This window comes from uncultured Proteiniphilum sp., assembly GCF_937873925.1.
Classification (GTDB): Bacteria; Bacteroidota; Bacteroidia; order Bacteroidales; family Dysgonomonadaceae; genus Proteiniphilum.
This window is the reverse complement of the sequence record NZ_CALNAT010000226.1, coordinates 1-57,671: the sequence shown is the minus strand read 5'-3', so window position 1 is coordinate 57,671 and position 57,671 is coordinate 1. Positions and strand designations below refer to the sequence as shown.

The following is a 57,671-nucleotide window of genomic DNA, read 5'->3' as shown; positions in this document are numbered from 1 at the left end:
ACAGCAAGACGGCCCTCCCCGATGGCAGCGTATTTATCCCTACCGAATTGTTTACGCAAGAAAAACCCCTGCCCTACTCTAATATTACCGATACGAAATACGGCTCTTACTGGAATCTTTGTTTCCCGTATGTGGCGGCCTCAGGATTGTTAGATCAGGGCTTAATGCCCGGATATTATCAATACCTCAAAGACTACGGTGCATTTTTACTTGGGATGGTGCGTTTCAATTATTATCCGTTGCCGGTAGGAAGTTATAAGGAAGATGGCCTGCCGGGATATAAAACACCCGGGGTAGATAATGTGTACGGACTGAATTTGAGCCGGGTTACCGCCATGATGGACGACCCCGACAGGCTTGTTCTTTCATTCTATGCAAAATTGGCCCATGGAATGACGCGCGGGACTTTTATTTCAGGAGAGGGAGATACAGTGGGACCTTTCCCCAATGAGTATTACAGGACATTCTACCTGAGCCCTTCCAGTTTTAACAATACCTGGTTTTTACTTATGCTCAGGTTAATGCTGATTACGGAAACAGATGCCGAGAACGGGGTCCCCGACAAATTACAACTCGCGTACTTTACACCCCGGGCGTGGTTAGAGCAGGGAAAACGGATCAACGTATCCAATGCACCTACCCTCTTCGGTAAAATCGATTATCAGATCTGTTCCGATATCGACAAGGGAACCGTTCATGTAACTCTGTCGATGCCCGATCAAGCCGGTTCTGCTTCCGAGGTATCGCTGAGATTAAGAACTCCCGGGAATAAAAAAATTAAAAAAGTGAAGATCAACGGAGAAAAACACAAGGCTTTCGATGTGGAAAATGAAACGATCGATCTTACAGGGAAAACAGGGCAGCTTCAACTCTCTGTTCACTATTGATTTTAATTGATCATCAGAAGCAGGGGTAAAAAATATTTTTTAATAATATACGAGTCATATGAAGAATTATTTATCATTTTTGGCTTTGCTGCTTATTATAAACTCTTGTCAGAGTAGTTATAAAGTCGGCAGCTCAGTTGTAAGTATTGAGCCTACGGGTGAAACGGTCTCTTTAGCATTGGCCGGTTTCGCCGTCCCTTACGAAGGTCGTTTCACATTAGGTTGGGAAGAGCAGGGGACAACGGATTTTCTTTTAAATTTCACGGCAGTAGGAGAACAATTCTATGGCGTTAATGCCCAAGGAGAGTTGGTTGTATTTGATCGACAACCTGTTGGAAAAGCAAAAATCGTAGGATCTAACCTTCCCGTAAAACTCCTTGCCGGCCATGGCAATTCACTCTACGGGATAACCGAGGAAGGTGATCTGTATGTGACACAACCCGCCGGAGAGAAAATCGAATGGAACAAATTATCATCGGTAGGCGATGTAAAATCCTTTACCTCTTCCGGCGAGAAATTGTATATGGCAACCGCCCAAGGCGATTTGTGCGAAGGGTTGACCGGTGGAAATGAAATAACGTGGAAAGTGGTGGCGAATGTCGGCATGATCCAATCGATGGCATCGGATGGCAGAAGATTGTACGCCCTGGGTGAAGATAGCGTCTTATATCAATGTGAATTACCATATCCTCAGGAGAGCTGGGTTCGCATCGGTTATAACAACGGCGAATCCTACCCGATCGATATCCGCCGGATTGCTTATTCCGGCGATAAACTGTATGCCTCCGCTTTCGATAATAAACTGTATACCAATAAACATAATTCCGAAGGCAACCTGTCGGCACGGGCCATATCGTTTAAAAAAGGGGATAAGGTTGCCGTAATCGTCGGAGTGGATGTGTGCGGATTCGATTATTCTTTTATTCAAAGTATAAAAGATGAAATTTACCGGAAAAGGGGTATCCCGCATGAAGCAGTTCTGATCAATGCTTCTCATTCCCATTTTACACCTGTAACACAAAGCTGGATAACATGGGAGAAACAAAATCAACATCCCGATACCTTATATTTGAATAATGTGGTCCGTCCGGGAATCATTCGTTCGATAGAAGAATCGATTGACAATGCCGTCAAAAGCGATTTGTTCTTTAGCCGTGATACGACTACTATCGGGAGAAACAGAAGTCTGAGAGGAGAGAACGTAGTGTATGATAACCTGGTTGATGTAGTACAAATCCTTTCTAAAAAAGACAATGAAAAATCCCTCTTGTTCTTAACCGGATGCCACCCGGTTGTGGCTGATCCCCAGGTAAACCGTTTTATTGCGAGCGCTAACTTTCCGGGACATGCCAGAAGTATTATAGAATCTACTGCAGGCATCCACCACAGTGTATTCCTTCAAGGGTGCGCCGGCGATATCAATCCCAACACTACTTTTCGTGCTACGGGAGAACAATTGGCTGAGAAGGTGATATCGGTTTTAAACGGCCCCATGTCTCCCATTGAAGGAGATATATCTTTCCATCTCGATACGATCTCTATTCCGGTTACCCCCTGGAGCCGGGAGCAGATAGAAGAATATTTGAAAAATGCGGAAGTAAATCCCGCCGATGGTATTGCCCGGAGAGATGCCCGTTGGGCAAAACTCATGTTGGCCCATTACGAGGAAAACGGAACACCTCCTACGGACATGCCGGTCTATGTACAGACGTTAAATATCGGAGATTGGAAGTTAGTGGGACTTTCAAGGGAGGTGACCACCGAATTTGCAATTGCCATCAGGGATTTATGGCCTGATCAAAAAGTATCCGTAGCAGCCTATACAAACGATATACCCAGTTATCTGGCTACCGACCCTCATATAAAAGCAAAAGACTACGAAGGATACGGCTCCTTTTTCTGGTACGGGCAGCCAAACCACTATCCCTTAGGGACGTTTGATACGGTTATAAACCATATCAGGGAAAATAACAGGTGATAGAAGATGGGTAATGCTATGTTCCAGTGGATATAAAATAGGACAAAAAACAATTAAAACAATGATTGTAAGGAATATAAAAAAACACAAGATCATTATTTCTCTATTTTTAGGTTTTAATATAATCTGTAGCAGTAATGTGTTCGCTTTAAATAGTGAAAAGTCTGAGATTGTCATAGAGAATAAAGATATGCGATTCATGCTTTATGATGATGGAAGGGCTAAAAGTTTAATTCATAAAGATACGGGACAAGAATGTCTCGATTTGGATCATACGGGAAAATCCATATTTGCGCTTACAGAATATAGACCATACGCTACGGAATTAATGCTTACCTATTCAGCTAAACCACGTAAATATTATGCGGACAGGGTAAAAAAGGTTGGAAATAAATTGATTGTTCAATTCGAAGAACTCTTATATACAGCAACGATTGATTTAAATATAACCGATTATTATATTGGTTTTACTCTGGAAAAATTAGAATATACAATCGGAAAAATAGGTGTTGAAAAAAGAAAAACCGAGGTAGATGAATTTACTCTCTTGGAATTACCGATCAAGAAGCGCTCTGATTTCGGGGAATGGCTGAATGTTGTGTGGGATGAGGATGTTTCCGTAAATGTATTGGCAACCGACCCTTATGCAAAAATCGATGCTGTTATAAATGGCAATACCTGTGTAATGTATGCGGGAATGGAAAACAATATTAAATTAACAGGTGTGGGAGCCGCATTAATAGCAACAAACACGAATAAGCTCCTTTCCTGCATTTCCCGTTTAGAAGAAGATTATAACCTTCCCTTAGGTGTCAAAAGCCGTCTTCGCGATGAATATAAATATTCATATTATGAACCCAAAGGAATAACTCCGGAAAATGTTGATGAACATATAGCCTATGCTAAGAAAGGCGGTTTTCGACAAATGTTATTATATTATGAAGATATATTTATCAGCATGGGTCATTTTACCTGGAACAATCACTACCTCCATAAAATGCATGATTTAAAACAGGTTGTACAAAAGATAGAAGAGGCCGGCATCATTCCCGGATTTCATATACATTATAATAAAGCCAGCAAGAACGATCCTTACGTAACACCAGTTCCCGATCCAAGATTGAATCTTACGAAAATATTCACATTAGCTGCTCCTGTAAATAAGGATGATTCAATAATCATTGTAGAAGAATCACCCCATGAATGTACGTTGGAGGCAGGAAGAAGGTTGTTAAAACTCGGTAATGAAATTATTGCATACGAAAATTATACGACTTCCTCTCCTTATCAATTTACAGGTTGCAAAAGAGGGGAACTCGGGACTAAAATCGCGGTAGCGGCCAAGGGACTAAAATTTGGTTTATTAGATATAGATACCTGGCCTAAATTTATCCGATTCGACCAAAGGACAAGTATTCAGCAGGAAGTCGCCAGGCGTGTAAGTGATATTTACAGTGAAGCGGGATTTAAATTTGTCTATTTCGATGGAGCGGAAGATGTTCACTTTCCCTATTGGTATAACGTCCCGAAAGCGCAATTGGAAGTATATAAAAACTTAAATCCTACTCCTATTTTCTCCGAAGGAGCTACAAAATCACATTTCAGCTGGCATATCATTACAAGAGGGAATGCTTTTGATACTTTTACACCTCAGGACGTGAAGGAGGCAACCGATATGTACCAGGTAAAAGCAGCAAGATACATGAACGAAAGTTTCTCATCCATGAATTTCGGATGGAATGATTATTTGGCTCCTTCCGACAAAACAACTGGAATGCAACCGGATATGTATGCGTACATTTGCAGTCGGGCAGCCGCGTGGGACTGTCCAATCGGCCTGTTTGGGAGATTGGATCAGTTTAAAAATCATCCCCGTACGGAGGATAATTTGCGAGTGATGAGGATGTGGGAAGAGGTGCGGATTGCAGGATTAATGACTGATGAACAGAAACATGAGTTAAGAAACAGCAATCAGGAGCATTTCTTATTCAAAAATGTGGATGGAAAATATGAAATCATTCCATATCAAAGAGTGCAACCAGTGACGAAAAACTCCGAAGCAATTCGTGCTTTTATTTTCCGCCGGGCAGATAAAACATGGGTTGTATTATGGCACACCCATGGGAAAGAATTACTTCGCATACCGATATCAAAAAAGAATATTGCCTTATATGACATGAATGTAATAAAAAATAAAATCCATGAAGGTTCCAATAATTATTCAACCATTCTTGTGGGAAATTGCCGTTATTTAGTTTTTGACTTACCGGAAAAGGAAGTTGTTAAACTATTCGCGAATAGCGAGATATTATAAGGGCGTAGCATGCCATTTTCTATTTGACGAATCAACAAAATTGAGTAAAATGAAAAAGATAAGCAGGAGGCTCTTTTTAGGCAGCGTATCCATTGTTGGCACAGGAATGGTTCTCAGGCCGGGATCTATCTGGGCCGGTAAGCGCGGTTTGGATGCAAAACCCGCCTTGTTAGGCGGAGAAAAAACGGTTACCAAACGATTTCCGCGATGGCCATTTGTCGACACTACCGAGGAGAAAGCACTGTTAGGTGCTTTACACGGCAGCGGGTGGGGAAGGCGCGTTAAAAATAACGCCGCCGACAACTTTGAAAAGAATTACGCGAAATTATTGGGAGCCGATCACTGCTTGACGGTAAACAGCGGTACATCTGCACTTTTCACCATGATGGGGGCATTGGATATCGGTCCCGGAGACGAGGTAATCCTACCGGTTTATACTTTCATAGCCACTTACAATGCCGTTGTATTGCACAACGCACTGCCCATAATCGTGGATATCGACCCGGAAAGTTTCCAGATAGACCCGAAGAAGATGGAAGCAGCCATTACCAAAGAAACCAAAGCACTTATGCCCGTGCATATTGGCGGTTCTCCGGCCAACTTAGATGCGATCCTCGAGATAGGCGACCGGAATAATTTGCCCGTTATTGAAGACGCGTGCCAAGCCCATTTAGCAGAATGGAAAGGCAAAAAAGTAGGAACTTTCGGCATCGGAGGGGCTTTCAGTTTTCAGGAATCCAAGAACTTGAATTGCGGGCAAGGCGGAGCCATCACCACGAATAACCGCCAATTCATGGACGCTTGTGTCGGATTTCATCATCAAGGGGCTGTGTTATCAGACAATGCGTATGCTCCGGGAGGAGTTCGTGGAGGTAACTTGCGAATGACAGAATTTCAGGCAGCCATATTAAATGCACAAATGACCCGCTTGGAACAACAAGCAAAGAAAAGGAGTGAAAATGCTGCTTATTTGAATAAAATGTTAAACGAGATCCCCGGGATGGCTCCGGCCAAGTTGTATCCGGGTACTACCAACAGCGCTTATCACTTGTATATGTGCCGGTATGACAGTAATTATTTTTCGGGAATGGGCAGGGCGCGCTTTATAGAGGCCTTATCTGCTGAAGGTATTCCATGCAGTGCAGGATACGGGCAAATGGAAAAAACCCCGCGTGTAACCGCTTTGGCCAAAAGCAGGCATTATTTAAAAATATATGGAGAAAAGACCATGAAAAACTGGCTGGAACGTATCCAATGTCCTCAGAACGCAAAGGTCTCTACTGAAATAGCTGTTTGGTTCGGACAAACGGTCTTGTTAGGTTCTAAAACCGATATGGAACAAATTGCCGAAGCCATTCGAAAAATACAAAAATACGCAAAAGAAATAAAGGATAAAGCAGTTTAAATTTCTCATCACGATTCGTATGGCCTATTTAAATGTAGGCTAATCGTAAGTAATAAAATATTGTACGTATGAGACGAGAAAATAAAATAGTAGATCTCGATTTTATGAAAAGAATTTCATTTCTCTTGTTCTTCTTGTTAATAATACAGTTGAAGTTATATGCAGAATTTCGGTTGTCGCCTGTTTTTGGGGATAATATGGTCATTCAGCGTGACAAGGTTGTGAAAATATGGGGTTGGGCAAATAAAAACGACGAGGTTAAACTTCATTTTAACGGGCAGGTTGTCAAAACAAAAACAAATAAAAACGGAGAATGGACTGTTTTATTAAAACCGATGCCCTACGGAGGACCCTATTCGATGAACATTCAATGTGGCGATAAAATACTGGATATTACCGATATTCTTGTCGGCGACCTATGGTTTTGCAGCGGACAGTCGAATATGGTATGGAAAGTCTCCCAATCCTATCATGCCGGAGAAGAAACAGCTTCTGCGAATTACCCGCAAATCAGGTCTTTCAACGTGGGAAGGCAGGTTGCTTTCGAACCTGCCCCCGAAATAAAAGGAAAATGGGAGGTCTGCAGCCCGGAGACTGTGGGGAACTTCTCGGCAGTCGCCTATTTCTTCGCCCGTAAATTATATCAGGAAACAAATATACCTATCGGAATTATTAATGCATCCTGGGGAGGGACCGAAATTGAACCCTGGATTAGCGGAAAATCATTCGGAATGCTGCCGGGTGAATTAAAAGATCATTACAGTTACACTCCCGAGACCTTTCCGGACAGTATGAAAATAAAACTCAAGACAGCAAAGGCGGATCCTGCTGAAATTCAACCGAACCTGTATCCTTCCGTATTATATAACGGCATGATCAATCCTTTTGTCAAAATGCCGATTAAGGGAGTAATCTGGTATCAGGGTGAGAATAATGCGCATGCAGGGCGGTCCGGCGATTATTACGCCTTATTCCCTTGTTTAATTCAGGACTGGCGGGAGCAGTGGGGATATGAATTCCCGTTTTACTGGGTACAGTTGGCCAGCTATAAACCGGAGAACTTATTACCGGAAGAAAGTTCCTGGGCGGAATTAAGAGATGCCCAGCATCAGGCACTCTCTCTCCTGAATACGGGCGAAGCGGTAACAATTGATATCGGTGATGCAAATGACATCCATCCGAAGAACAAACAGGATGTCGGCTTAAGGTTAGCCTTGATTGCATTGAACAAAACATACGGGCAAGACATCGTTTATTCCGGCCCTGTATATAAGTCAATGGATATTACAGGGAGTAAGGTCATTCTTAATTTTGACTATGCAGGCTCGGGTTTGATAGTCAAAAACAAATACGGCTATCTTCAGGGATTCGCCATAGCGGGAGCAGACCAAAGGTATGTCTGGGCAAAGGCTTATGTAAATAAGAATAATCAGGTGGTGGTTTATAGTGATAAGGTAATCACTCCTGTTTTTGTCCGCTATGCATGGAGTAATAATCCGGAAGATGCGAATCTCTTTAATAAGGAAGGGTTGCCCGCATCTCCTTTTCAGACATCTGAATAAATATCAAATTTTTAAGAATATGAGAAAAGCGGCTTTAATTGGTTCTATTGTATGTTTACTATTCACGAATGTTCAGGCTTCAAATTTGACAGAGAAAGATAAAAAACAATCGGCTTTTGAATGGGTCTTCGGCGATTTGGTAAGACTCGACCGGGAAATGGTGCAAAAAGTACTTTCAGATACACACGGAAAACGGCATTATATAGATCATGACGGTGATGGTAAACCGGAAGAAGTGTGGTTCATCGATATTGATCCCCGTCATAACGAAAGTAAACGGCCGATATTGGTGCGGGTCATTGATGAAGACGGTGATCTGGAGATAGGAGGTGAACCCGATCTGGACAGCGATCTCTATTTGGCTGACTGGAATGCCGATGGTCAGGTAGATGCCGTAGTGGATTATGAAGATATGGATGGTGATCAGGACGTTGACCGTATGTCTATGTTCTTTTATAACGCCGACCAGGGTTTAAGGGTTTGGTGGGGACGTGACGACGGAGATGATAATCTGTTATGGTATGATATCGATTATTACTATTATCAAAACCCGTGTCAAAACCACACCCATTTCGGCGGAAACGAAACCTTCTTTGCATTTTATATTAAACCCGGTGAAAAATACTGGACTCCTTTCTTTGAAAATCCGTTCCTATTCTTTGATCTCGATGGAGATGGCGTTACCGAGGAGGTGTTGCGCGTTTCGGGACAGGAAGATGTGGTACATTCCATCCGGTGGAGTTTCGATTTAGACAACGATGCAACTATTGCCTCTCCACGAGATTTCGATGTCTCTTTGTCGGCCTACGCACCCGGTTTGGAAATAGGGAATACGGCCGTCTCCTGGAGTTCCAAAGCACACGGGGAAGTGGGCAATACCCTGCAGATTGGTGACAAAGAAAGCGAAGTGATCGTCATCAGGAACATACCCTCGCGACCGGTATTGAAACGAAGCGAAGCAGTCTCTTTCTTCTCCGATGTAATCTGGTCGAAGGTTTTAATGACATGGGACGAAAATGATCTGAATAAAGCCTGGGATAGTAAACGACCTGATATTGAGAGATGGGAGGGAATTATTGCTGCCCCATCCACCGAAAAAGGATTTGAATTTCCCGTAATTGGCGGCCCCGATTGCGGCCCTTACAACAAACGATATCAGATATTGATGCAACCCCCCGCCCCCAACGCATTTTATTTCAACCCTGCGGAAAGACGGCTGCATATCAAACACAGTAACAAAACATGGTTGGAAGTCGATTATGACTACGACAACAAGGAAGATATGTATTATTTGTGGACGGATACTGATAATGACGGTGTGCTCGATAAAGTAGAAGCCGATATCGACGGAGATGGTAAATTTGATGACAGCTGGCAGCTCGATATCTCTGAAATAAAAGAGGTTCGATGGTATTTTGAAGAACTTAATTCCGTCTATTCTCCGGTCATTCTTGATTTTCCACAACAAATCTATTTGTTGAATAAGGCGTTGATCAGTGCGTTAGAATCGGTTAAACCAGGATTGGGACAAGACGGAGTGTGGGATATGATCGAAAATAAAATGCAGCATGACAACCTTTCACACAGCCTGTCCGAACGGCTTCTCAATAGCGATGAATCGATGCTTTACTATTTGAGGACCGCTGCCGACCGCAGAATATTCCATTTGAAAAAGGCCTATAAAAAGAAAGCCTTTTGGAAACAGTGGGATGCAGAGCGGGCAAAAGGAAACCTGACGAAAATGGAACAATACATCCGTGAGGAATTTAAAGTATCTGATAGCGTGCAAAATTATGCCGAGTGGGTAGCAGACTTACGGGCCGTACCGGACAAAAAAGGGGTAGCATGGGATAATACCTGGTTTCCTCCTAACTGGGGATGGGAATCTGAAAAAGCGGCTTTCCGTTGTTATGATGGTCATTTCGACCTGTTCGCCAAACGAATGGATACGTTGATCTATCCGAATATTACCAAAGGCGGCAGTTATCACAAAGACACCAACGGATGGGGAATGGATATCCTGCATGTCGGCAAAACAGGCGGATGCGGCGGATTGGTTTTATATGTTGACGGGGTTGCCTATCCGGTCCGGAATGAGAAAAATCCCGGAGATCCGGTACTTACGGCACGGCTGTTAAAAGAAACCCCCGATACGATCACCATTGAGTTTGTCGCCAAAAACGTAGGGCCTGAAGATAATCCTTATACGGTATATATTCGTCCTTCGGCGATTGCCGGAAGAAAAGACTCTCCCATTGAAGTTTTTGTGGAAGGAGGAAAACCGGAACAGACACTCAGGATCGGCCTTACTTTAACGGCTCTGACCACCGAAGATTTTTTCTGCGATAAAGAATTGGGAATAATGGGATCCTGGGGATTTCAGGATCCGGAAATCGGCTGGATGGGAATGGGGGTTACCTTCCCCGCAAACAGGTACTTATTTTTGGATAAACAACCGGAGGAACATCGGGTGGTGCTTCACTACCATCAGGGAGAATCGCTGTGGTATCATATACAGGGCGATTGGTTAAGAGCCCACCGGTTCCCCCGCTCACCCGGCATACAGGAATGGAAAAGCACATTAAAAGAGGCGTCATTAAGAAATCCTTTAAATAAGTAAGAGATAAAGTATGAAGAAAATTGTTTTTATTATTTTTCTTTTATCCGTTATCGAAGGATCCGGACTGGCGGCTGACAATCAGAAACAATCGGACTTCGAAGCTGTCTTCGGTGATCAGGTCAGGTTCAATCAGTCGATGGTGGAGAAAGTGCTTTCGGAAGAACACGGCAAAAGGCATTATGTGGATCATGACGGCGATGGCAAACCGGAAGAGGTGTGGTTTATCGATACCGACCCCCGGCATAATGAGGGTAAACGGCCTTTATTGGTAAAAGTGATCGACAGGGATAACGACCTACGGGAGAGAGAGGAACCCGATAAAGACAGCGACCTCTGGATAGCCGATTGGAATGCCGACGGCAAGGTGGATGCCCTGATTGGTTATGAAGATACGGATCACGATAATGATGCGGATCAACAGGCATTATTCTTCTATCACGGGAAATTCGGGTTCTGTGTCTGGTGGAACTACGACGATGGAGACGATAACCATCTGATGATGTACGATATCGACTATACTTATTACCAGGTGCCTTGCCAGAACTACTCCCATTTCGGCGGGAACGACTCGTTTACATTATTCTACTTAGACAAGGGAACATACTTTCCATCCACCATGCGATGGGTTCCTTTCTGGGAAAATCCGTTCCTGTTTTACGACGTCAATGGCGACGGCGTGTCGGAAGAGACCATCCGGATTGAAGGTGAAAACGAAACAGCCGCTTTCCTGCGATGGAGTTTCAACCTTCTTCCCGACGCCGAAAACCCGCGGAACTATGATGTGGGAATTACGGCATGCGCCCCGGGATGGACGCCAGAAGCACATTGGAACAGCAACTATAGCATGAATTTAAGCGACGACGTGACGGAATCATTCCTTATTGCCGGTATTCCTACCGGCAGCGTACTGAAACGCGATGCCGCCAAAGACTATCTATCACTCATAATCTGGTCAAGGGTCTTATTCACGTGGGATGAAACAGACCTGAATGTGGCGTGGAAAAATGTCAATGATACGATTCCCCGCTGGGAAGGGATCATCGCCGAAGGCTATAAAGATGAAGATGTTTTTATGCCCCAGGTCGGAGGTCCCGCTTGCGGACCGTTCAACAAACGATATGAACTGGTACTCCATCCTGAAAAGCCCAATGCCTACTATTATAATCCGGCAGAACAGAAAATACGCATAAAGTACAGTGACCTTGCCTGGATAGATGTCGATTTTGACGGCGACCGCAAAAGGGATATGTATTATAAAGGGATCGACACCGATAAGGACGGCATAGTAGATACCATAGAGTTGGACGTTGACGGAGATGGGAAAACAGATGACAACTGGCGTGTAGATATTTCCGGTGTCAAAGAGATCAAATGGGAATTTTTCAGCATGAATGAAGTGTATGCTCCCGTTATAGCACAGGAACCGGAGGCCAAATACCTGTTAGTGCAGTCGCTCGCCTCAGCACTCGAATCTATTAAAAAAGGTTCTGGAGATGATCCGGCTTTTCATTTGCTTACGAACAAATTTAAGGATGGCGGCTTTTACGAAAAGTATGCCAACCAACTGATCCATAGCGATGAAAGTTTATTGTATTATCTAATGCTCGTGCAGGACAGGCAAATCGTAAAGCTAAAACAATCCGGCACCGGGAGTGCCAATTTTTGGCAGAAATTCAACTCAGCAAGAAGTCGCGGTAACACATCGGATATGCTCAGGGTTTTAAATAAAGAATTCAAGATAAACAGGAAGTCCGACTACGAACAATGGATCAACGAATTGCGCAAAACCGGGGAGAGAAAAACAGTTGCATGGGACAATACATGGTTCTCACCCAATTGGGGAGGGAAATATGAATACAGGAAGATTGGTTGACGACAATAGTATAAATTGAATTATTTTAGATATGAAATCAAAATTTTTTATTTTAGCTTTAACATTGTGCATATTCTTTGTACAAAGTTTTTCCCTGATAACGGAGAATGGTAATCAGATTAAACACCCGAATGTTCGAAAAGTAAAAGATATAATTATATATAAGGATGTCCAATATTATTCGGCATTCCCTTCGATTATTAAAAACGGAGAAAAAGATTTTATGGTAGCATTCCGGCGTGCTCCTGACCGGAGGGTTTTTGGAGAAAAGGGGTATAGTCATATTGATATGAATAGTTACTTAGTAATGGTACGCTCCTCCGATGGAGAGGTATGGACTGAGGATCCCGACTTGATTTACGCTCATCCGTTCGGAGGCTCACAAGATCCATGTATGCTTAAACTTGAAGATGGAACGATTCTTTGTACAAGTTATGGATGGCAATACGTAAATTCGACAGGACTAGCTAATCTGAAACAACCCTATTTTAAAGCAGGAGGGGCAGTCTTCCTTGGCGGATATCTTGTACGATCCTTGGACAATGGAAAAACATGGCAGGGTCCTGTTTATCCGCCACATGTCGATGCGGAAATTAATTTCAGTGCATCAGGCAAACCTTTACCGGCATATAACCGGGGAGCATTGTATGAAGGAAAAGAAGGTCGAATTTTTTGGGTGGTTGCTGTGAATGATTCTGTCCCTGTCAGGAAAACATCCAATCATTTATTGATCTCCGACGATAAAGGCTTAACATGGCAATATTCAGGTGTGGTCGCTTCGGATGACAAAGTCGCTTTTAATGAAGCCTCTGTCTATGAAACACCCAAAGGAGACCTGGTCGCATTCATCAGAACAGCAAATTATGAAGATCAGGCATGTATCTCCCGTTCGACAGATGGTGGTAAAACATTTAAATGGGAATCCATGGGATTTAAAGGCCATCCTTGCCATGCGTTGCGGCTCCCTGACAACCGGGTTTTGTTAACCTACGGTTACCGGCATGAACCATACGGTATCAGGGCGAGAATATTAAATGCTGAATGTACGGATTTTGCCACAGCACCTGAAATAATTATCAGAGATGACGGAGAGAATAGCGATATCGGCTATACGTGGTCTGTACTGTTAGACAACAGCAGGGTATTGGTCGTCTATTATTTCAATAAGGAAGACGGAACGCGGCATATCGTAGGCACCCTTATGGAAATAGTATAAAAAGAACAATAATAAAAATAAGTAAGCAAAATGAAGAAAAAAATAATATTCCTGATAATTAATTGCTTCATATTTCATTTTGTGGTGCAGGCTCAACCCAAAAGAGTTATCTTGTTCGGGATCGACGGACTTCACTGGGAAGCGCCCCAACGTTTGAAAATGCCGGCATTCAATAATTTGATAAAACAGGGAACATATATAAAGCAATCCTATGTAATTATACCGCATCACCCGACTGTCGGGGATTACAGCAAGTTCAACAGTTGTTCTTTCCCCAATCCGGTTTTACATGAAGGAACACTCTTTCTGTCTGCTGAAAATAAAATGATACAGGAACTTTTCTCTCCGCAACAACAAACGGCCTTTGTTGTAAACACAACAGCTTATAAGTCGGTGGGAAGAGGCTTTTCCACACTCATTATGGATGATACATTCACCGATGCGGAAGTAGTGGGTTGTGCCATCAACATTCTAAAAACCCAAGCGCCGGTATTTATGCGCGTACATCTTCAAAGAGCAGGTCAAAGAGGCTATGATATTTCCCAAAGTACACCGGACAAGCCTTATTACAGGAATATTTTTGCATCTCACTCTCCTTATGCGGAGGCAATAGAAGCCGCCGATGAACAGTTAGGCCGGTTTGTTGATTTTCTCAAAGAGTCCGGAATGTGGAATGAAACAGTCCTTATAGTGACTTCAGATCACGGACAAAGCCGTATCGGATGGCATCCGCTGTTTGACGAAGACAGTTGGAAAACCCCTTTGGTATTTGTTGGGAACAGTATTGCCGAAGGAAGGGAACTGAATTATTTCGAACATACCGATTTGGCTCCGACAATAGCTGGTCTATTGGAAAAAGAATGGCCAATATCCGATGAACAAGCAGGTATCTTCGTGAAAGAGATATTGAAAGAAACCGATATTACAGGGTATATGCCCCGTACTTATATTAAAACAATCAATGAGCAAATCAAAGAATACAATCTGCTAAAAGCGAAATTTGTTTTATTCTCCGAAACAGACAGTTATTTTGCAAATTTTACCGCCTTGCTCGAAAATCAAACATTCATAGAACCTTTTTATCACCAGGATCGTATCCTGAACTGGAGAGAAGCGGGCACTATAAGCCAGCTGATTGAAGCAAATGAAAAAGTATTGAAGATCATGAGAAGTAAACAACCCAGGTAGAGAATAATAACGCTACAATATTCTTTTTTGTAAAGAAGCGTTTTAAAAAATATATAAGATTAACGCTTTTTGAGGGTTTCTTTTCGCAAAAATAAACTTTCTTATATTTTACTTTATTTTTCTTTGTATTATAAAATGAATTATGCTTTATCATGATCCTATTTCATCATGAATCAGTTGATTTATAGCGAAAAATAGGAATAGGGGGAGGAATATTAAACAAACTAATTTAAGCGTTAAAAAATCTAAAACAAATGAAAGTAAAAAAATCGTTTAATGTATGTCTCGTCATAATTATTATGATGATTTTCAGTCCGATTTTTGCTATGGGAAGTACTATTTCTGAAAGTAAAAAGTCGGATGGCCTCGGAGAGAATACAACAATCAATGAAACGGAAATTGTACGGGAGGTAGCACAACAAAGGGTAAAAATTTCCGGACGTGTAGTTGATCAGGATGGATTCCCTTTACCCGGTGTTGCGGTTGCAATAAAGGAACGGCCAGGTGTCGGCGTCGTAACTGACGCTGAAGGAAAGTATTCAATCGAATGTGCCTCTAGTGAAACCCTAGTCTATACTTTTGTAGGTTTTACTCCCAAAGAAGAAAAAGCGGCAGGAGCCAATAATGTGACTATTGTACTTCAGGAAGATACGATTGCACTGGATGAAGTTACAGTTGTGGCCTTCGGTAAACAAAAAAAAGAAAGCGTGATCAGTTCCATCTCAACGGTTACTCCTGGCGAATTAAGGGCGCCCTCCAGCAACATTACTACCGCGTTTGCGGGGAGAATGGCCGGCGTGATCGCATACCAACGCTCGGGAGAGCCGGGGTTGGACAATGCGGAATTTTTTATTCGGGGCGTTACCACTTTTAGTACAGCCGGGAAACAAGACCCGTTAATATTGATTGACGGGATAGAAATGAGTTCTACCGACCTGGCACGAATAAATGTGGACGATATCGCTTCGTTCTCGGTCATGAAAGACGCCAATGCTGCCGCCTTATACGGAGCGCGCGGTGCAAACGGTGTGATCCTGGTGACAACCAAAGAAGGATCGCCTGATAAGATTTCAGTGAACATTAGAGCAGAATTGTCATCTTCCGGTAATACTGAATTAGTTCAACTCGCTGATCCTATTACCTATATGAGACTTCACAACGAGGCGGTAAGAACACGGGACCCAATGGTTGAACTCCCTTATTCTTCCGCCAAAATACGTAATACCGAGTTGGGCGTTGACCCCATCATGTATCCTTCTGTAGATTGGTATGATTACCTGATTAAAGACCGTACCTTCAACCAGCGTGTAAATATGAACATAACCGGGGGAGGGAAAGCGGTGCAATATTATCTGGCTGCCAATTACCAGCACGACACCGGGATTATTAAGGAAAACGAGGAAAATATGGTGAATAACAACATAGACATCAACCGGCTTCAGGTACGTTCCAATGTGACCATTAAGTTTACACCGACCACCACTGGAGTTGTGCGCGCCTACGGAACGTTCGACGATACAAGCGGTCCCAGATCCGGCACTGTGGACGGTAAGGCGGTATCGGGCGGGGTTTATACTTTTCACTTGGTGCGTAATGCCACACCGGTGCAGTTCCTGCCTTTTTATCCTAAAGATGAGGCAAATATGGAGACAAAACATCTTCTCTTTGGCATGGGGAGTGAGCTCGGTTCTTATACCAATCCGTACGCCCAAACTGTTGCTGGTTTCAAGGAAGAAAGTAAATCCATGATGTTGTTACAGATGGAATTTGAGCACAAATTTACCGGGCTTTTGGATGGACTGTTTGCCAAGGCGATGTATAATACGAAGCGTGATTCCTACTATAGTATCGAGCGTACATATAACCCGTTTTACTACACACCGGCTACAACTTTAGACGGGTCTTATCAACTGGTAGCCCTGAATCCCGACTCCGGAACCGAATACCTGACTTATTCGGAGGGTGCAAGAACCGTTACCTCTTCCCAATATGGCGAATTTCGGTTAGGATACAATAAAAAGTTGAACGAGGTGCACGATATTAACGCGTTGTTAGTAGGTACACTAAGAACTGAGAGCGGGGTTATAAGCATTGATTCGCGAGTTTCGGACAGGCTTCAGGCTTCCCTGCCGCGGAGAAATATATCTACTGCCGGAAGGTTGGCGTACGGGTACGATTCCCGTTATTTCGTGGAGGTGAACTTCGGGTATAACGGCAGCGAACGTTTTGCTAAAAATAATCGATTCGGGTTTTTCCCTTCAGTCGGGGCAGGTTGGATGATCAGCAATGAGCGGTTTATGTCCGGAGTGGAAGATATAATCACGACCCTAAAATTGAAAGCTACTTACGGCAAGGTAGGCAACGACGAGATAGGTTCTGCCTATGACCGTTTCTTCTATTTATCTCAAATCGATATGGCCGGGGAAGGATACTGGTTTGGTACTGACAGGGCATATAGAACGGGCATAACCATCAATCGGTATGCCAACGACCAGATAACCTGGGAAATTGCCAAAAAGACCAATTTGGGAATAGAACTCGGTTTATTCAATGATCTTACCGTTCTGGCTGATTACTTTATGGAAACCCGGGAAAATATTTTACAGACCCGTACAGATATTCCGACCACAATGGGACTCCGCGTGATACCACAGGGGAATGTGGGTGTTGCGAAGGGAAAAGGATTCGAAGTGGAACTGAAGTATCAGAAAAATTTTAATAAAGACTTCTGGACGGTGGTAAACGGCAATTTCACTTATGCGAGCAGTATATTCAAAGAATACGAAGAACCGGATTACAGCGATGTACCGTGGAGATCGTACGTTGGCAAGAAAATCAAACAGTCATGGGGATATATTGCCGAACGGTTGTTTATCGATGAAGAAGATGTAAACAACTCTCCTAAGCAAACTTTTGGAACTTATAAAGCCGGCGATATCAAATACAAGGATATCAATAACGATGGACAAATAACTTCAGATGATATGGTACCCATCGGATACCCGACTGTGCCGGAAATCATTTACGGGGCCGGATTTTCCATAGGATATAAAGGATTCGACCTTTCCTGCTTTTTCCAAGGTTCCGCAAGATCTTCGTTTTTTATTGCATCTGCTAACATTACCCCATTTCTTAACAAAGGGCAACGGGCTTTGTTGCAATACATTGCCGATGACCATTGGTCGGAAAACAACCGGGATATTTATGCTTTCTGGCCGCGTTTATCAGAAACACAGATTAGCAACAACAACCAGAATAGCACATGGTGGTTGCGTGATGGATCATTTATGCGGTTGAAAACGGCAGAATTCGGATATACCCTACCCGAAAGATTAACGAAAAAATTCTATGTGAATATGTTCCGTGTATATGTAAGCGGTAGTAACCTGTTGCATTGGTCCAAATTTAAGATGTGGGATCCCGAGATGGCGGGAGAGGGTTTAGGTTATCCTGTACAGAGGGTATTCAATCTTGGAGTAAACATTAATTTTTAATTCACGAGCAAAATGAAAAATTTAATAAAGATAATAAGCGCTTTCTTCCTGATGGGGATGGTAAGTTGCGACTTTCTGGATGTGGTACCGGATGATACCGCCACGCTCGATCATGCTTTCTCGAACCGGTCGGTAACCGATAAGTTTTTGAGGACCTGCTATTCTCACCTGCCTGACCCTACCGATCCTTTTTATTATCCGGCTCATTTTACCAGCAAGGATGAGTTTATTTGTGAAAGGGATAGCCGGGCAAAACGATCAATCGCGGGACAAATTGCCGATGGGCTTCAAAACGCGAATAACCCATTGCAAAATTATTGGTCGGGGGTGAATGGTGGCAGCAATTTGTACACCGCCATACGCGATTGCAATATTTTCCTGAACAACATTCATATACCCCAAGATTTAGAAGATTGGGAAAGAACAAAATGGATAGCCGAGGTGAAATTCCTGAAAGCCTATTACCATTTTTTCCTGATGCAATTGTACGGGCCCATCGTGATAGCGGATGAAGAGGTGCCCTTGTCAACTTCTCCCGAGGATTTAATGGTATACCGCGAACCGGTGGACGAGTGTGTGGACTATATAGTGGGGCTTTTGGATGAGGCAATCCCCGATTTGCCTTTGGTACTTCCGGATCCGGCAACGGAAATGGGACGTATTTCACAAACCATCGCACTATCGGTAAAAGCAAAAGTGCTGGCGTGGGCGGCAAGCCCCTTGTTCAATGGGAATACCGATTACAAGGATTGGGTGGATAATCGTGGAAGACAGTTGATTTCCGATACATACGACGCTTCAAAATGGGAAAGGGCTGCCACGGCAATTAAAAATGCCATTGATACATGCCATCTGGCGGGGTTGCAGTTGTATGTATTCAACAAATACAGCGGTGGCCCTCAAACTTATAATATGAACGATACATTGGTGCAAATGATGACCATCCGAAAAGCCATTACCGAAGATATAGAGCGGAATACCGGGGTAATTTGGGCGACCCAGGAATCGTTTGCCGACGGAAAAGGAGGAGCCGCCTCATTAGGGTTTAATGTCCTTGGGAACATGACAAGAATGTTAATGCCCTTTATGTATACAACAGACCAGCCATTCTACTTCAACTATTTTGATGCATCGTGGCACATGGCAGAGTTGTTTTACACGAACAAAGGGGTACCGATGGACGAAGATAAAACCTTTAATTATGCCGGAAGATTCGGCGTGCGCCGCGCAACGCCGGGAGACAAACACGAATTTTATATTGCCACCGGTGAAACAACCTCAGAAATGCACTTTAACCGCGAGCCTCGTTTTTATGCGGATCTGGCTTTCGACCGGGGATATGTCGAAATTGCTACTTGCACAACGAATGGAGGGGCTTCATTCTCTCCATTCATGCAATGGAGATATGGTGAAATTTATACTAGCGGCATGTATTCTCCCAAAAAAATAATTGCCTTTGAAACATCGGGGAGTAAAGGGGCTACCGGCCAAAGCTATAGCCCGCATGACTACCGCTTCCCGTTGATTCGCTTGGCAGATTTATATCTGCTTTATAGCGAAGCACTCAATGAGATAAAGGCGCAACCTGATAACGAGGTGTATTACTGGATTGATAAAGTGAGGGAAAATGTCGGGCTAAACGGTGTTGTATCATCATGGCAGAATGCTTCTACCCATCCCGATAAACCGAATACCAAAACCGGCATGCGCGAAATCATTCAGCGGGAACGGTTAATAGAATTGGCTTTTGAAGGACAGCGCTTCTGGGACATTCGCCGGTGGAAAATAGCCGATAAGTATTGGTCGCTTCCTCCCACAAAATGGACGGTAACATCTAAAGTTCCGGAAGAATTTTATATACCCATGGTATACGATACGAAGCGTCAGGTTACTTTTAGAGACTACTTGTATCCGCTGAGGGAGTACGATTTACGGGTTAACAAAAACTTGGTACAAACCTACGGTTGGTAATGCTTCCAATAATATGTTTTGTAATACAAACAATAAACATTGAATTTATGAAAAAATATACTTTTATACTGGTAACTTTGGCGGTATGTGCTTTTTTCGCTTGCGATGACGATAACAGCAAAAGGCCGACAGGTGGATCATGGAATACCGGTCCTATCGAAGGATATACTGTAACGCCCATTAATGGTGGGGCTACCATTACGTACACCATCCCCAATGAGCCGGATATATTGTACGTAATGGCGGAATATGAACGGAACGGAAAGGTTTTTACCGAAAAATCTTCTGTACATAAAAATTCGCTGACCATAGAAGGATTCCACAGGGTGGACAAAGTAAAAGCTACACTTTATAAAGTGAATAAACAGGAGCAACGGTCGGAACCCGTTGAGGTGGAGTTCGAACCGTTGGAATCGCTGATCGACATCGCTCATAATTCATGGAGTATGGTCCCGGGATTCGGAGGAATCGTCGCCTTTTGGGACAATCCGAAAACTACCGAATTGGGAGTACGCCTGATGGTCAAAAATGAAGACAATATACTGGAAACTGAAGATATGTATTTTACAACTTTAAAAAGAGAAAGACATACTTTCAGAACCTATGAGGCTGTGGAAACCGACTTTGCCGTATCTTTCGAAGACAAATGGGGAAATATTTCGGATACGATAAGGTTTACCACCACACCGCTCTTCGAAATAATGGTGCCGAAACCGTATGCCGATTTTCGTGCGAATATTCCATGGGACAATACTACGGATCTGGATGCTAGTAGGGTTCTCCCGAAACTTTGGGATAATATTGTGAATACCAGTGCCCACGGATGGTTAACCAAATCCGGAAGTAGTGGCTTGTCCATTACCATCGATCTGAAACAAGTGGTTAAACTCAGCCGTATTGTGAGGCACCCTTATCACCTGAATTCTCTTTACGGGCAGGCAAACATTACAGATTTTGAAGCATGGGGAATTGATAAGATTGATTACGATAAACTTGCCGACAAACCATATTGGCTGGATTCATTAAGTGTCCGCTGGGGCGCCATTCACACTGTGGATCCTTTGACCGAACTTCCCGAGAGGACGTTTAAAGATGACTGGGTATATTTGGGCAGGAATACTGTTCCTGTTGGCCTCAGTTCTGCAGATGCAAATGCAATGGCTGTAAGTGGAGTGGAAAGTGAAGTGCCCCTTGATGCGAGACCGGTGCGATATGTCCGGATTTTTGTCCGTGGCATTACACTTATTACTCCACCTCCTACGAGTAATTATTTCTCCTGCTCAGAGTTAACTTTTTATGGCGATACTTCGGTCCCACAAGAATAAAAAAACAATACGTATATGAAAAAAATGAACAAACTGATTACGATAGTGGTGAGCCTACTGGCAATCCTCTTTGTGGGAATATCCTGCGACAGCATGAATGATATTCAATCGGAATTCGCGGACAGGGAAGAACAAGTCTATCTGGGAAAAGTGGATTCCCTTAAAGTGCAACCAGGATTTGGACGAGCCAAAATAACATGGTATATCAATTCCGACCCGAAGATTGAGCAGACAGTTATTTACTGGAATATGCGGCGCGATTCGATTGTAAGAGATTTTGTCCGTAGTACCACTTCCGACATACAGAAAGATTCCATTATTATCGAAAATTTAGGCGAAAGTTCAATAATGTATGAATTCCGCAATAAAAACAGTAAAGGAGAATCATCCCTGTATTCTTCGATTGCGGTAACGGCATGGGGGGAACAATTTGCCAGTAATTTATTGGCAAGAAAGCTGATATCGAAAGAGTTCGATTATGATCTGTCCCAATATAAGTTGACTTTATCTCCCGCAGCAGTGGGAGATAGCGTGGTATACTCCCAAATAGTTTATACGGACAAGAACGGTGAGGAAAAAATGGTAAAGATTGAAAGAAATACCAATATGGTTGTATTACCCAACTTCTCCGATGGCTCAGAATTCCAGTTTCGGAATGTCTTTTTCATCCCCAAAGGGTTAGATACGATTTATAGCAGTTATCAGACATACAATGCCCCTAAAGCAATTTTTGAAAAAGGAAAGAAATTAGCCCTTAGTGGAAATGTGGCCAGCAGATATTTTGACCGCGACGGAAAAGACCTGTATGAATGGAATGCTGCGGGCGATGTGATTGTATATGCTTTGAACGAGGACGGATCATTTTCCCAAACTGAAACGTATACCGCATTAGTACCCCGGAGTACATATCGGGAATTCTTCTTTTACGATGACGATAAATTTATAGGTGTAAATACAGGTAATCTGGTCTCTATGCACCGGATTGTGGATGGACAGCTTGTTTTCGTTAAAACGCCCACAGGAGCAGAAACTTTCGGATCCGGTTTTAATATGCCAAAATTCTTACCGGCAAAAGGTTTTTTCTATTCCGTTGCTGTAAATGGAGATTTGCGCGCATGGTTTGCCAATAACAATGCAACTTGGGGTACCACTAACGGAACTACGGTTTCGACCGGATTTTTGTATGAACCGGTTGTACCGTTTAATCTTCAATATCTTATAGGTGTTGATACAGACGGTTATCTATGGAGTATCCCGATTACAACGGCAGGAACCCTTGGAAGCAAGAATAAAATTGGTTCTGGTTGGAATAAGTTTGTAAAGTTAGTAAGTGTCGGCACTAAATTGTTAGCGTTAGACGCTAATGGTGATTTTTATGAGTTTGATTTTAATGCAACCGACAATTACTGGATTTTAGACTGAACGATTGGCACTTGAGTAGTAAGATTGACGTGAATCCGGGATAGCATCTAATTAAACTGCTGCTATCCCGGCCAACGTTAATTATCTAAATATATGTGCATTTCAAATGTAAGGAAAAATGAATATTTGTTTTATTATTGAATATCGGTTTTTCGTCTGGAAGGTTTTTCATCACTTTATTTTTTCTACATCAAATTAAAGCTATAAATCTTTGATTTTTAATCCATTAAGTAAAATATTGAGTATTCATAAAACTAATATTTCATGTCTCGAACTTACACTAACGTCGGCGTTTATGATAAGCGAGGTATTATATTGCAAGACGGAATTCCTCACAATACAGGGAATAAAGTACACCCGCGCACGTCAATAGGATATTCCCAAGATAGAAAAAAGTCTATCTGATTGTTATTGATGGACGACAGTCCAATTATTATGTAGGAGTTACAACCGGTCAGGAAGGAGCCATCTTGAGAGCATTGGGAGCATATAGTGCGGTAAACCTCGATGGAGGTGGTTCATCATGTGTGGTTGTCAACGGGGAAATAAAAAATAAACCTTCTTACAGCTTCGAGCGCGCTGTAGCTAATGGAATTATGGCAACGGTGAACAAAGAAAACGTATGAAATGAAACCAGTATTTAAGAAGCTATTTCCACTTATTTTTGTTCTTCTCTTTTATCGTGCCATACTTTTGGCACAATCTCCGGGACAAGACATAATTCCTCCGTTCAGGAAAGTGCCGGAGAGGGAAATTAAATATCCGCCAAAGGATAAGCGAATGATCTACCCCGACACGCTTATCTCCCTGGCAAAAAATAACATTGGCCGGTATACAACGGTGAATTCCCTCCAAAAAGCAATCCTGAAAAGAGCCGATTATTGGCTCGAATTCAATGACGAAGCGTTGTCGAAATTGATCACGGAGGCCTCTGTACCCCGCGCATTCGACCTCAGCGCGCTGGGATGCCCCGTTCACGGGGATTCGGTGTTTAAGGTGGGAGGAACTTATCCGTGGATCATTGATCCGAAACATCCTTTTCAGGTAAAATGTCCGATAGACGGTCAGGTATTCCCATCCAATGATTACGCGGCATATTATACAAGCGGATTTACCGATAAGAAAGGATGGGATACGGAATACGTGGACGATGGCTGGGGATGGGTCTCGCCGCAGGGGGAACGGTATTGGTTTGTGGCACATGCCAATCAATGGATATGGTGCAACCATATCAGCCCGGGTCTGTTGACACTGGGACAGGCTTATCTCCTGACCGGAAACCGACAGTATGCATCAAAAGCCATTGACATGCTTTACCGTATCGCCTCGGTTTATCCGTCGATGGATCACGAGAACCAATCGCGCTATGGTTTGATAATGAAGCAGCGGAATGTACGTTACTCCGGCAAAATATTGAACCGGATATGGGAAACCCGGATGATTAAAAATTTTGCGGATACTTATGATATGGTATGGGAGCAGATCGACCGGGAAGTCGAGCTCCAGGAACGCACAGGAAAAACGGGAAAAGAGCTCCGTGCATTTATTGAAGCCAATCTTCTGGAGGAAGGCCTGGATGCGATTCAACAGGAAAAGATATTGGGAAACTTCGGGATGCACCAGAATGCCCTTGTCTCGTTGCATTTATCCCGGCAATATGCAGGCCGGGACAAGGCGATGGACCGGATGCTCAATGAGCCCTCCTCCCGTGTGGCGACAAACGGATTACGATTTGCCCTGTACAACCAGATCGGGAGAGATGGGATCCCTTACGAATCGCCCGGCTATAACAATATCTGGGTCGTTAGCCTGACCGATATCGCGGAAACGTTGCTTAAAGGGAAGATAGACCTCTTTTCGGAATACCGGTTTAAAAAAATGCTGGATGCACCTTTGGACATGGTTGCGATCGGCTCATACACCCCTGATTGCGGGGATGGAGGTTCTGTTTTAGGTGGTATCACGGGAAAGAATCCCGATACTTACCATATAGCCTATAGCTACTACAAAGATAATCGTTACCTGAATTGGGTTAATTTGCCGGGAGAAAAAATTTTTACTTCATTCGGGGCTTTGTTCCGGGAACCTCTCCCCTACATGACGGATATGAAAGGCAGCAGGACGGTCCCGGTCCAATCTTCGCGCCTTTTTGCCGGATATGGCCTGGGAATATTAAATAATCGACAAGATAAAACAGCGGCTTCTTTCACTTACGGGATGCATTATTCTCACTTTCACTGGGATTTCCTGAATATTGAGATCTTTGCCAACGGACAAAAGATGATGCCCGATTTAGGGTATCCGGATGCAATGAATAATTATGTACAGGGAATCTATACCTGGTCACAGAATACAATTTCCCACAATACCGTAGTAGTGGATGAAAAGCGACAGGAAAGAAACCTTCCGGGAATATTACATGATTTTACGGATGGTGCTTTTGCCCGGGTGATGGATGCCTCTTCCCCCGCTTATTCAAATGCCCGTACATACCGGCGGAATATAGTGATGGTGGATACGGATGATGCCCAAAGCTATTTTGTTGATTTTTTTCATATAGAGGGAGGCAGCCGGCACGATTATTCGCTGCATGGACCTCCCGGCAAAGTTTATTCGCCGGGAAGCGTCTGGAGTGATCCATTACCCGGTACTTTCGCAGGAACGGGGGTGGAGCCCGGAACGATATATGACGACGAGAATCTTCAAAAACAGGGGTATCAGACCGGTTACGCCGGATACCGGGGATCAGGGTTCCAGCATCTGTTTAATGTGCAACAGCTTGAAAGCGGGAACGGTATGTTGGAATACCGTCATCTGCGCAATGAAGAAGCACGCCTGCGCATACAATTGCTCTCCGAAGGGAATCAGGAGGTTTCTATGGCTGATGCCTATAATAAACCCAGGGCAAGGGAACATCTCCTAAAATACCTGATCGCGACCCGGAAATCAGAAAATGGAATTCCCCTGCACAGCACATTTGTAAGTGTGTTGGAACCCTATAAAGGAGATGTTCCTTTAATCCGGCAGGCACGGCTAACCAAACCCGACCAAGGGAGCGGACAGGTGGTCGTAATTGATCGCGATAGTGTGAAGGATGTGATCATCTATGATCCTGCACAATCAGCAAAGGTCTTATCCGGTTTTGACGTACAAACGGATGCCGTAAGCGTAGCGGCTACTTTTAAACAAGGTGAATTAGTACGCGTTTTTTATAGTAACGGATCTTATTTCTATTCCGGGAAAAAAAAGTTTGTCTCTAAAGAAATTCGTGGTATAGTGCATAAGATCGATGCTTCAAACCAGACATTTCAGGTAAAACTGGAAAATACGGAGCAATATTCTTTCGAGACATTGGCAGGACGTGTCGCTTTCTTTATCAATCCGTACAGAACCACGGTCCATCCTCTGCAAAAAGTGAAGGAAAACAAGGGAGTGCTGGAAATAACAACCCGGGACGATCTTCTGGTGGGACGCCTGCGTGTTGATAATCTTGAAAAAAACAGACTGGGAACAAAGACAACCTTCACATTTTCCCAATCCTATACGGGAACAATGCTTCTTGACAAGAATTTGAAACAGATCGGATTCCTTTCGGCGCTGGAGAAAGGAGGAGTATTAGTATTGGAAGAAGGTTCTTCATCCTCTTCTTTGAAGGAGGGAGATGAAGCATGGCTATCCAATATCGGAGTGGGAGATCAATTTTTGATCAAATCTTCTTTTTCATGGGAAAAATAAAATTATTTATATAAAATATTTAAGTATGCTTGCATCTATTAGCGGAACAATAAAGAAAAGGTTATATTGCCAAAAGATAATTATATTATCGATCATTCAAATTGTACTGGTTAGTATTCTTTTTCCGGGATGTAACGGAATCCTGAATAAAACTACCCCGGGACCTCAATTCCATGTTCGTGCCCTATGGGTGGATCCTCCGGGATTCAAGGATCGGGAAACCGTGGATAACCTGATTGAAAAATGTCAACTGGCGGGTATCAATACCCTTTTGCCCGACATTATGTTACGGGATGAAGTCTGGTTCAAATCAAAAAACTTTATAGGTAAAGTACATGCAGACGAAGAGTATGACCCGCTCGCCTATCTGATAGAAAAAGCGCATGAGGCCGGAATAAAGGTTCAACCCTGGAGTTGTACCTATTATTCGATTCCAAAACATCCCGACTGGATAAGTAAACCATTTGTTGACAACAATTATGATCACGTGTACTTATCGGCGGCACATCCGGATGTAAATCCCTACCTGTTGTCGGTATTGGAAGAATTGCTGGAATATGATATCGACGGCATCCATCTCGATTATTCCCGTTACTGGAATGCCGCCTTTGATTATTCGGAAGCGGCGCGGAACCGCTTTAAAGCCTCTTATAATTTTGACCCCCAGGATTTTTTCGATCACCCAGAGCGGATTGTTCCGCCTGCCGAAGATCGATACCCGGTCAGGATGTTATGCCCTGATGCAAGCACTCCATACGTGGCAACATTAGGTACGATTGAAAGAAACCTGAACCGGACTGGAGTAGGCTATGCCTATATTTCGGAAAAACCGGCCAATATCGATGCATTGAGAGTGCCGGGATTGTTGATCATCTCCTATTACAATCATATACCGGATGAAATGTCCAAAGCACTGGACAGGTATGTGAAACGGGGCGGCGATATCATCTGGATCTCCCCGGATAACAGTTTATTTGAAAAAAATCTGTTGGGTGCATTGACCGGAGTAAAAGGAGCCCGGGGTTTCAAAACCGAACGGATCAGACTGCAGGTTTCGGATGACCTGTTCGGAAAATCGATCGATACCCTGCGGGTTAAAATAGGTGGCAGTTCTCTGGTCACGGAAAAAGCGGATATTATTGCCCGTCTGGATACGGATGAACCTGTGGTTACGATTAACCAAAAAGAAAAAGGGAAAGTGGTTGTAATTGGCTTCCAGCTCATGCACAGCGATTCACCGCAGGTAATGGAGTACTTTAAGGATGTGATTACCGGATTGCGGACACAGGCCGGCGTGACCGGCCCCGACCCGATGGGCGAGAAGCGCAAGCAATGGATCGAGTGGAGGGCAAGCTATCTTAAAGAGCTGTTCCGTGAAGTAAGTAAGATGGTGAAGAAGAAGGATCCGAATTTGCCGGTCACATCCGCCTCGGGCGTCGGGCCCCAGCAATACCACGGCATCTACCGCGACAGCCGGGAACTCCTGTCCGAAAATATAGTCGATTATATTTTTCCTATGAATTATACCGATAAATTGGACGATCTGAAGGACATCCTTGATGAACAGGTACTTTATACACCTGAAGGGATGTCGGAAAGAATATATCCGGGACTAAAATTGTACACCAGAAAAAATAACACCACTGTTCCCATGGATGCAGAGATAGTGGGCCAACAACTTGAAATGGTAAAACAATACGGTTACCGGGGATTTTGCCTGTTTGCCTATTCCTATTTCTCGGATGAAATGGTAGAAGTGATCGAACGATACAGCCATTGATCACGACTATGATTACACCCTACAAAATAATCAAAAGCAACAAACGTTTAAATAACGATAACAGATCAGAATAACAATATTTTATTAAAAAATAACCAATATGAAAAGTAATGAAATCAGTCGCCGTCATTTTATAGGTACGGCTGCAGCCGCAACCGCAGGAGTAGCAATTTCGGGTTTTACACCCGTTTTCGGAAATTCGCGGGATACACAAGATAAACTTGCAATTCTCGGTGGGACACCGGTTCGAGGCAATAAGAAATGGCAAAAATGGCCGCAATGGGATGCTGAAAAATTCAACCCTAAAATGAACGAAGTGATGGGTAATCTGGTCTGGTCACGCAGCCAGAAAGTGAGTGAATTTGAAAAAAAATGGGCGGAAATGCACGGTTCGAAACATTGCCTCACCACGGTGAACGGTACTAACGCTTTAAGTGCCGCCTGGATGCAATCCAACATTGGTCCCGGTGACGAGGTAATCTGCTCCCCTTACACCTTCAGCGCCTCAATTTTCGGTATCCTTTATAAAGGCGCCATGCCGGTTTTCGCGGATATTGACCCGACAACCTTTCAAATAGATCCCAAACAGATCAGGAAAAAAATCACTCCGCGAACCAAGGGTATTCTGCCGGTTCACATCTGCGGATATCCGTCTGATATGCCGGAAATCATGAAAATAGCCAAAGAACATAATTTGTTCGTCGTGGAAGACGCTTGTCAGGCCCACCTCGCAGAAATTGGGGGAAAGAAAGTCGGAACTTTCGGCAATGCCGGTTGCTTCAGCTTCCAGGCATCGAAAAACCTACCCATTGGCGAAGGAGGCGGAATTCTGACTGATGACACCGGATATTACGACCGACTTTATTCGTACCATAATTTTGGTTATGCATCAGGATCCGTGTCCGGACAGATCAGTTCCATCTCGGCTCTCATCCTGGCGAATAAGATTCGTATGGCCGAGTACCAGGCTGTCATAGGATTGTGCCAGATGGAAAAATTGGAAGAGCAACACAAAATAAGGAACGAAAACGGGGCATACCTGAACGAAAGACTTGCGGCATATCCCGGCGTCTCCCCCGTCAAATTACACAAAGGAGCTACTGCTGCTTCTTACTACATTTATGCAATGGTTTACAATGAAGACAAGATGGGCGGGCTCCCACGCAAACGGTTCATTGAGGCGCTCAATGCAGAAGGAGTTCCGGTGGCGACCGGTTATCCGAATGATCCGCTTTACGGTCAACCCATGCTTAAGGAAGTATTCGCATCTGACATTTATAAAAAATGCTACTCCGCGAGCGAACTGAATTTTGAAGAATACAAACAGAAGAATCACTGTCCGTCCTTGATTAAGACTTATAACTCTGCTCTTTGGATTTGGAATGGCGGACTCATGCTCGGATCAAAATCCGACATGGACGACATCATCAACGCGGTGGATAAAATCCACAATAACGTTGCGAAGCTCAAATAAATAGAGACGCTGTAATATTATGAAGACAATAAATTATTTGATAATCGCCTCCTTGTTTTTTGTGTTGGCCGCCTGTTCCGGGCCAGTAAAACAATCGTCTGCCGGGTTGGAATGGAAATATGACGACGGTTGGGTTTTACAAAAAAAGCTTTCCGGCGATACGTTTGAAAAGTTTTTCGCTATCGGAACCTGGCATGTGCCCGGGTATATCTTTACCGATTCCGTGGAATCGGATGAACAGCAATATCAACAGAACACATCGCTTTTCAGGGAACGAACCGCTCCGATTAATATGGTTTTCATGACGCCCGGACTTCAAAAAGATTATATGTCGGAAAAAATACATATACTGAACCCTTTTTCTCCTATGCTTTATAAATACCTGGATCAGGTTCCCGGTTTACCGGACGGAAAGGATAAAGATTATCACAGGAGCCAGTATATGAAAAAAATAGTAGACAGCCCTGAATTCGAGGAATATTTAGATGCGGAGATTCAAAAGATACTGGAAACGCTTCCCAATGATCAATATATCTACTCACATATCGATGAGATCGCATTGGGAGGGGTAAGTAAATGGGCTGTCCCGCCTTCCATGGGAGCGAAAATCAATGAAAGGGTGAAGCATTATGACCCGAATGCGCTTGTTTTTGTCGATTTATTAGGCCACTGTAAAGGGAGTACCTATTTATTTGAGGAGAAGTATCTACACACCCATGACAGCCTCCCCAAAGATCCCCCTTACGAACTGGTCGATCCGGGAGCACTCGGGTGTGAAATCCCTCTATTGGGGTTTTACCAGGCCCATAACGGCCTTCCTGTTTATCAATTCAATGAAGGAAAATATTCCTATACAGAATATGATTTTGATACTTTGAAGTCCGTTTGGTATGAGAATACAAGGTTGATCGCGTCAGGATATAAAGGAAGCGGGGATGTTTTCGGAATAAATGCTTTTCGTGATTATTTCGCCTATCCCGTGTTGTCGGGCATAACGGTAGATGCGCTGAGGGAAGGATTAGGCCCCGATACCCCCATCTGGATCTATTTTGACGGGAACGGGTATGCCAAACCCGCCAATATGGCTCCCGAAGAATATATTCAAATAGTAAAATGCCAAATCTATACTTCAGTAATCCATGGGGCAACAGGTATCCTGTTTTGGAACGACTGGAGCAAAACACCGGAAGTATTCGATGCTTTATTACCAATGTTAGGCGAATTGAATGACAATTTGCCTATTGTTAAAATGAATACGATTGATAAGAAGGTAGATAATAATTTACATATCATGATCAAAAAAGATGAGAAGAAAAAGTATATTATAGCATCCAACACAAGTAAAACGGATAATTTGCCGCTCAATATACCCGGTATTCAAAAGGAGACGTTGTCTCCCCTCGAAGTGTACATTTCAGAGATGTAAAAGCTATGAAGAGATCATTTATCGTTTTTTTCTGTTTTGTCCTTATGGGAGCAGGAGTGTCCCGTGCACAAGAAATATTTACCGCGGAAGGATCATCGCTGGAGATTGCCGCCGAACCCGATATAAAAGTGAAATGGAAAGGGGAAATACTGCTGTGCAACGACTCCCTCTCCTGGGCGGCAGGCCACACCGTGGGTGATCACGCCGAAACTTTTATGATCACACGTGAAAACGACTGGCAAACCATCAATGTATGGAACAGTAATACAGTAGCCCCCTACCGCCGGGAAATAGGGTTATCCCCCGATAGAAAAAAGATAGAATTGACTTTTCAGGTACATCAGGATGCTTTGATGGAGGAGTATCCTTCCCCGCGTATCACCTATAAAATCCTGGTGCCTGCCTCCACGTTAAATAATTCAACATGGGATGCTTTGACGGGACGTTCGTTTAATGCCCAATGGAGCAACGGCCGTTTTGATTCCTCCATGCCCGATGGAGATATCACGACCGGAACCCGGTGGATCACCTTCAACACCCCGAAAGGGTCTATTACTTTCGATTTCAACCCACATGGAGTCAGCACCTACTATGTGGCGAGTATCAATACGATGGTAGCACAATGGACGGTAGCCAAAAAAGGGGATATGATAGAGCTCTCCTTTTCGACATCCGCCACGCATTATGGAGGTGATTTTACCAGTAAACTCACCCTTTTCGAGGGAGATAAAAATGATTATGCAAACCATCATGCCGCCACCTATTATCACTACTTCTCCGAACTCAAGAAAGAAAAATTATTCTCTTTCAACGACAAGGCCGGAGAAGATTTCACCCATGCGGGAACAGACCGGTATGATCCGGCGGCAGGCTACGGGTGGCAGCGTACCGAAGGACTCTCTATCGAGGGAGACAAGCACCCCGGGGCATTGTATGCCTCCTGCTCTTCTACAAGCCCCAACACCTTCATTACAGATGGATTACGCCCGGGATTATACCTTATTACAGTAAAATCAAGTGCATTGCATAAGGAAGAAGGTCCTTTTTCCGTCACATTCGACGGAGAACAAATTTACCATGACATTACAATTAACAAAGGTAAAATGGCCGAGGTCACCCTGGTGCGATGGATAGAAGATGGTAACGCCGCTATCAGCTTTGAAGGGGATTGGGCAGTGAGTGTCATCGGGTTTCAATTGTTCATGCACCGTGAAGAAGATTATCAATTCAGGCGGGGAAACTGGTTGAAGAAAGACGGTTTCTGCCCGGGTATCCTCTTCGCAAACTATTATGACACTCCTCCGGTTTATGGGAAAGCACTCACTTTTTCACCACTCGCAGGTGAAATAAAGGAAACGGCAGAGATCCCTGAATTCCCGGAACTGGGAACAGCGTTGCCCGACCAACAGGCGGACGAACTGGCCTGGCGGTTCAATAGCCCGTTGGGAACCATGGGACCCGACAACTGGGGCACCTTCAATGAATTCAATACACCCGAAAAAATTGAAAAAAGACTGGAACAGATCAAAAACAGTGGAGTAAACGCGGTGATATTGAATGGTTTTCTTTCAAGGCATACCTATGCCACGCATTTGGAACGGGTGGAAGAGAATATCAGGCAAACCGTGGAAATAGCCCATCAAAAGGGAATGAAGATCATCGATCACCAGGACCTGACAATATTGTGGAATGCCGATATGGGATTCCGGTTCCTGGCTGCAAACCCCGGTTATTTACAGCATAACCATACCAATGGATTGCCTACATGGGGATTATGTCCCGTAAACCCTGGTTTTAAATACGGATATTTCTTCCCTTATATTTCCGAGCATATAAAAAACACCAATATTGATGGTTTCATGCTGGATGAAACGGTCTTTCATTATGCGAATTTTTGTAATTGTTCCCATTGCAGGAAATCATTTACCGATATTACCGGATTGGTATTGCCGGATGATGAAACCAACCCGCTATTACATAATAAATCATCAAAATTATGGAAAACCTGGATTGAATGGCGCAAGCATGCCATGGCTCAATGGAGAATCGATCTAAGCAATCTAACCCACCAGATCAATCCCTATTTTTCAAACCTGGAATACTACTCGGAAGGGGGATTTCTGGCCAATGCCGCTTCATACGGGCAGGGAGGAGACCTTCCTTTGAGCGCCAGGTCAAAAGACTTTTTAGGCACCGAAATCATGAGCCGCGACGTATGGGACGATTATCGCTATAATTTCACCAGCAGAAATATGTATAACAGCCTCAGGGAAACATACGGATCTCCTATCTTCGGGTTGGTCTATCCTGACGGAGTATTCAACTATGCCCTTATAGGATGGGCGATGAACAACATGTTCGGACAAGTAACCTGGTCTTTGGTTGATTTTGCAGAGAAGGAAAAGATGAATCCCTATACAGGCTGGAAAGAAAATATGGATAAGATAACATCTGTCCCCTATACCGATATTGCAGTGGTGTTTTCACGATCGACGAGGGATTGGTCTATGAAGAACACTGGGAACTATCCCAAAGAAATAATGGGAACCGGCCAGTTCCTGGCTTCAAAGCATATACCCCATACCTTTATCCTGGATGATGCAATCCCTGATCAGGATATCTCGAGATTCAGGGTACTGTTGGCACCGGGAATGGATTGTATTTCGGATGAACAGGAACGTACATTAAAACAATTTATCTTTGACGGTGGCACCTTACTCCTTACAGGAGACGCGGGAATGTTTACGCCGTATGGTGAAGTCAGAGATAAAAGGGCATTCGGCGATATCTTAACCGAAAGCCGGTTAGCTGAAGCCGCAGAAACAGGGTGGGTAGAACTGAAATACGGTAAAGGGAAGATAATATATACCCGGAATAAAAGCATGATAAACGAATTTTGCCCGTCGATCAGGGAAACCGGAATGATATACCGCTTTACCCCCGATCCGAAAATAACCGCATTCAACGAAAAAATATTAGAGAATGCGATCGGACCGATGATGTTCAAATCATTATCTATTCCTTCCAAAGTGCTTGTAACGGCTTATAAAGACACGGAGAAAAAAAGGAATAGTATAATGATTCATTTACTGAATGCTACAGGAGTGAAAGTAAAACACGGGGATACGCTTCCCCTGCCCGATCCTGCCTGGGAACCAATCAATGAGGATATAAGTTTTGAGATTACCTTACCCTCTTTCAAAAAAGCCTATTATGCTTCGCCCGACGCGGAAGGACATAAAAAGGTCGACATTCAAAAAACAGGAAAAAACCGTTATAAAGTGAGAGTGCCCAGAGGTACAGTGGATAAATACGGCATTGTATATCTTCTTCAGGAATGATATTTAATAGAAAAATCGCATGAAAACAAACAGACGACATTTTTTAAAACAGATAACGGCCGGAAGTATGGGCTTAGGCTTTATCCCCGGTCTTCGTGCTGAAAAATCCATTTCAGAAACACATGAAATCTTATCTAACGGAACAGAAAAAAGACAGTATTTCAACATGTGTGGCTATCGGGCTCCCAAGTTGGATATCGTTCGTGTAGGATTTATCGGGATAGGAAATCGCGGTTATTCGAATCTGAACCAGATGACCTTCCTGGAAGGCGTGCAAATAAAGGCGATTTGCGATATTGTACCATTCCGTATTGAAAATGTCCAACAGTTACTCAGAAAACGGGAATTACCGGAAGCACAGGTCTATACCGGAAGTGAAGATGCATGGAAAAGAGTATGCGAAGATCATGATATAGATTTGATCAGTATTGCTGTCCCAAGAGGGCCGCTCCATGCACAAATATCTGTGTATGCTATGGAATGTGGCAAGCATGTAGCTGTTGAAGTACCTGCCATAGCCACCGTTGACGAAGCGTGGAAAATGGTGGAGACATCGGAGAAGACAAAGAAGCATTGTTACATGATGGAAAACTGTTGCTATGATTTCTTCGAATTACTGACGCTGAATATGACCCGACAGGGCTTTTTCGGGAATATTGTCCATGCCGATGCCGCGTATATTCATCATCAGTCAATCTATGAAAAGACAAAAGATAATAACATGTGGCGTTTGGAAGAAAGTCAGCGCCATAACGGGAACCTGTACCCTACACACGGGTTAGGTCCTGTTTGTCAGGTCATGGATATAAACAGAGGGGATAAACTGGACTATATGACTTCAATGTCTTCAAATGACTTCATATTGGGAAAGAAAGTGTCGGAACTGGCAAAAGATGATCTATTTTATAAAAAGTATGATACCAACTCTTACAGAGGGAATATAAATACGTCGATAATCAGAACGGAGAAAGGGCGTACCATCATGCTCCAGCATGATATAACCAGTCCCCGGGTGTATTCCCGCATTCACATGATCAGCGGCACGAAAGGCGCCGCCCAGAAATATCCTTTACCCGCCAGGATTTCTTTGGGTAGTCAATGGCTCGACGACGAAGAGATGAAGAAAATCAACGACCGGTATATGCCCGAGATAGTAAAACGGATAGGTGATATGGCCCAAAAAGTGGGAGGACACGGGGGAATGGATTTTTTAATGACATGGCGGCTCATTGATTGCTTGAGAAATGGGCTCCCGATGGATATCGACGTCTATGACGCCGCTGCATGGAGCGTGATTATTCCGTTAAGTGAAAAGTCCGTATCGAACCGTTCAAAACCCGTGGATATTCCTGATTTTACGCATGGTGCCTGGAAAACAAACAAACCTGTGGACCTCTCCTTATCGGAAGGCGATACCACAACGGTAAGATTATAGATTCACACTGATCTTTTTTTAGTCCCATTTCGATTTCGCAATTACACAAATTCTCCACTTCGTCAGTCATTATTCGCGGGGCTCGTCTATCCGTCCAATAAACAGTATCACTCCGGTACTTTTTTCTCTGATCAGGAACAGAAAAGGGCGGTCGGCAAAAAAACGTACAGGCTCAATAGGATCTCCTCTTTTCTGGGTGCCAAATGCAACGATTGCTGTGACTGTGACAGCCGCTGCTTCAGTACCTTCTTCATTTACTTCCACAAATGTTTTTTGTCTGATTTCGGATACAGCCAAAGATTCATCTGAAATATTCGCAAAATCACCGTTAAAGATTCGATTCATTCCTAAATTCTTTACCGGTTGATTGAGTGGAAGTTTACATTCAATTTTGAACCGTGGCAGTTTCAACCATACTCTTTGTTGCCGCATACTGTTCACTATATTTTGCCAATCAGCATCTGGCAAATACTCAATTAATTGGTTGATTTTCATATTTCCGGACGGAAGAATGGCTACCATGCTGAATGCTTGATTTCCGTAAGGTAGTTCAATGCATTGCAAGTATTGGTCAGCGTAATAAGGCAGGGTAGAGGTCTGTTCCATCATCTGCACCTTTATCTTTTGATTGCCGGTTTTATTAAAATCGTCCAATTTTGTTTTCTCCTTATCGAACTTTTTCTCCATCTGCCATTTGCTTTTAAAATAGAGGGCATTTATTAGATACAGCATCATATTGTCAGGTATCGGACCGGCAACGATATGATTGATTCTGTTCTTCGTTTTATCGGCACACCATTTGTTGATAACGTCGGCAGCATTGGGATTATTGAAGTCGAGTACCTGCACTTCCGTGTCAAAGTATTTTTTGCCGGTTTCGATAAAAGTATTTTTTACGGGAAAATTGTGGCGGTACCAAATAGAATTTGCGATAGTAATATCCGTAATCGGGTCTATCTCTAACAAAACCTGCGAAATTTTTTGGTAATACTCGTTGATTTCACTTTCGGAAAAATCTGCTATCCCGAGCACTTTGACCATCTCGGTGCGGGTTTTGTCTGAAGTGCCGTTGTAGAGCATTCCCAGAGCCATATTGAGGCTGAAAGGTGAAAAAAAAGTATTGTCGCCTTCCTGTTTTGAAACCTCCCTAAACATTTTGAATGCAACACTATTGTCGGTTTCTGCTTTTTTGCGCTGGTTTATTGTCAAATTGACAGGTTTTGCAGGCTCGATACCTACCGGCGCTTCGAGCTCCGCCATCGCAACGTTGATTATCTGTCGCATGCCCACGACGGTTTCTTGAACAGCATAACCGATAAAACGGAATTGCAGAATTGCATTTTCATCAGGAACATTCAATGAAAATGCTCCGTTCATATCTGTTACAATGCCTTTGTTCGTTCCCTTTATAATAACCGCCACACCCGGTATCGGACTGCCCGATTCGTCGCTCACAGTACCTGAAACCCGCACAACGTCTGCTTCCTGTGCTTGCAAGCCGGAAACATAACCTGATGCCAGCAATAAATAACTGACAACCAGCATTGTGAATAATTTTCTATTGTTTATCATGCTGTTATAGTTTGAAATTATTATACGCAAAAAGAATTGATATGCACAATTCATTCACACTGGCGATATATATATATGTAAATTACATAGCATGATTGCTAACGAGGCACGTTGTAGGCTGACTTTTTTGTCGATCGAGATAATAACTTTCGATTTTCAGAATTCCCGGCTACCCTGTTATTTCATGTCGGTGTTCGCTTCCACATTCCCGACGTTGGGTGGTGAACCCTTTTCCTCACCTTAGGCTGCGCTCCATACGTCTTTCCATTTATCTTTACGCATGAAGAGTTTAGGCAAAACAGGTGGTGGCTGCCGGCCGCAGAATGCTGATCGTGTTTCCTTACTATATTGCGTGAAAATATTGTATGACTTATAGCAGATGAAACAAGCCCTATAGATGCAATAGTAATAAATCGCCGCCTTGAATAATTCATATTCTACTTACTTTTTATCCATAAGGTATCCCGGTTCTCTCCGAGAAGTCGTTTCGATTTACCTTGCAATTCCATTGATTTCTTTCCATAAGAATTCCAATCTGACAATATCAGGTGAATTACTCACTGATTTTACATATGTTATTGTATTGAAAAATGTTTCACCATTTTTTCAGTAAAGAAGATTTCGGCATAATAAGCATCTCCTGGGCGCTGGTCCAAAACGGCATACGTGTGTAATTGCAGCGTTTCAGGATCAAACTTGTATAAATTCAAGCTGAAAGGGGTTGTATAGTCTCTTCCCAACAAATACATTGCTCCATCTTTTTTAAAAAGCCTCAGGCGTCCAATTATATTCTGAATACAGTCATATTTTTCCGTGAGATTGACTTGTCTGATAACCTCAAATTTGTTGTTGGTTAAATGCATGCGTTGTTGTCCATCATATCCCCGTGTAGTCACAATAAATCCTTCCCCATATTGAATAAAAGAACTTTCATTGATATCTATTTCTCCAAATTCACCACTTAAATCACGCACAAATTCCCATGATTTTCCATTATCATTTGACACAATTACGTGAACTTTCCCATATTTCCATCCATCCTCTCCAATTTCTCCCACTAATTCAGGAAAAGTCATTACCAACATATAAACCTGCGGTCCAACAACTATATCTTCAAACACGTATCCGTATTCAATTCCATTTACAGATTGCATTTTTCGCATTGGATCAAAGTTTTTACCACCATCCTGAGAACGAGAATAGTAGACTCCTGTCCGATGATTTTTTCTGTAGCCGGGAGTAGGTACAATTTTTTGCACATCAACATAATTAACAATATCGTCATTCGGAAATTTCACCCATTCTCCCATTTGAAAGATAAGTTCATCTATATCGCCAATAATCCTGGTTTCAATTTCCTTCTCATTGATTATATCGTACCGCATAATTTCAAGTTTAGCGCCCGGATCTCCCCCGTGAGCCTGCCCACGCTTATAAGAGATCAAAATGGTAGAAGGGGTAATGTGTAATACGGAAGGGAAAGCGAGGTATGACCATTGGTCTAAATCTTCGGATGCTCTCAGCACTTTTTCATACTTTGTCCTGTATTTTAGCTGGACACACTCTTCCTTTTTTTTATTAGAATGGTGCGTCGCACTCACAGTACCAGGAAATACCACAAGTAAAATCAATAATATCATACTAATGTTTCGCGCTTTTCTCACATCGAACTCACGTTAGAAGTTGAATATTACCTATCTCGGCACTTTTCTTGCCTTTCCAAATACGGGCAACACAACAATAAGTCCACAACTTGCTGGTATGTTGAATTTTTCTATGCTACCATGCACAGTAGCACCCACCGAAAGTGTTTGCTCAGTATCATCTTTGTTATCAATTTCAAAGTATCCATCAGCGGAAGTCCATACCCTTTTACCTCCGACGTCAATTGAAGCATACATACCTCCGACCTCAGGTGAAGCACCACCCAAAGCTTCACCGTTGCCTATTCCGCTAGAAAACACATATCCTTTGGTTACATATTCCGACACGCTCCTGTCATTTCCGTCCGACGCCCGATCTATAATTGTATAATCAAAAGTCCTAAGGTTTTTTTTCCAATATTCTGAAACAGAATCGGATGGTTGAATACGCTGATTTCTCATGTCAACCTCAATGCCATTTTCAAGGATAATGTCATTACATTTGACGTATGTGCCGTTATTGTACAGCAGTACGACGTCATAACAGCTTCCCGGCGAAAACGGAGTGAAATAACGTTTATTGTCTTTGATAGTATCTAACAAAAGAGTTTCACCGGATTCTTTGGATATAAAAAACAAATTATGCACGCCGGAACGATCCGATTCGCAAGGAAGCATAAAACTCATACTTAAGCCGGGTAATTCGATATAGAACATTTCAGGGTGCCATTTCCCGGCTGAAATACCTGGACTATCTGCCGGACCACTTTGGGGATGATCTTTTGCTGACATCGGATTATCAAGAATAAACATCATTATCAGCAATATACATATAACATATAATAATTTTAAGAGCGTTTTTTTTGTTTCCATAATAATTCTACTTTGACAGATGCGAACCTAACCGACCCGCCAGGGGGGACAGTGTTTCTCCATATTATTAATTTTATCATTCGCGTAATCACACTTGATTATTCTGCTAAATTACTAAATATAAATGAAATATAAAAATATTATCAATATTATTTTTCAAAAAAAATGAAAATTTCCTCCGTAAACTATCCTGTACCCCCGGTCATAGTATCCTTATTTTTCAATAAGCTTTTCACGTATTCATTTCGTAAATATTTTTAAACTAAGAAATATATTCCTATAAAAATCAAAAGGAGGGTTATTGCTGTTATTTGTCTTATAAACTCTTTTTTTACAAACAAGAAAGAAATTATAAGGGCACACCAAGCTACAATCATGGCTATCAGTCCTGAATCAAATTCTTTCCCAAGTGGATTTCTAACGTATATATATAAATATGAGATTCCTGTCAGTATCAAGATGGGCCAAGATATTATTAATCTCTTGTCTTTCATAAATAGAATTCATTAGCTTCATGATTTAAAATCTAACAAGCAACACAAAGGAAAGACATATTCTTCCACCATAATCTTTTTTTGCGTTCAATTATACTCAAAAAACGAGAAAATATTTTAAATGGATTGGCGGGACGAAGTCCTGTCAATCGAGGCGAACGCTTGCACGGGAGACGAAACTCCAAAACACCACTTCCGTGAGCCTGACGCCAAACCGTTTGTGGGCAGTGTTATTCTATAGTTTCTCTATTTATTATCAATTGCGTATCAGGGAACATTTTCTTTATCCGCTTCATTTCAGCATCGTTAATTTTTCCTGATAGTCGTAATGTTTCAATTTTGATTTCTGATAATTTCTCAGGGATATTAATTTCATCTATAAATGCTATTTCAAGTTTTTTAATTTCTTTCAATTCAAAAATGGCGGCAGGAATTTCTTTCACTCGAATAGCAATACCACCCCAGGATTTATTATCAGATTCAAATTTTTGTTTTAATCCAACGTTTTCAACATCCTTCTTTCTTATCATCCAGCCGATTTTTGGAGTTAAGGCATAATTTTCTTTGTTTTGTTCAAGACCGACAAAACCTGCCCAAAGTTCCAATATGGTTTCTTCCTGGTTTTCATCAATATACTTTAAATCAACTTTTACGATCTCTTCCGGGAGGTTTTTCCCGCCTTCAAGTTCGTTCAGGTTGTTGCGTCTTCCATTTTTATCATATGGGAAAAACTTCACAATCCAACCGTCTATCATATTGGGTGCCCCATATTTCTTTTGAGAATGGTATTTAAACATATTCCGCCAAAATGTCTTGTTAATTTTTCCTTTAGATGCTTCTACAAACTGTTTTAACAATGGTTCCAATTCGGATATCCACCATTTCAAGTCGTATTTAGCCAATTGTTTTGTCTTATCCAACACTTTTTGCCAATCTTCCGTAGTTCCTTGTAAGGTTATTTCAGGTATTCCGCAAACAATATAAATGACAATAAATTCGAAGTACGGTTCCATGGCTTCCATTATTGTTATTTCGGAAGCTATTTGGGTTGTGGGTGTTGTTGTGGAAAAATTGGCAGATAACAATTCCATCAAATCATTTCCCGTGTGCAAAGCCATTTGGTTTCTGAATTCGGGAAAAACTTCTTCCCACGGGCTATCAGGATTTTCGAGAGTTATTTTGTCCGTTGCTACTACCAATGACAACTCGCCCGAAAAATCGACAAAGTGATGTCTTACATTTTCGGCATTGGCATTTACATGTCTTGCAAACCCCTGGCTTATGAGCAGCCATATCATATCGGGTGACAATACAAATGGCCTATGGTCGGCATACGCTTGATACATTCCACTAAAAAAAGAATGATAACCGTAATTCACAAGACTATCGGGCAATTCGCTCTGAGCAATAATATCATAAGGAAACTTTATACTATCCTTTTGTATTTTATGAGGCCATAAATCCACATCAGATGCAATAAGCCGTTCATAGATACTTTTGCCTGATTGCTCATATAATAATTTCTCGGGTTTAGATAAATCCTCTACTGAAAAAGTTATTCCATTTTGACAATAACCTTGCAACGAAGTGAATATACATAGCAATAAAGTCAATTTTTTCATTACTCCTTATAGTTTATTTTATCATTAGCACTATAATACTTTATTTGACACTGGGCTCTATCACGATTTCCTTTGTAAAACGAATCATTTTACCGGAACCGGTGACACCCTCCCCTACAACCTGATAAGTTGTGGGTGTGTCCGCCGCGTAAAATTCAACGATTGCTTCTCCTGTTCGGGAGAACTGCACATTCGGTTTCCAGTAGATTGTCGTGCGCAGGTCCGGCGTTGAAGATTCCACCTGTTCCTTTGTTTCGTATTTGGGGGAATAAAATTCCGCAGCCTGCTGGTACCCGAGCGGCCTGAATCTGTCGATATTAATGGATCTCGACCTTTGCCAGGTATTTCCACTGGTCGTGATCACTAACGCTCCGCTCGTATCGGGATAGTAGCCGAACATGGAAGTGTTGTCCTTCACGACAAACAGGTTGTCGATATCGTTCACATCCATGGATAAAACATCGAAATTGGGATAAACAACGTCATCAATTACGACCAGCACCGGCATATTGGACCGGCTGGTGGTTATTCTGTTTCCTCCTCTTATAACGATTCCCTGGGTGGCAAGCAAAACGGCTTGCATATTGCTGAAGTTTCTTTTCTTGATTTCCTCGGTGGTCACCAGTCCGGAAGAAAAAACGGGGGAGTAGTAACCCGACCTTTTGAATTGTTTCATGCTTTGGGCCGTGATCGTCACCTCTTCGAGCATCATTGTACGGATACCGTATTTCTGGGAATATTCTTCATTGGCCTGCTTCAGGTAGGAATCGATATCAAACTGGTCTTCGGGCTCGTCATGAATCCTTAATTGCCCCTTAACCGGCAAAGTGGCAAAGGTATAATCAGGATAGGTGATGGTATCGAGGTAGATGAAATTGCTCTTACCTCCCTTTTTGCTTAAGGACTGTACCGTGATCTCGGTGCTTTCAGGGAATTCCACCTTAAACAGGAAGTGCCCCTTTTCATCAGCTGTCGTGGTTTCGATGCTGGACAGCGAATCTAATGTGGCGTAAAGGCTGATTTTCCCTTCATCCATGCTTCTGAAAAATCGGGCTTCCGTTTTCCCACTTATCTCCTGGAACTGTTCGGGAAGGATTTCGGGAGTCTCTATTTTTCCTTTCAACACGTTAGGAATATCGTACCTTCTCCACCCCTGGGTCATCATCAACACATCGAGCGCGATTTGGTCCTCCCTGTTGCCGGTGAAATAGCTTGCCGGCGATTCAACATGGCCTTTCAGTTCTGAAGAGAGCAACAGCGTTGAAACCAGGTGGTCCGTCGTGTCCGGGATGACCGCGTTTTTATCAATGACAGAAACTGCTATATTGTTCTCTACCGACAGGGTATCCGTGTCCGTCAACCGGAGTGTAAGGGCAATACGTTGCCGCCGTTTGTATGCGGACGGCGGAAGTTCGGGTTCCAGATCCGCGAAATCACTCTCGTTGATATTGAAAATCAACCGTTCACTGATAATTTCATGACCTGCATCGAGTAGTAGGATACTTGAAATGCCTGACGGGAAAAATCCTGTTGGGAAGGTATAGCTGTCGCTCTGCGGCGGGCAGGGTTGATGGTACAGAACGGTACCCTTATGGTGGATCAGTAGCGAAACGGGATCCTCCGGGGCAGCATTCCCTTTCAGGACATGGACCAGGTAACGGTTACGGATAAGTTTCGCGTTGACGGTCCTTGCACGGGGATCCGGGGCCGGTAAATCGACCCGCCTGGTATTGCCGTCTTTTGTTTTACAGACGGCATGGTATGTTTCACCCTCTCCGGGAATAAAATTAAAAAAGCCCATTCCCAGTTTAAGGGAGTTGAACTGTACTATTTCTTCGTCTTTCGAATTGCAAAGGGTTCCTGAAACATCTTCACTAAGTCCCGAAGGATTGATGGCCTTGAATCCCACCCGGCAAATCTGGCCCGGGACAAGCCAGCCCCCTTCGGGATGGAACGAAACTTCAAAATCACCGGCAGGATAAGGTATGGGATAGTACCGGTTGTATTTTCGCCCCTCATGGATGATGCTTAACAGGAGGTTCCTGTTGTCCCCTTTCCCGGCAAGGGAGAATGTCTCCCTGAAATCGGTTATATTTTTCGGACTGAGGGTTTTTACAGGTTCCCCCGGAGGCTTAAGGGTTACGATCTCCGGGATAATGGTATCCCCGCTCTGTCGATTCACAAATTTGAAGCTTGCATCCACCTTGTTTTTATCGACAGTAAAATCCGGTAACGGTTCTATTTGCAGGGAGTAAGGATCAAGCACGTTGATCGTTTTCCTGAAGAATGTCCCGTTGCCCCGGTTCCGCATATACCGGGTGTATGCCCTTATCGTGTAGCTCCCCTCGGGAAGTTCCTGGTCCAGATCGAGGTAGCCGGCGTATACGCCGGTACTGTCGGGACGGATTTTAATACGTTTGACTAATTCATCAAAGGGATTGAACAGTTCCACATAAACGTACCGGCTCATGAACATCGGCCTGTGGTTCATCGCGTCGACCAGGTGGCTGCGCAGCCAAACCCGCTCTCCCGAGAGATAGTTTGACTTGTCGGTCTGGACGTATATCTTCTCATGCGGAAAATAGGCCTGCTGTTCGGAAAACCGGCTTGCCACCGAACCTGATTCCTGAATAATATCCTGGGCGGAGAGAATACCGGAAAAATGGAAAATACAAATAATTAAAAGAAATCTTTTCATAATTTGTTGTTTTAGGTTCAAGACAATCCCGATAATCCTTAGAAATTGTCCTGAATCGTATGAATAATCAATGCTATGTTTATTTATGGTTGTCATGTGTCTTATAAATTCTCGCTTTATCAGAAAATTAAATTTTATTTTGCTACTCTGTCGTGTCGGGAGCCTAAGAAAGTAGTAAAGGAATGGGTATCCACTGATGGTCGAAATCTTTTTGGACCCTAAGCCATACATTTTTTCCGCGGGTTTCGAGGCGCATATTCCATCATCCAGATGGGCTCTTCAGGTATAAGATTATATTTTAAATTGATAAAATAACAAAATTGGATTATCATCTTCTTTTATCCTATCAATCAACGTTAATATTTCTTCACCTTTTACATTTTCCTTAAACATGTAAAGTATTGCAGGCTCAATTTTCATCACTATTGAATTTTCATCACGGCTATTTGAGTAAAAAGAATTAGTCCCAATATCGAATTGAGTATTTTGAATTCCCGGATAACCAATAAATGTCTCTTTGTTTTTGTCATATATACAAATTGCCTGGTTTGTATTGAAGATGATATATTTTTCATTTTCTATAAATTCTGTTATTGAGTAAATGTATTTTTTTTCTTTACATTCACTACGAAACTTTTTCAAATCCTGTTCTTTGGATAAATGTCCAGGCACATTGAATCGTCCAAAATCCATAGTGTATTTTTCAGTCAACTCTTCTTTAGTAACCTGATATACTCTATTATCAAATCTCCTTGTATAATAAAGATGCTTGCTCCTGCTTAAAGAATTTCCGGTATGGTACAATTTATTGGCAATATTATCTCTTTTTTCAAGTAAATTGCCAAGCTGTTCTCCATCACGGCTCATACACCATATTTCATATTTATTCAAATCACTCTTACTTGATTCAAATCTGTTGCAATAGATATAGCCGTCATTCATAGCAATATTCATAAAAAGACCGTCATTTCTTATCTCATTCACGAATTGGCCATTATACTTAAATCGCATTATTTTGTAAGGCCTGTCACATAACAATAAAATCTCCTCTTTTTCTGCATCCAGGCAGAAATCCATTAATGACAAATACTCTCGTGGACCATTCCCTATATCCTCAATTTTATACAGGTAATTTCCCTGAGTATCAAAAATACATATTTTATCAAGTGATTTATCTAAAATAAATATATAATCATTTGTTTTATAAATACGGCTTATTTCCCGTATAAAGGAACCATCATTTGTCTCCAATGCTACAACATGGCACTCATTAAAGAGGATAGAATCGTTCAAAGTATAGTCTACAAATGTAAACCCATCAATATTTTCAGCTCCTTTTCCGTTTTCCGGTTCAACTTTATTGGAATTTAAAGTACAACCCAGAAACAATAGTAAAAATAATAATGAATATAATCTCATAAGTGTGTATAAAGAATTTAGTATTCTCCATCGAGTCTCTCGGAACAAGTTTTCTTTTGCCTTAATTAAGAGGGGTAAAACTTCCCTTCACTTTTATAGAATCTTTTGGATTCTTTGTCGTAATCTGAATCACCCCGTTCTTCGCTTCATCTCCATAAGTTTTGATGGCATCCTTATCTTTCAATACAGAAAACGATTTAATATTGTCCTTATTAACCATCGAGAACTCTTGCGAAGAGATCCTCTTGCCATCCAAAAAAATTATAGGGTCTTTCTGGGGGTTATTCCCATTATTTTTACGACTAATAAAACTTATAAAGAATTCAGCATTCATCGAGTCTTTCGGAACAAGTCCTCTTTTGCTCTGGTTAAGAGGTGTGGAATTTTCCTTAACTTTTACAGAATCTCTTGTTTCTCGTCGAATCGGCTCTTGTTGAACTGGTTCTTCCCTAACCGGTTCTACTTCTATCATTTCTTTTTCAACCGACTCCCCGCCCTTTTCTTCAGTGATACTCGCGTTCAACTTCGATACCGAAAGAGCGGTCATGGTAAGGAACAACAGGAAGAACGCTATCGAGTAACTCCATTTTATCCGCTTGGTTGTTTTGTTTTTCTTCATCTTGGTAATTTGTTTGTGTAAGTCCATACCGTTCCCCTGATAAAATAGCTTGGTTGCCGATCTGGACGAAGATCTTTTCTCTTTCGTTTTCATTTTAACTTTTCATTTTTTCGCCGGACACCTGTGTCTCTTTTTGTCAACAGCAGCGGCAGAAGCATCCATATCCCGATAATCGACATGATCAGGCCTCCTATTGTGCCGGCCGCCAACGGAAACCAGAAACCTTCTTTCTGTGTTCCTATCATAAAGGGAGTAAACCCGAGAATAGTGGAAATAATGGTCAGGAAGATAGGGACAATTTTGCTGTTCCAGGCTTTCAGGTAAGCCCTGACGGGAGATAAGAGCGGTTTTTGTTTCCGTATCCGGTTGTAATCGTTCAGTATATAAATGCTGGCATTCACGGTAAGCCCCGACAGCAGGATGAAAGAAGCGAATCCCCCTTGGTCGAAATTCAATTTGAACCAATAGAATGTCAGGAAGATACCGATAAAGGATACGGGAATGATAAATATAACGGCAAAGGGTTGCTTCAGGGAATTAAACAGGATAGATGTGGTAACAAAAATAATCGCCACCAGTAAGCCTATTAAAAAGTACTGGTTATTGTCCTGCTTACCCCAACCCCGGTAAGAACTTTCCCGACGGGCACTATAACCCATGGGAACCTGTTTGTTGAATTCTTTAATTTCCCTGTCAAGAACATTCCCTCCCTGCATGGAGGATCCGATATATTCGTATTGCAATACCAGCCGGTATTGCTGGTTTTCTTTGCCCACTTCCTGCGGTGCCTGCCCTTTGTCTATTCCGGCGACCTCACCCAGTTTATAAAAACGATCCCCGACACTGCGCCCGATATGTTCCAACGCCCATACGTCATACTCTTTCGACTGCCTGCTGCCCAGTACGATATTTTCGTTCTCTCCGTCCATAACAACCGAAGCGACCCACATATCACGGGTAAAAACCGGTTGCAACGACCTGAATACTTCACCGGGAAGAAGCCCCCGGGTTGCCAGCCATTCCTTGTCCAGTACAAAAGAAAACTCCTGATAGTCGTCCTTATACCACGAGAAATTGGAATTGACGAGTACCTCCTTTATACGCCTGTACGACAGCAGGCGGTTTTTTAACGTATCAGTCCAGGCCGAGAGTTCATCGTAATTGTATCCGTACAGTTTTACACGGTATTGCCCTGCTGATTCCCTTACATCGTTACTGAATCCCCTATCCTCCAATCCGGATACGCTCCAGCTCCCCCCTCCGAGTTCCAGGGCCCTGCTTATCACCTTGTTTTTCAACTGGTAGGGAAAACCTCCCTGTTCGTCCTCTTTCCGGAAGAAAACGCTGATTGATGCCCGCCGGGCACTGGAGACACTTGTCTGGAACTGCCTGATTTCGGAAAAACCGCTCAGGTAACGCTCCATTTTCACGATCAGGTCGTTCATCTGCGGTAAAGTAGTTCCATTGGGCATCGATGCGGCAATGGTCAATACCGTTTCCTCTTTACGGGTAAAATAGCTCCCCCGGTACACTTTCTCGGTAAATAGCCGCCACGTACCTCCCAACGCCTTGTCAACGACCGGTTTCACCTTCTCCTTGTATGTAGTATTTCCCACTATTTTATTGTATTTCAACGCAAATGGAGTGGTCTTATCAATCCTGTCAGGCAATAAAAACACAGGTAACCCAAAAAGTAAAACAACAGCAACGAAAGCAATCCATTTCCGGCGGTTCATCAGATGGATCATCTTTTCATAACCGTGCGTAAAACGGATACTCAACCGTGCAGGAGAAAAAAACAGGACACGATGGCGGCGGCGTTTTCTTTTAACCAGCCGGATACGCTCAATCAGTGCCGGGACAAACAATGTCGCCACACAGAGGGAAACCATCAGGTTAATAATTAATATAACGGCAAAATCCTGCAGGTTTAGTCGTATTTTCTCATCCAGCAGGAAAATCATGGATAGCGCCCCCACAGTAGTCACCGTGGCGGTCAGTATAGGCATAAAGGCCTTCCGGTTGCCTTTGTGGATCATATGATCGGTCATGATGATGGCGTTATCGATGATCAGGCTGAGCGAAATGGTGATGCCGGCAAGAGAATAAAGTTGGATTTCCAGTTTGAACAGGTAATAGAAAATGGCGGCAATGGCCAAATCAATAAAAAGACTGGCGGCAATCAGGAACAGATAGCGCAAGCTACGTGTCATAAGCAGTACGAAGAGTAACAGGATCAGCATGGTCATACCACTGCGGATATAGATCTTGCGAAGTTCCGCCTTAATATAATCGGTTGCGTCGTAACTGGCATGTATCTCATAACCAGGCGGCAAACCGGCTTCTATCTCCGTCATCTTTTTCTTCACTAATCCGCTTAATCGCAATTGGTTGGCCGACTCATCGGCCGTAAGGGACAAATAGATGGAGTTAAGCCCATTGATACGGTAATAACCCGAAGGCGCCCTTTCGGTATGGGTAACTGTCACCAGTTGGTCTAAACGGATAAGCGCTCCTCCCTTATTGATAACGAAGATAGATGAAGGATCGAAACTGTCTTCTTCCATGTCCGAGAGCATCGTTATACGTATCCACGAAGAGAGTCCGCTTTGGGATTCGGTTTCCGCCATTCCCAGAAACTGAACGGCATAATATTGCGATATGGCCTGCCGCATATCATTTACGGTCACCCCCACGGTTTCTAACATACAGAAATCATATTCCAGTTGCCATTCCATAGGCGTGGCGCCGCTCACATTGATCCTGTATAATCCTTCAATATCGCTGAGCGCTGTTTTAATGATATTCTCAGTATAGCGTTGAATAACAATGGGCGTGGCAGCGGAGTTGACGGTATATGTCATGAAGGGGCGCGATGCCTTTTCGTCGGAACGGTTGACCGAGATGGAGGGATAGGTCACACTGCGGGGCAGTTCCGGCCATACCTGGCGGATAATGGTCGATACTTCGAAGCGGGCCACATCGATAGAGGTGTGCTTATCGAATTCGATAGTGATGCTTCCCCGTCCGTTTCCGGAAGTGGAGTAAATGTTGCGGATACCTTTCACGCGCGCCAGCATCGATTCTATTTTGGAAGTGGCCTCCATTTCTACTACACGGGGAGCATTTCCCGGCATGCCGAAGCTCACCGAGATAGTCGGCAAAGTACGTGAAGGAGCAAGCTTTACCGGCAGCAACGGGATCAATGCCAGCCCCACAACAGACAAGCATACAAACAGTACAATGACCGTGAACGATGATATATATCTTTCCCTGCTCAAAATCAAAATTCTTTTATTGTCCCGTTATGTTCCAGTCGAATGTATCGGCAATCGGCACGCGTTTCTCGAAATCGTATAACGTCAGCTTTCGTATTTTAAAATAGCTCTGCCAATAGTTACGCAGCGCCGAGATATAGTTGCGCTGGGCCGACTGCCGGCGGCTTGCAGACAGCGTAAGGCTGTTGATATCGGCTTTGCCGATAATAAAACGTTCCCGTGTCTGTTCATATGCCAGCCTTGCCAGTTCCACGGCTTCCTCTGCACTACGGATAAGCTGCTGCTGAACAGTAAAGTGCCCTACCGTCATGATCACATCTTCCTCGAGTTGCACTTCCCTTTCCTGTGCTGTAAGTTTTGTAATATTGAGGTTGTTCTTCGCCATATTATACCTCCCTTTCCGAACTCCCCAATCTACCAGGGGGACAGACAGCCTAAGCGAAACGATATCCTGCTGTAACGGATTTTGATAGGCTTGCCGGAAAGATTCCGCAACCTGGTTAAATCCGATGCTGGCCGATACCCCGGCATTGAACCGCGACTCGATTTTAGTGCGTTCCAGCGATTGTTCCGATTGCAATACCTGTTGTTCCGAATCCAGGTATCCGGGATTATTTTCCCTGGCAAACAGTAATGCATCATCCACTGCCACAAACATATCTTTAGGGTAATCAGGCAACTTCAATGTGATTTTCCTGTTTTTGTCGATGTTCAGAAAAGCAGCCAGAGCGAACATACTTCTTTTCAGGTTGATATCCGCATTTTGCAGGCTGTTTTTCGCATTTACCCGGTCCAGTTTCAGTGTCAACAGGTCGGCTTGCCCGATGGAAGCTATTTTATGCTTTTCTTCTCCTATCTTATAAAGTGTATCGGAGCTGGCAAGATTTTCCTTTGCCAGTTCGTATTCCGCCTGGGCCATAGCCAGGTCAAAAAAATAACCGGCAGCGGTTTCAGCCGTTTGTTCTAGTTGGTAGAGCAGTTCTTTCCCTGCTTTTTCGTACTTTACGGGAGCGATCTTCTTCTCCCATTTGAAGGCATTATACCCAAACAGTTCCTGCCGGTACCCGACACGGATCGGGACACTGGTAAACTGGCTGTAGGAACGCTCCCCAAAATTACGGATATATCCCAACTCGGAATCGATAAAAAATGTTCCGCCCGTCAGGTCGAAATTCTGCTGTGCCGCGAGGTTCCCGTAGCTGTAGAGAGATTGCTGACGGCGATAGATATCGATATTCTGCTGGGAGTCATACCGACGCGTATAATCCCGGTTATACGATAAAGGAGTCATATAAAGTGTCAAAGAGGGCAACCGCCTCGCCTTGAACGACCGGTACTCCCAATAGCCGGCCATGTAACTGTTCCTGGCCCGGAAAGCCGTAAGCGAACTGTCGTTGGCTAACCGCACGGCAGCATACAGGTCCAGTTCAATATGTACCTCCTGGGCATGGCTTTGGTATGAACAGAAACTCACCAAGCACAACATGTATATAAGGCAAGAACGCGTCATAATAAAAATTACTAATTACAAATTATCAATTACTTTTCACTTATTCACCTTCCCCTCATCAAATCACCACACCCACTTTCCCACCTAATCACCTAATCACCCTCAGATTTCCTATATATAGCCCAGTAAAGCAATGGAATAAAAAATACGCTTACGAATGTCCCGATGATCATGGTGCTGATCATGGTAATGGCAAGCGGTTTCTGTAATTCAGACCCCATATCGAAGGTGAACAGGATGGGTATCATTGAAAAGATGGAGGTGAGGGCCGTCATGATAATAGCCCTTAACCGCCTTACACCGGCAGTGTGGATCGCTTCCATCAAAGGCATTCCGCCTTTCCGCAGTTCATTGATCAGGTCTATTTTCAGGATGGAGTCATTGAGAATTACTCCGGTAGTGACCACGATTCCGATAGCGCTCATCAGGTTCAGGGTGTTACCTGTGAGCCATAGTATAACCAGGGCAAAAGCGATATCGATAGGGATTTCCGTCAATACAATGAAGGGTTGCAGAAAATTCTCGAACTGAGAAGCCAGTATAAAGTACATAAGCAATACCGATATCAGCAGGATGACAGCCAGTTCACGCAACATCTTTGCATTGGCAAAGAAATTACCGGAGAAAGCCGAATCCCACGTACCGGCCTGACGGATAATATCTGAAGCTTTCTTCATGAATTGTTCGGGATTATCCATTTGGTGATAACGCAACGGGATATATTCCCCGTTCTTTCCGGCAATAATGGTTTTGATATCTTCACCTGTTCTTACATTGATCAATGACGAAACAGGTACGCGCACCGTTTGCGTACTGTTAGACGGGCGGCCATTCACAAACGTTTCGTGCAATACTTCCCCGATAGTTTGCTGTTTTCCCGTGATCGAGATCGGCAGGTATTGCTGGAAGGAGCGCAGTACAGCGACCTGATTATCACGGAAAGCGATTTTCAGGGCCTGGTGGATCTCATGCTGCGATACACCGTAAAGCAACATCCTTTCCTTATCAGGTACAATTTCGTACTGTTGCTCAAAAGGAACACCTTCAGCCTGCTTTCCGGTAGTTTCAAACAGCAGGTTCTCCATTTTACGTATTTCTACCGGATCGGGGATCATCTCCCTGTTCTTTGTATAAAGCTGCACTATAATTTCAGCTTCCGCCGTATCAAAAATCTTTTCAAACACATTTTCAGGCGGAGAGAAAGAGATAACGGCTTCGGGATAATGATGCGCCATCCAATCACGCACATGCTTTTCCAACTGTGCGACGTCCGAAGGTTTCGCGGTTTTGAAGTAAAGTTGGGCTTCGGTAGTGGTCAACTCATTGTCCTTATCCAGAAGATATTGGCGTTGTCCTATATAGCAGGCATTTTCAACCGCATATTCTTCCGCATGTTTCAGCAGTCCGGCTATCCGCCGCCCATTTTCATCCACATGGATATTTTCGTTCCACTCCACCATGGAGATCGTTTCTACATAGTCCAGCTTAGGCATGGAGGTTTTGGGCATGGCGTTAAACAGGAAAACGCATACCGGGAAGGAGACCGCCAACAGGGCCAGGAAGAATATCTTATGGCGGAAAACGTAATTGATGCCCCGGTCGTAGAAGGGGAATACCACCCCGTCTATTTTCCGTTGCATCCGGGCAAAAAAACCGGAGAAATCCCTTTTCGTAACCTTTCGTCCGTATGCCAGTTTATAGAGCACCGGCAGCATAATAATCCCCGTGAGGTATGACACCAGCATCCCGACGGTCACGGCAAAAGCTTCGGAATAAAAGATAGCACCCGCTATACCGCTCATAAACACCAACGGCACAAAAACGGCTATCGTGGTAAGGGTAGAGCTGAGGATAGGCATGATCACCTCTTTGGTTCCTTTCTCGCAGGCATCATCCAACGGATATCCCTCACGCCGGTATTGTGTGATGATATCGGTAACCACGATGGAGCTGTCGATCATGTTTCCAAGGGCGAGGATCAGGCCTGCCAGGGTAATGATGTTGATCGACTCTTTGAAGAGGAAAAAGAAAATGAAAGTGGTGATGAGGGCAGTGGTCATACTGATGCCGATAATCACCGGCGATTTGGCATCTCCCAGGAACAGGAGGGCCACGATGAAGACAAGGATAAAACCCATGATAAGGTTCTCCTGCAGGTTGGAAATGGTATAATCAAGCAGTTCCGTCTGGTTGCGGTTCACGGTGAACTGCACATCGGGATAACTTCGCCCGAAGCTCCTGAGTGTCCTGTTGAGCGACAGGCGCAGGTTCTTCATCGTTTCGTCGGCCTGCTTGATGATGCCGATGGTGATGGCCCGTTTTCCGTTGACCAGCGACATGCCCGATTCGGGCTGGCGCACGATATCGATCGCGGCCAGGTCCTTCAACTGGAAAATACGCCCTCCCTTTTCAATAAAAATGTTCCGTACCTCTTCAGGTGTACGCAACAGGGAAGAGAATTTGATATTATATTCGTAATAACCGTCGCGTACGACCATGCTCCCCGGTTCAATGTTATTGGCTGAGAGTACGTTCTCGATATCGTTCAGCGTGATCGAGGCAGACTCCAGCATCGGGAGGTCAGGAACTATCTGAAGGTGTTTGTACATTAATCCCGTCATATCTGCCATCGCTACTTCAGACAGTTGTTCGATACGCCGTTTGATGACGTTATCGGCGAATTCGGACAGATCCAGGAATTTCTGCTCGTCGGTAACGCCGTAAGGTATATCGTCTTTCAGGGTAAGGTTCACGTAAAAGACGGGCAGGTCGGTGGCGCTGGCCTTGATCACCCTCGGGCGGCGAAAATCACGCGGCAAGCTGTTCATGGCCGCGTCAATTTTTTCGTTTACCTCGATAAATGCCAGGTCGGTATTTGTTCCGTAATCGAATTTCAGGCGGATGATGGCCGATCCGTCCCGTGTTTCACTCCGGATATCGCGTAGCCTTCCCACTTGCATCAGTTGCCGGCGGATCGGTTTTGTCACCGTGTTCTCCAGTTCCCGGGCGGAGGTATTGTCGCCCGATACCTGCACGGTGATCTCGGGAATGGCGATATCGGGCAGTAGCGACACCGGCAGCGTGTTATAGGTAATGACACCAATGATCACGCATGCCAGGAACGACATTAACACGGAAACCGGGCGCTGGAGGATAAATTTCAACATAGCTTAGGGATAATAATGCACAATTATTGTTCCGGACCTTCCGGTTCTTCCGTATCCGCGATCACCGTTACGGGCGATTCATGCGCCAGGTTGATGTTACCGCTGACGATGACCCGGTCGCCCTCTTTCAGTGTTTCACCGGTAATGGTATAATTACCGGCATTCTCTAACCCGGTCTGCACATAGTTCCAGATCGCTTTGCCATCTGCCAGCGTGAAGATCACCTGCTTGCCCGTGCGCAGCACTACGGCACTTTTGGGAACCACCCACTGTTTACCTGCCGACCGGAAGATATTCACCCGGGCATTCATCCCCTCCACCAGGCGCGGGTGGTATGCCACCGATGCTTTTACCTGCAACATGCCGTTTTTGTCGACCCACGGGTTGATCTCGGAGACCTGCCCTTCCACCCCTACTTTCGGCAGGGAAAAAGGGCTAACGGTTACCCTGTCACCGTTCCGGATCAGGCCTAGTTCGTTCTCCAGCACGGTGAAGGAGACCTCCAGCGTACGCGTGTCGACAATATGGCAGAACACCTCGGAAGATGAAGAGAGCGTGTGGGGTTTGGCGAACAGGTTGGCGACCACGCCGTCGATGGGAGCCGTAAGCGTAGCCCGCTCCAGGTCGTAGGTTGCCATATCCCAGCTTGTTTGCGCCGTGTTAAAGCCGCTTTTTATCCGGGCAAGCTGCATCACCTCTTCCGGCACGACCTCAGGGTTGTCAAGCCTGAATCCCTGTCCTATCAGTACGTCCTGCATTTCAAGCCGGCTACGCTCCAACACGTCTTTTGCCTGTGACAGCCTGTTATGCAACCTGAGGGTATCCAGCACCGCCAGTCGGTCTCCCCTGGTTACGCGGTCACCGTTCCTGACAAACACCCTGGAAATCACTTCCGAGGTTTGGAACCTCACCTCTGCCACCGTCCGTGCCGATATCTTGCCGTTGCTCACCAGTTCGTGCTCGAAATCGGTATATACAAGCGGCGCTACGGTCACTTCGGCCTGTTTGTCGGGAGGGAGTTCCCTGACAGTTGCTTCCGCGTTCTCTTTCTTCTCCTGATTGCATGAACAAAGGCAGAGAAAAACCAGAAAAATTAACAGTCTGGAATTAAAACGGTTTATCATATAATTTAATATTTGTTTCATGATAGCCCATGGCCTAACACATTTATTCTATTTTTTTCAGTATTCTCTTCCGTCTGGATGTACCTGACCGGGTATCCACTGACTTCCATACCAGCCATGCTTTCCCTACGACCAGGTCGTCGGGAAGCAATCCCCAGTAACGGGAGTCCCGCGAATTCTCCACCCTGTCACCTCCCATAAAGTAGTAATTATGGGAGAAAGTATAGTCATGCAACGGATTCCCGTTGTCCCGTAACGTATCGTTCTCCCATGGAAGGGGATAACCTTTCTCCCACTCGATGATCTTTTTATAGAGTAACGCATTTGTCCTGTCCAGTGTGATACGGTCTCCCTTGCGGGGTATATAGAGGGGCCCGAAATCTTTGATGTTCCAGTTCAAGACAGTATCCCCGGGGAAGGCATTATATACCCCTTGCGGGAAAGCCTTTTTTGGTTTCCGGCTCATGGCCAGTTCTCCCTCGTAGTTCCCCAACCGTTTCGCGGTATCGGCATTCACGCTATAGATACCGTTCACGATGCGCAACGTATCACCCGGAACACCGATACAGCGTTTGATATAGTATTTCAGCATGTGCATCTCAATCTTGTCCCGTTTATTCGGATAAGGAATATGAAAGACAACCACATCATTATGCTTGACACGGGTGTAACCCGGCATGCGTTTAACCTTCACTTCTTTCCCCTCCACTGCGCTGAACAGGTCAAACAGCCGGGCGCCGTAAGCCAGTATTTTATAAGAACCGAACACGAATACCCGGAGGACAATAAAGCCGGATACGACGATGGAGGTATAGTAAAACAGGTTCAGTACTACCTTGCCTGTTTTGCGTACGATCTTCCCGGTTTTATTCATACCCTGCTCCTTTCTCTTTCAATATTTTTCTCACCTCATCGCGCATTTCCGTGACAGCCATGGAATGGACTTTCGGTTCTTTTTGCAGTACGGCGTTTGCCGCGCGGATCATCTTTTCCGGTTGATAATTGGCCGGATCGGCATAAAGTTTTACCAGTAAATAGTAGGGATAAATGCGTTCGGGCAACAGCCATGTAGAATTTATATAGCAATCCCCGGCCTTGACGTATTCCCCCATTTCATGGTAATTGCGGCCTTTCACATTGTAAAACATCGCATCACAGCTTATTTCCAATCCCCGGCCAAAGATGCTGTCGGCCTTCGCTTTCTCC

32 protein-coding genes and 1 pseudogene (1 of these 33 running past the window's edge) are annotated in these 57,671 nt (G+C 43.7%); 20 read left to right on the top strand and 13 right to left on the bottom strand.

What is annotated here, in order from left to right; all coding sequences use genetic code 11:
* From Q0502_RS15480 to Q0502_RS15385, 20 genes are all read left to right on the top strand, one after another.
* On the top strand, nucleotides 1–887 hold the end of the coding sequence (locus Q0502_RS15480) for a hypothetical protein (RefSeq protein ID WP_298652644.1). 1,930 nt of this gene lie to the left of the window's left edge; 887 of the gene's 2,817 nt are visible here — the last part of the coding sequence; its start codon lies off the left edge, out of view; the stop codon is at nucleotides 885–887.
* Nucleotides 888–945: 58 nt separating this feature from the next.
* Entirely contained in the window at nucleotides 946–2,865 is a 1,920-nt protein-coding gene (locus Q0502_RS15475; protein ID WP_298652642.1) for a hypothetical protein, read from the top strand.
* Nucleotides 2,866–3,055: 190 nt separating this feature from the next.
* Nucleotides 3,056–5,179 (top strand): hypothetical protein, encoded by a 2,124-nt coding sequence (locus tag Q0502_RS15470; protein ID WP_298652641.1) that lies wholly within the window; start codon nucleotides 3,056–3,058, stop codon nucleotides 5,177–5,179.
* A 49-nt stretch (nucleotides 5,180–5,228) separates the two neighbouring features.
* The gene (locus Q0502_RS15465) at nucleotides 5,229–6,584 is read left to right on the top strand and encodes a DegT/DnrJ/EryC1/StrS family aminotransferase (RefSeq protein ID WP_298652639.1); all 1,356 of its coding nucleotides are present in this window, start codon (nucleotides 5,229–5,231) and stop codon (nucleotides 6,582–6,584) included.
* A 68-nt stretch (nucleotides 6,585–6,652) separates the two neighbouring features.
* Nucleotides 6,653–8,146: a sialate O-acetylesterase gene (locus Q0502_RS15460; RefSeq protein ID WP_298652637.1), complete on the top strand. Its 1,494-nt coding sequence runs from the start codon at nucleotides 6,653–6,655 to the stop codon at nucleotides 8,144–8,146.
* A 19-nt stretch (nucleotides 8,147–8,165) separates the two neighbouring features.
* Nucleotides 8,166–10,766, top strand: a complete 2,601-nt coding sequence (locus tag Q0502_RS15455) for a DUF4861 family protein (protein WP_298652635.1) — start codon at nucleotides 8,166–8,168, stop codon at nucleotides 10,764–10,766.
* A gap of 10 nt (nucleotides 10,767–10,776) precedes the next feature.
* Complete coding sequence (locus Q0502_RS15450) at nucleotides 10,777–12,639, top strand: hypothetical protein (RefSeq protein ID WP_298652633.1); 1,863 nt, start codon at nucleotides 10,777–10,779, stop codon at nucleotides 12,637–12,639.
* Between the two features lie 223 nt (nucleotides 12,640–12,862).
* Entirely contained in the window at nucleotides 12,863–13,855 is a 993-nt protein-coding gene (locus tag Q0502_RS15445) for a sialidase family protein (protein ID WP_298652631.1), read from the top strand.
* A 30-nt stretch (nucleotides 13,856–13,885) separates the two neighbouring features.
* A complete protein-coding gene (locus tag Q0502_RS15440) occupies nucleotides 13,886–15,043 on the top strand; it encodes a sulfatase-like hydrolase/transferase (RefSeq protein ID WP_298652629.1) in 1,158 nt (385 codons plus the stop codon).
* 299 nt (nucleotides 15,044–15,342) lie between these two features.
* Nucleotides 15,343–18,537, top strand: coding sequence for a TonB-dependent receptor (locus Q0502_RS15435; protein ID WP_298652627.1), 3,195 nt, complete (start codon nucleotides 15,343–15,345; stop codon nucleotides 18,535–18,537).
* Between the two features lie 12 nt (nucleotides 18,538–18,549).
* Complete coding sequence (locus Q0502_RS15430; RefSeq protein WP_298652625.1) at nucleotides 18,550–20,508, top strand: RagB/SusD family nutrient uptake outer membrane protein; 1,959 nt, start codon at nucleotides 18,550–18,552, stop codon at nucleotides 20,506–20,508.
* Nucleotides 20,509–20,555: 47 nt separating this feature from the next.
* The gene (locus Q0502_RS15425) at nucleotides 20,556–21,833 is read left to right on the top strand and encodes a DUF4959 domain-containing protein (RefSeq protein WP_298652623.1); all 1,278 of its coding nucleotides are present in this window, start codon (nucleotides 20,556–20,558) and stop codon (nucleotides 21,831–21,833) included.
* Nucleotides 21,834–21,848: 15 nt separating this feature from the next.
* The gene (locus tag Q0502_RS15420) at nucleotides 21,849–23,255 is read left to right on the top strand and encodes a DUF4998 domain-containing protein (protein ID WP_298652621.1); all 1,407 of its coding nucleotides are present in this window, start codon (nucleotides 21,849–21,851) and stop codon (nucleotides 23,253–23,255) included.
* Between the two features lie 401 nt (nucleotides 23,256–23,656).
* Nucleotides 23,657–23,881: a phosphodiester glycosidase family protein gene (locus Q0502_RS15415; protein ID WP_366521811.1), complete on the top strand. Its 225-nt coding sequence runs from the start codon at nucleotides 23,657–23,659 to the stop codon at nucleotides 23,879–23,881.
* Nucleotide 23,882: 1 nt separating this feature from the next.
* Complete coding sequence (locus tag Q0502_RS15410) at nucleotides 23,883–26,990, top strand: heparinase II/III family protein (protein WP_298652619.1); 3,108 nt, start codon at nucleotides 23,883–23,885, stop codon at nucleotides 26,988–26,990.
* Between the two features lie 25 nt (nucleotides 26,991–27,015).
* Nucleotides 27,016–28,770: a family 10 glycosylhydrolase gene (locus tag Q0502_RS15405; protein ID WP_298652617.1), complete on the top strand. Its 1,755-nt coding sequence runs from the start codon at nucleotides 27,016–27,018 to the stop codon at nucleotides 28,768–28,770.
* 100 nt (nucleotides 28,771–28,870) lie between these two features.
* Nucleotides 28,871–30,244 carry a DegT/DnrJ/EryC1/StrS family aminotransferase gene (locus tag Q0502_RS15400; RefSeq protein WP_298652615.1) on the top strand — a complete coding sequence of 458 codons (1,374 nt, stop codon included), beginning with the start codon at nucleotides 28,871–28,873 and terminating at the stop codon, nucleotides 30,242–30,244.
* 19 nt (nucleotides 30,245–30,263) lie between these two features.
* Nucleotides 30,264–31,670 carry a hypothetical protein gene (locus Q0502_RS15395; protein ID WP_298652613.1) on the top strand — a complete coding sequence of 469 codons (1,407 nt, stop codon included), beginning with the start codon at nucleotides 30,264–30,266 and terminating at the stop codon, nucleotides 31,668–31,670.
* 5 nt (nucleotides 31,671–31,675) lie between these two features.
* A complete protein-coding gene (locus Q0502_RS15390; RefSeq protein ID WP_298652611.1) occupies nucleotides 31,676–35,011 on the top strand; it encodes a hypothetical protein in 3,336 nt (1,111 codons plus the stop codon).
* A 19-nt stretch (nucleotides 35,012–35,030) separates the two neighbouring features.
* Nucleotides 35,031–36,446, top strand: coding sequence for a Gfo/Idh/MocA family oxidoreductase (locus Q0502_RS15385; protein WP_298652609.1), 1,416 nt, complete (start codon nucleotides 35,031–35,033; stop codon nucleotides 36,444–36,446).
* A gap of 69 nt (nucleotides 36,447–36,515) precedes the next feature.
* On the opposite strand, the gene Q0502_RS15380 is transcribed toward Q0502_RS15385, so the two are convergent.
* From Q0502_RS15380 to Q0502_RS15320, 13 genes and pseudogenes are all read right to left on the bottom strand, one after another.
* Entirely contained in the window at nucleotides 36,516–37,991 is a 1,476-nt protein-coding gene (locus Q0502_RS15380) for a serpin family protein (protein WP_298652607.1), read from the bottom strand.
* Between the two features lie 602 nt (nucleotides 37,992–38,593).
* Entirely contained in the window at nucleotides 38,594–39,682 is a 1,089-nt protein-coding gene (locus tag Q0502_RS15375) for a sialidase family protein (RefSeq protein ID WP_298652605.1), read from the bottom strand.
* A 30-nt stretch (nucleotides 39,683–39,712) separates the two neighbouring features.
* Entirely contained in the window at nucleotides 39,713–40,534 is an 822-nt protein-coding gene (locus Q0502_RS15370) for a hypothetical protein (protein WP_298652602.1), read from the bottom strand.
* Nucleotides 40,535–41,258: 724 nt separating this feature from the next.
* Nucleotides 41,259–42,650: a DUF4419 domain-containing protein gene (locus Q0502_RS15365; protein WP_298652600.1), complete on the bottom strand. Its 1,392-nt coding sequence runs from the start codon at nucleotides 42,648–42,650 to the stop codon at nucleotides 41,259–41,261.
* A gap of 40 nt (nucleotides 42,651–42,690) precedes the next feature.
* Complete coding sequence (locus tag Q0502_RS15360) at nucleotides 42,691–45,348, bottom strand: hypothetical protein (protein WP_298652598.1); 2,658 nt, start codon at nucleotides 45,346–45,348, stop codon at nucleotides 42,691–42,693.
* A 291-nt stretch (nucleotides 45,349–45,639) separates the two neighbouring features.
* Nucleotides 45,640–46,767, bottom strand: a complete 1,128-nt coding sequence (locus tag Q0502_RS15355; RefSeq protein ID WP_298652595.1) for a 6-bladed beta-propeller — start codon at nucleotides 46,765–46,767, stop codon at nucleotides 45,640–45,642.
* Nucleotides 46,768–46,828: 61 nt separating this feature from the next.
* Complete coding sequence (locus tag Q0502_RS15350) at nucleotides 46,829–47,386, bottom strand: hypothetical protein (RefSeq protein ID WP_298652592.1); 558 nt, start codon at nucleotides 47,384–47,386, stop codon at nucleotides 46,829–46,831.
* 89 nt (nucleotides 47,387–47,475) lie between these two features.
* The gene (locus Q0502_RS15345) at nucleotides 47,476–50,673 is read right to left on the bottom strand and encodes an efflux RND transporter permease subunit (RefSeq protein WP_298652589.1); all 3,198 of its coding nucleotides are present in this window, start codon (nucleotides 50,671–50,673) and stop codon (nucleotides 47,476–47,478) included.
* A gap of 7 nt (nucleotides 50,674–50,680) precedes the next feature.
* Nucleotides 50,681–52,174 carry a TolC family protein gene (locus Q0502_RS15340; protein ID WP_298652586.1) on the bottom strand — a complete coding sequence of 498 codons (1,494 nt, stop codon included), beginning with the start codon at nucleotides 52,172–52,174 and terminating at the stop codon, nucleotides 50,681–50,683.
* Between the two features lie 92 nt (nucleotides 52,175–52,266).
* Nucleotides 52,267–55,341, bottom strand: coding sequence for an efflux RND transporter permease subunit (locus Q0502_RS15335; RefSeq protein WP_298652583.1), 3,075 nt, complete (start codon nucleotides 55,339–55,341; stop codon nucleotides 52,267–52,269).
* 23 nt (nucleotides 55,342–55,364) lie between these two features.
* The gene (locus Q0502_RS15330; RefSeq protein WP_298652580.1) at nucleotides 55,365–56,465 is read right to left on the bottom strand and encodes an efflux RND transporter periplasmic adaptor subunit; all 1,101 of its coding nucleotides are present in this window, start codon (nucleotides 56,463–56,465) and stop codon (nucleotides 55,365–55,367) included.
* Between the two features lie 43 nt (nucleotides 56,466–56,508).
* Complete coding sequence (locus tag Q0502_RS15325; protein ID WP_298652577.1) at nucleotides 56,509–57,339, bottom strand: S26 family signal peptidase; 831 nt, start codon at nucleotides 57,337–57,339, stop codon at nucleotides 56,509–56,511.
* Nucleotides 57,332–57,671, bottom strand: a pseudogene (locus tag Q0502_RS15320) (polymerase); the annotation flags it as partial. The pseudogene Q0502_RS15320 and the gene Q0502_RS15325, both read right to left, overlap by 8 nt.

Coding starts and splice junctions, on each gene's coding strand:
- Q0502_RS15405 (WP_298652617.1), top strand. CDS start 27,016: ATGCTTGCATCTATTAGCGGAACAATAAAGAAAAGGTTATATTGCCAA.
- Q0502_RS15455 (WP_298652635.1), top strand. CDS start 8,166: ATGAGAAAAGCGGCTTTAATTGGTTCTATTGTATGTTTACTATTCACG.
- Q0502_RS15370 (WP_298652602.1), bottom strand. CDS start 40,534: ATGGAAACAAAAAAAACGCTCTTAAAATTATTATATGTTATATGTATA.
- Q0502_RS15340 (WP_298652586.1), bottom strand. CDS start 52,174: ATGACGCGTTCTTGCCTTATATACATGTTGTGCTTGGTGAGTTTCTGT.
- Q0502_RS15385 (WP_298652609.1), top strand. CDS start 35,031: ATGAAAACAAACAGACGACATTTTTTAAAACAGATAACGGCCGGAAGT.
- Q0502_RS15430 (WP_298652625.1), top strand. CDS start 18,550: ATGAAAAATTTAATAAAGATAATAAGCGCTTTCTTCCTGATGGGGATG.
- Q0502_RS15475 (WP_298652642.1), top strand. CDS start 946: ATGAAGAATTATTTATCATTTTTGGCTTTGCTGCTTATTATAAACTCT.
- Q0502_RS15410 (WP_298652619.1), top strand. CDS start 23,883: ATGAAACCAGTATTTAAGAAGCTATTTCCACTTATTTTTGTTCTTCTC.
- Q0502_RS15325 (WP_298652577.1), bottom strand. CDS start 57,339: ATGAATAAAACCGGGAAGATCGTACGCAAAACAGGCAAGGTAGTACTG.
- Q0502_RS15435 (WP_298652627.1), top strand. CDS start 15,343: ATGATGATTTTCAGTCCGATTTTTGCTATGGGAAGTACTATTTCTGAA.
- Q0502_RS15400 (WP_298652615.1), top strand. CDS start 28,871: ATGAAAAGTAATGAAATCAGTCGCCGTCATTTTATAGGTACGGCTGCA.
- Q0502_RS15355 (WP_298652595.1), bottom strand. CDS start 46,767: ATGAGATTATATTCATTATTATTTTTACTATTGTTTCTGGGTTGTACT.
- Q0502_RS15460 (WP_298652637.1), top strand. CDS start 6,653: ATGAGACGAGAAAATAAAATAGTAGATCTCGATTTTATGAAAAGAATT.
- Q0502_RS15440 (WP_298652629.1), top strand. CDS start 13,886: ATGAAGAAAAAAATAATATTCCTGATAATTAATTGCTTCATATTTCAT.
- Q0502_RS15450 (WP_298652633.1), top strand. CDS start 10,777: ATGAAGAAAATTGTTTTTATTATTTTTCTTTTATCCGTTATCGAAGGA.
- Q0502_RS15420 (WP_298652621.1), top strand. CDS start 21,849: ATGAAAAAAATGAACAAACTGATTACGATAGTGGTGAGCCTACTGGCA.
- Q0502_RS15330 (WP_298652580.1), bottom strand. CDS start 56,465: ATGATAAACCGTTTTAATTCCAGACTGTTAATTTTTCTGGTTTTTCTC.
- Q0502_RS15395 (WP_298652613.1), top strand. CDS start 30,264: ATGAAGACAATAAATTATTTGATAATCGCCTCCTTGTTTTTTGTGTTG.
- Q0502_RS15390 (WP_298652611.1), top strand. CDS start 31,676: ATGAAGAGATCATTTATCGTTTTTTTCTGTTTTGTCCTTATGGGAGCA.
- Q0502_RS15350 (WP_298652592.1), bottom strand. CDS start 47,386: ATGAAGAAAAACAAAACAACCAAGCGGATAAAATGGAGTTACTCGATA.
- Q0502_RS15380 (WP_298652607.1), bottom strand. CDS start 37,991: ATGCTGGTTGTCAGTTATTTATTGCTGGCATCAGGTTATGTTTCCGGC.
- Q0502_RS15470 (WP_298652641.1), top strand. CDS start 3,056: ATGCGATTCATGCTTTATGATGATGGAAGGGCTAAAAGTTTAATTCAT.
- Q0502_RS15360 (WP_298652598.1), bottom strand. CDS start 45,348: ATGAAAAGATTTCTTTTAATTATTTGTATTTTCCATTTTTCCGGTATT.
- Q0502_RS15365 (WP_298652600.1), bottom strand. CDS start 42,650: ATGAAAAAATTGACTTTATTGCTATGTATATTCACTTCGTTGCAAGGT.
- Q0502_RS15425 (WP_298652623.1), top strand. CDS start 20,556: ATGAAAAAATATACTTTTATACTGGTAACTTTGGCGGTATGTGCTTTT.
- Q0502_RS15445 (WP_298652631.1), top strand. CDS start 12,863: ATGGTAGCATTCCGGCGTGCTCCTGACCGGAGGGTTTTTGGAGAAAAG.
- Q0502_RS15335 (WP_298652583.1), bottom strand. CDS start 55,341: ATGTTGAAATTTATCCTCCAGCGCCCGGTTTCCGTGTTAATGTCGTTC.
- Q0502_RS15465 (WP_298652639.1), top strand. CDS start 5,229: ATGAAAAAGATAAGCAGGAGGCTCTTTTTAGGCAGCGTATCCATTGTT.